This is a genomic window from Shewanella donghaensis, from assembly GCF_007567505.1.
Taxonomy (GTDB): Bacteria; Pseudomonadota; Gammaproteobacteria; order Enterobacterales; family Shewanellaceae; genus Shewanella; species Shewanella donghaensis.
Genome location: NZ_CP041783.1, coordinates 1,787,817 through 1,845,487, shown reverse-complemented (window position 1 = coordinate 1,845,487; position 57,671 = coordinate 1,787,817). Strand labels below are relative to the sequence as shown.

Here is a 57,671-nt window from a genome sequence, read left to right as displayed (position 1 = left end):
CACTTAAACACACGCCCATCATTGCTGTCATTCCTATGACGGTGTAAAGACCGACATAAGGTGCAATCGATGGGAAAAACATGGCGCTGACTAATGCCAATATAGCGCCGATTAAAGCGCCAATGCCATATAACGGGCCAATTAATCCTCCTGGGACACCGAAACTAATTGCGGCAACGGTTGCTATGACCTTGCCTATCAATAAAGCGATTAAAAACCATAGGCTGGGATTTTCACTTACCGCAGTTAAAATAGCTAAATCGCCAGAACCCAATGCTTGGGGTAAAACTAGCCCAACTAACGTGGTGACAGTTCCTGCAATCATTAATCTGTAAATTAATGGCCAATGTTGCCCAATTGCGGTCATTTTGAGTAACAAGTGGTTAAAGCCCGCTGCCGCGCAACCTAATACCACGCCGCCGATGGCCAAAATAGGGTAATGGTCAAGTGGGATCCGAGTGACGCTAATTAAGTCGTACTCATGAATATTACCAAACACCAGTTGGCTTGACACCGCGCCGCAAATGGCTGAAAGCATAATGGGGAAGAAGTAATGAATTTTGTATTCTCTGACAATGACCTCAAATACAAATAATACCGCCGCTAAAGGTGCATTAAAAATTGCAGCTATTCCAGCTGCAATACCACTGGCACACATAATGCGTACGCTGTTGTCGGGGAGTTTAAATTTTTCGGCTAAGAAACTGGCACTTACTGCGCCCAAATGAATCGCTGGGCCTTCTTTACCTACTGAGAAATTAGCGACTAAAGCGATGAGCGCTTGAAAAAATTGTCCTGCGGCTGACTGAAGCGGCACTTTACCGTAATGTAATTTGAAACGATGTAATACATAAGCGATGCCCATTCTGCGGTAACGCTTAGAGCCAATGCCTGCAACAAGCCAAATCAATAAAGCACCTATTATTGGCAGGTACGTTCGCCAGTCGCTTACTATATGACTAAATTCAGTCGCTTCAGGTATTGTGTAAAGTTGTGCCCAATTAAGCGCTAATCGGAATAAGATGATGACCCCTGATGCTATAAGGGCAAATAACAGCGCTAACGCACAAAGTTGCACGCTTATATTCGCTTGAGAAAGTTTATCTCTCAATTCATCACGAAGGTATTTGCGTGTTGCTGCTTTGGCGTGAATAATAGCGGCTCTGCTAAACTTTATTTGCACAGTATTGCCTAACTTCCGTTTGTGGGCATATTGTTGTCATTGTATTTTATTAAAGGCTTGTTACCTAATGTTAAATTACCATCGGTTACTGGATCGCTTAAAGGTTTTAGAGCGTAAAAAGCGCACTTCAGGGCTGTATTTATTTGGACTTATTATAATTAGTTTTACAATAGGGGTGTTAAGTCAAAACTTTTTAATTTCTGAAGTGATCGAACCAGTAAAAGAAGCTGAAGAAATACAGATTTTAAAAACAGATTTAAAGAAACAATCTCATGTCGTTTCAAGGTTAGAAATCGCATTGGATATTTCAAAAGAAGCCAATTCCAATATGCAGCAAATGTTCAAAAAACAATTGCTGGAACAAAAGAGTATTGAGCAAGAGTTAGCTTTTTATCGCAGCTTAGTTTCTCCAGAAAAGGAAGTCGCAGGGGTCGCAATTCACGGTGTTGAACTTACTCCTGGAATAACCGCGAATAGTTACCAACTACGATTGATTTTAACCCAACTGCAAAAACGTAAAAGTAGCGTCAAAGGCATTGCTGATATTGTGTTGGTGGGTTTACAAAATGAGCAACAAGTAGAAATTTCTTTGAATGATTTAGACATAGAAAAATTCAATTTTAGTTTTCGATATTTTCAAGTATTTGATACTGAGATTAGCTTACCTGAGGGGTTTGCTTTACAGCGAGTGAAGGCCGCTGTGCAAGTCACTGCATCACGTGGCGTAAAAGGTGGACTTATTGAACAAACGTTCGATATCGCTGAGTTACTAGAAAGCTAAAAAAGAACTAAGGGTAATACTTGAACAAATTAGTCAGGTAATAGATAATCCCGATCAGAAACTGAAGTTAGAGGTAGTAATGACTGAACAAACAGATGCAGCAATGCCTATTCAATTTACTGATGCTGCGGCAACCAAAGTTAAAGGGCTCTTGGAAGAAGAAGAGAACCCTGAGTTAAAACTTCGAGTTTACGTAACTGGAGGTGGTTGTTCAGGTTTCCAATATGGTTTTACTTTCGATGAAAAAGTTAACGAAGGTGATTTCACTATTGAAAAGCAAGGTGTACTCCTTGTTGTCGACCCTATGAGCCTTCAATATTTAGTTGGCGGTGAAGTTGACTATACATCAGGTTTAGAAGGGTCACGTTTCTTCGTGAAAAACCCAAACGCAACGACCACCTGTGGTTGTGGTGCAAGCTTCTCAGTGTAATGCTTAAACTGAACCAAATAAAAAGCCGTCTTGCGACGGCTTTTTTGTATCTAAAACTCTTAGCAATTTAACTAATAATATTAAAGTTCATTCGTGGTTTAAACCACTTGAATACTTTTTTGTTAAAGCTAATCCATACCTGGATCAGCGCTAGAATAATCAACACTGTAAATATAACCCAATCAGCTAACACCATTTGCACAAACCCCAAGTTGACCGTCGTTGGTCCTGCTACAAGGTTTTCTGGATCATACATAATGACAGGTAGCATGCTATATAAAGCTAATTGCAAAATAGCGTAGCCTCTTAGCATATATAAAGCCGCCTTTTGACGCCCCGTAATACCTAACACCATCATTAAGGTGAGTACACAAAGTAATACGCCTTGCTCAGCCATGAGTCCACTGACAGATGAAACAACATAAACGATCAATAATGCAATTAATCGTTTTGGTAGAGTGGGCTTTACCTGCTGCTCTTCTGTTGATTCCACTGCTGTTAACTCAGTTGTTATATTTTTATCTGTCATATTTTCTAATGCTTAGAAGTATTTTTTGGGGTCAAACGTGCATTGACTTCATATGGTGGAATCACGACACCTAAGTCATCTTGAACTGGGAAGACAGCAATAAATAAATCATCTTCTTCCATGCCGCTAACCCAACGCTCTTGGAATTCATTCAGTGGGATTGATAAAGGTTCGCAATCGCTCCACTCATCGATAGCCCATAATTTTGCAGCATCTTCTGATGGCCACATTGGAATACAATCTTCGTCTTCAGTCGTTAGCATAACGCAACCATCTTGATCCTGAAGGCTCCAGATTTGCTGTTCTTGTTTAACTTGTTCAACAAGGTAATCGTAACGGGCTTCTGGTGTCATATTTAATTGGTCAGCAATAGATTTTGGTTTGTTACTCATGATGGTTTCTCATTGAAAATTTAATGGGTTGCGATATAGGCTAAATAGAAAGCTGTTTGAAGTAATAACTTCAATTCTAATACCGTCGGTGGCTCATGATAACATCGACTTTTAGAATCAAAAAGAAAAGAGCACCCAAGGTGCTCTTTTATTATAAATCGTTTTATTTAAAGTCTGTGTTTCACCCATGTTAGCCAGTTGTTTATTCGATGACTAATTCTAAAGACTCGAAGATTTGTCGTTAGTTATTTAGTTTTCCGCAGGTTTTTCAAAAAAGCGATAAATCATACCAGCCAATATAGCGCCAACAATCGGGGCTACCCAGAATAACCACAATTGTGATACCGCCCAATCACCAACAAATAATGCCGGCCCAGTACTACGAGCAGGGTTCACGGATGTATTTGAAACAGGGATACTGATTAAATGGATTAAGGTCAAACCAAAACCAATCGCAATAGGTGCAAAACCTGCTGGTGCACGTGAGTCAGTGGCGCCTAGAATGATTAATAAGAAGAATAGGGTCATGACCACTTCACAGATCAGTACCGACATCATGCTGTAACCACCAGGAGAGTGCTCACCAAAACCATTTGATGCAAATCCACCTGCTAAACTAAAGCCATCTTGTCCACTGGCGATAAGGAATAAAATGCCCGCACCAGCTATACCACCAGCAACCTGAGCAACAATGTAAGGGGCTAACTGTGACGCTGGGAATCTTCCTCCAGCCCAAAGACCAAAAGATACCGCAGGGTTTAGATGACAACCTGAAATATGACCGATGGCAAAAGCCATAGTCAGGACAGTTAAACCGAATGCCAAAGCGACACCCAATAGGCCAATACCGACATCAGGAAATGCCGCCGCTATCACCGCACTACCACAACCACCTAACACTAACCACAATGTGCCTAAAAACTCTGCCAACATCTTTTGCTGAATACTCATTTAACTTTCCTTATTAAAATTGAATACTTCTTCATGAATAATAATTAATGACTCCAATGAGTTAAGCAGTAAATGCTATTTAATACAATGCTGTTTATATGAAAATTTCAGAGGCGTGGGTATTTAAAGGAAATATGCAGAGCAAGTAAGTGACTAGCGCAAGGGCGAATCACTTGTTCAGTAAGCTGACGGTTTACGGCATTGCTGACTGCGGATTTTATGCCGCGCTATAAAAACTTCCCAGTATGGCAGCACGACTTGCTCCAGTAACAACAGGTAAGTTAGCTGTTAGTCCTAAATGATGCCTCATTGCAAGCCAGGCGAAGGCGATACCTTCAACCCATTTAGGATCGATTCCTATGGCAGATGTGGTCGAGAGTGTTAAATTTGGCATTAATAGCGCTAATCTGCGCATTAATTCTGTATTTAATGCACCTCCGCCACAAACAAAAGCATCGCCAGATTGAGTCAATTTATTAATGTCATTGGCAATACTATGGCAAGTTAAATCCAGTAGCGTTGATTGAATATCTTCAAGAGATAGATGAGAATAATTAGCCAGTTGTTGTTCTAACCAAGCCTGATTAAATAACTCTCTGCCAGTGCTTTTAGGATAACCCATGGCAAAATAAGGGTGTGTTAACAGGTGAGCCAAAAACTCTGGATTTGTTTTACCAGATGCAGCCCATTGACCTGACTCATCAAAACTTAATTGTTGTTCTTGCAGAATAAACGCATCCATAAGGGTATTGCCTGGACCAGTATCAAAACCCACTACTTGATTGGATTCTCCTGGAAGGTAAGTAATATTAGCAATACCGCCAATGTTAAGAATGACTCTTGGTGTATTTTCTTTTGCGAAGCTAGCTTGATGAAAGGCTGGAACTAAAGGCGCACCTTGGCCACCAAGGGCAATATCTTTTCTTCTAAAATCAGCAATGACGTTAATACCCGTTTCAACCGCAATGGTTTCAGGATCACCAATTTGTAGTGTGAACCCATGTTCAAGGTTGGGCATATGGCGAATAGTTTGCCCATGACTGCCTATCGCTATAACGGCAGACTTATCGATATCAGCGATGGTCAAAAGCTCATTAACCGCTTTGGCAAAGAGTAAGCCCATGCTTCTATCCATACGTCCCATAATATTGATTTCGTCACTGTTAGGCGAACAAAGGCGATGCAATTGACTTAATACATGCTCTGGTATTTCAATCGTATGACTAGCGATTAATTTGGTTTGGTTATCTTGAAATTCGACGAGCACCGCATCAACACCATCCATACTGGTGCCTGACATTAAACCGATAAAATATTGGGGTTGAGGCATCAAGGACACTCTTTGGTATGTTTGATTGTGGACTAGTGGAATACTAGCCTAATATTTAAAAAAATGACTAGGCTAGATATATAATTTATTCAACTAATTATTGGCGACATGTAATTGTTTGTTTTGCTTGATTTTAGCCATAATTTGCTTACTCAATGCAGCAAACTTTGATTTCTCTTTTTTATCAATTGGCTGAGATTTAGGTAACTTAATGGTTCTTGGGTTTCTATGCACACCATTTACAATAAATTCATAATGTAAGTGTGCGCCAGTAACACGGCCTGTTTTACCTAATGTACCGATAATTTCTCCTTGCTTAACGGTATCACCACGCTTCACTTTACGTTTGTTTAAATGCAGGTATTTAGTGGTATAAGTATCATTGTGCTTAATAAAAACATAATTACCGTTATATTGGTTGTAGCTAGCTTCAACAACTTTACCGCGACCAGCAGCTTTAATTGGGGTGCCGATAGCAGCGACATAATCGACGCCTCTATGTGCTCTTACTTGTCCTGTCACCGGGTGTAATCTACGGGGGTTAAAGCTAGAACTGACATATTTAAAGTCAACTGGAGAGCGAAGGAATGCTTTACGCATGCTATTACCTGATTCGGAGTAATACTCGCCATCAGTATATCTAACTGCGGTATAGCGCTCACCTTGGTTGAAGAACTCTGCAGCTAAGATATTCCCAGTACCGATAAATTGTCCATCAACAAATTCTTCTTCAAACATCAATGAGAAATGATCGTCTGCGCGAATATCTAAGGCGAAATCTATATCCCAACCAAAAATGTTGGCCAATTGCATAATGTGATTAGCAGATAAACCCGCTGTTGCAGCCGCATTCCAAAAGTTGCTACTAATGTTTGCTGTTACAAATTTAGTTTCTAAAGTTATGGTTTTAACATTTACTTTTTCTTCAAACTTATCATTTAGTTTTGAAATCAGCAGGGTAGAGACTTTATCCATTTTATAACTGATTTGTGTCACTTCATCTAACGAATCTTTAGAGACAACAATCTCTTCGCCGGGCATGATTTTTAATAAGTTCTTTTTTGATACTGGTAAACGGGTGATTTGATAAACATCTTTAGGTGTTAAGCCCGCTCTATTAGCTAATCCGCCAAAAGTATCCCCTTTCGCGACTTTAAATGTTTTGTGTGACAGTAAGTCGGCTTCACGATAAGGCACTGTACTCTCAACGTTTATTACGGTTGCTTCATCAGCATTGAGCAAAGGATTTAAATCCGCAATTGGGTTACTGTCTTTTGAAGGCGTTAACCCTGAGTTGGCTTGATTAGATGTTACGCGGTTATTTTGCAAGCTTGAATGTGCCGCTGAATTTTGCCCTGATGGCGCAGTTGGCGTTCTAAAGGCAAGTGGGACTGAATATTCTGTTTGTTTGTTTTGGCTTTTCTCTTGGTTTTGTTTCTCAATTTCGTCATCAGATGAGGCCGCTAAACCAACACGTGCTGAGATATCCACTGTACCAGATGTTATCTGTGTTGAGGTTTGCGCACTATCAGAAGGGAATAACACGATTATTATCGTGAAAATAACTAATAAACTTAGTGCTATTTGGTGCGCTTTGGGCAGTAATTTGAATAAAGTGATTAGCTTTGACATCGACCTAGGTACCAATTTCTCTTTTTCGTTATTATCCCCTTAGTGTACACACTTTCATTTACCGTGGCTAACAAGTAACATAGGCGTCTTATTTTTTATCCAAGCTCCAGGAGTAGGTGCCGAAATGGCTGATTTAGACCAAGTATTAGCAGAAATTAAACGTGGTACCGACGAAATATTAGTCGAGTCAGATCTGCTAGCAAAACTTAAAGAAGGGCGTCCTTTAAGAATTAAACTAGGTGCAGATCCAACCGCTCCAGATATTCATTTAGGTCACACTGTTATTCTGAACAAGATGCGTGCATTTCAAGAGTTAGGTCACGAGGTTATTTTCCTTATTGGTGACTTTACTGGCATGGTCGGTGATCCAAGCGGTAAGAACAGCACTCGTCCTCCATTAACACGTGAGCAAGTGTTAGCGAATGCTGAAACGTATAAAGAGCAGGTTTTCAAAATCCTTGATCCTGTTAAGACGCGTATCGAATTCAACTCAAGCTGGTTAGAGCCATTAGGTGCTGCTGGTATGATCCGTTTAGCATCAAAGCAAACAGTAGCTCGCATGATGGAACGTGATGATTTTAAAAAGCGTTATGCTGGTGGCCAGTCAATTGCGATTCACGAGTTTATGTACCCTTTATTGCAAGGATACGATTCAGTAGCATTAAAAGCGGATGTTGAATTAGGTGGTACAGACCAAAAATTTAACTTGCTAATGGGCCGTGAACTTCAAAAAGCGGAAGGCCAAAAGCCACAAACCGTTATTATGATGCCATTACTTGAAGGTTTAGATGGCGTTAAGAAAATGTCTAAATCAGCGCATAACTATATTGGTGTGAGTGAGCCTGCAAATGAAATGTTTGGCAAAATCATGTCAATTTCTGATGACCTAATGTGGCGTTATTATGAATTGTTGTCATTCCGTCCATTGGCTGAGATTGAGCAATTCAAGCAAGATGTTGAAAATGGCTTAAACCCACGTGATATTAAAATTGCTTTAGCTAAAGAAATTATCGCGCGTTTTCATGATCAGCAACAAGCCGACGCAGCTCATCAAGCCTTTATTGACCGTTTTCAAAAGGGGGCTATCCCTGATGATATCGAAGAAGTTGAATTAGAAGCAGCAGAAGGGATAGCGATTGCTAACTTACTTAAAAATGCTGGCTTGGTAGGTTCTACATCTGACGGTATGCGTATGGTTAAGCAAGGCGCCGTTAAAATGGATGGTGAGAAGCTAAGCGATACTCGTCAACTATTTAATGCTGGAACGACTGCAGTATTCCAAGTGGGCAAACGTAAGTTTGCTAAAGTGACTCTTGTTTAATTAAAGCTTGTTTAAGTAACTTTGTTTAATTGAAGCTTGTTTAATCGAGCTACCCATTAAACACAAAAAACGACTCTTTTGAGTCGTTTTTTTATGGGATGTTTAAATCAACAGCGTTACTGTGATTCCAGTTGATCAGACATGGTTTGATAGTCCATCAAGTCAATTTGCTCAGTCATCCGCTCTGTTTTCATGTCAAACTTTAACGTCGTCACACCGGGAACGGCAATTTCAATTATCTTTCCTGGTTTACCAAATTGGTCTCCAGGACCACGAAGATGATAATTGCCAATCAATACGATAAGGGAGCCGGTATTGAACATATGCTCAATATTGAATTGATACTCTAGAATACCTTCGTGAGCGCGTTCAAAAAAATCTATGATATTTCTAGCACCGGTATACTTAACATTGGCAGTCTTATCAAAAAATACACTGTCACGGTTATAAAACCGTCTTAGGTTTTGATAATCATGATCGGTTAATGCTTTTATGTATCGCACTGCCAATTGTTGTTCCTTTGGCATGTCGCCTATATTGGCGCTAACCGAAAAGCTCCACAGACCCGTGAGTAACAAGCTTATTAAAAGAATTATTCGCACTTAAGGCCTCTTACTTTTTAAATCAAACGCCGGTAAAGATAGATGCCAGCGGATTGCGCTCAGACGGATAATCAAAGTACTCAACATGGCAAAGAATAATGCGCTGACGCTATCCATGCCAACGTTAATACTCAAGGTGTAACAAATTCCACCAACAATGGATGCGGTTGCATATATTTCTGTACGTAGCACCATGGGAACTTGCTGACATAACAGGTCACGAATAATCCCGCCGCCAACACCAGTGATTAAGCCCATGATAACAGCTGACATACCTGATAAACCTAACATTAAGGCTTTCTCAGCACCAATCACGGTGAAAAGAGCCAACCCCAATGCATCAGCTATTGGTAAGGTTATTTTGGGTAATTTGTGTGGTTTTCTGACTAAAACGAAACAAGCTAAAACCGTGGCTAAAATAACAATGATGTAATTCGGGTCGCTTATCCAAAATACTGGGGTCGAGCCAATAAGTGCATCACGGATACTGCCACCGCCAATCGCTGTCACTGACGCTAAAACAATAACCCCGAACGGATCCATCTTATGCTTACCTGCAGCAAGCGCCCCAGATAAAGCGAATACGGCAGTGCCGCATAAATCAAAAAAGTAAATCCATTCAATCATTACTGAGCTCTTTTAAATGAATATTGAGTGCATCTACTGAAATACGGATTTCGATCACTGACAAGATTAGTGAGTAGAGTAGAAACAGTAAACTGATACCAAATATGATTGAGCCAGTATGAAAAAAGCCGATATATATAAAAATCATGCTCACAACACAAATGGCGAAGCTGATCACGCCAGCTTCTTGCATTCGACGGATAATGCTAATGCGCTGTCTGAGGTTTTTGATTTGTTCATTATTGATAGGCTTACCTGATGAACTGAGACTTCTGATTAACGCTGCCAATGAGAAAAAACGGTTGGTATAGGCTAATAGCAATAATGAAATCGCAGGAAACAATAAACCTGGCGTGGTTAACGAAATTTGCAGGTTATCTAACAAAAGGAGCGCCTCTAGATGGAACAACAGAAATGATTAAGCTGGGTATAATAACCTTTTTAAAAACAAAATTACATCGATTGAAACCATCTAAGTGTCGTCCATATTATTGGAATCGCGATAGTAAATGATATCCAAAATGTAACAGCCCATGAGGTTAGACTAATGGCATTTTCAATATCTTTTATTACAGGCATTCTAGATTGATTGATTTTGTTTATGTCTATTCGTTGTTCAGTGCCTGAAAAGTTCATTTTCTGTGGGCCACCCAGTTCAACTTCTAAAATTTTACTGCCAATAAATAAACTTGAGTAACCATAAACACCTAAACTGTGCTTGGGTTGCTTAAACAAGGTTGATAAGTTTTTTACGCCACCTTGTAAAACTAAGGTGATGTTCCAAAGGGCGCAAGGCAAAGCAAAAATCATTCTATTTAAAGCATAAATCGCCGCACTAAAGTAACGATATTGGGGAGCATAGTTTGGCCAGCAATGTTCTAGTTGTTTTAAAAGATGTAAAAACAGCACTAATGGCGCTCCACCAATAGCAAAAAACAATATGGTCGCGACAGTGCCGTAACTCGGACTAATCAGTAGTCTTTCAATCGTGGCTTTGCATATGCCAATGTCTGATAGCTGATTAGTTTGTTGTGCAAGCCAAGGGGTTAACAGTTTACGAGCCTGAGGTTTATCTTTGTCTTCAAGGGCATTGATTACGTCACTGGCTACGGGTTTGAAACCAGCATCACTAATACAAAAATAAAGCAGAACAAAATCGAAAAACCAAGGGTAGGCGGCAAGGGATAAAATAAAATATACTACAAACCACAGAGGGAAAATCAGTAATATACTAGCTAAAAGGCCTGCAATAAATTGCTGTTTATGTGAGCGCTGTGGATGATTGACCTTAGCACTTAATTGTTTTGCTAAAAGGTGAAAAAAGACAATGGGTTGCATTTGTCTAGGAATCGGCGCCACTCTGGAAATGAGTAACGCCATAAAAAGCACCAAACTGTTTTGAAGGAAATTACCATCAACGTTAATAAGTTGTTCGTAAAAAGAGCTTTCAAACAAAGTAATGGCTGCCTTTAGTCAATAAGAGTTAACTGATTATAGCTGCTTTAAAAGCGCAATAACCATTAGTGCAGAATAATGACCGGCTTTAACAATGTAAGAGTCAAAATCCACTGGAGAATCATTATTGGCATTATCTGATAATGAACGTATAACAACAAATGGTACTTCAAATTGATGACAAACTTGAGCAATAGCGGCAGCTTCCATTTCACAAGCCGCCATGGTTGGGAAGTTAGCTAACATCACTTTTGTTCTTTCTGGATCGCATATGAAGCTATCACCTGTCGCGATTAAGCCTTCAATCACTTTTGCTTCACCTAACGATGAAATTGCCGCTTTTGCAGCGGTCACGAGTTTTGCATCAGGGATAAAGGCTGCTGGTTGAGACGCCATTTGACCAATCTCATAACCAAAGGCTGTGACATCAACATCATGATGACGTACTTCAGATGAAATAACGATATCGCCAATGTTTAAACTGTCAACGAAACCACCGGCTGAACCAGTGTTGATAACTGCATCGACTTTAAAATTATTAATCACTAGTGTGGTGGCAATGCTGGCTGCAACTTTACCTATTCCAGAGCGTGTCACTACAACATCTTGACCAGATAATTGACCTTCAACAAACTCAATACCTGCGGTTGTTGAGTGGACTGGATTAGTCATAGATTCAATAAGGTGAGCAACTTCAGGTTCCATTGCACCGATAATAGCGATTTTCATAGTTAGTATCTCAAACAGTTCATAACAATTAATGGCGGCTAATATAGCACAAAAGATAAATTGAGATTGATGACTAAAGCGAATTTTTTAATAAAAAAAGCACATCAAATGATGTGCTTTTTGTCATTGTGAGTGAGATTAGCTCACTTCAATATATGCTATAAACAGTAGGTTATGCGTCTTCAAAAGAGTTTAGAATCCCTTGAGCTGCGTCACGCCCCTCAGCAATAGCGGTTACGACTAAGTCTGAGCCACGAACCATATCACCACCGGCAAATACTTTTGGGTTTGTGGTTTGGAAAGGATTATCGTCAAATTTGTTCGCTTTAACTAAACCCCATTCGTTGGTTTCAATACCAAAGTCACTAAACCATGGGGCAGGGCTTGCTTGGAAACCAAAGGCAATAATGATCGCATCAGCTTCAAGGACTTGCTCACTGCCAGCAACGACTTCTGCTCTTTGGCGACCAGACTCATCGGCTTCACCCATCTGGGTTTGTACACACTCAATGCCGGTGACGACGCCATTTTGTTCTTTAATTGCAACTGGTTGGCGGTTAAATAAGAAGTTTACACCTTCTTCGCGGGCATTTTGCACTTCGCGACGTGAACCTGGCATGTTGGCTTCATCACGGCGATAGGCACAAGTGACGCTTTTAGCACCTTGACGAATAGCAGTACGAACACAATCCATTGCGGTATCACCGCCACCGAGAACCACTACATTTTTACCTTCAAGGCTTAAATATGGGTTTTCTGTGCATTCAGTGCCCATTAAGTGATGGGTATTACCAATCAAATAAGGCAGTGCTTGAATCACACCTTGGCTGTCTTCACCTGGAAGGCGGGCTTTCATGGCGGTGTAGGTACCCATTCCAAGGAATACGGCATCATAGTCATCTAACAGGCCTTGAAAAGGAATATCCTTGCCAACAGTGACGCCCATTTTAAATTCGATGCCCATACCTTCAAGTACACTACGACGCGTTGCCATGACATCTTTATCGAGTTTGAAAGATGGAATGCCATAAGTTAGTAGCCCACCAATCTGTGGGTACTTATCAAAGACGACAGCCTTAACGCCATTACGACTCAGAATGTCTGCACAACCTAGGCCTGCAGGGCCTGCACCGATAATAGCAACACGCTCTTTACGCGGCGTAACTTTGCTAAGATCTGGTCGCCATCCTTGGCTAATAGCGGTATCAGTAATGTATTTTTCTACATTACCAATGGTGACGGCGCCAAAATCATCATTGAGAGTACAAGCCCCTTCACATAACCGGTCTTGTGGGCAAACTCGGCCACAAATTTCTGGCAATGTATTAGTTTCGTGAACTAAATCTGCAGCTTCCATGATAAGTCCCTGCTCGGCGAGTTTTAGCCAGTTAGGGATGTAATTGTGCAGTGGACATTTCCACTCACAATATGGGTTACCACAATCAAGACAACGGTCTGCTTGCTCAGCAACTTGCGGCTGAGAAAACGGCTGATAAATCTCGATAAATTGAGTCGAACGTTCAGCAGCGGCGTGCTTAGTTGGATCTTTACGATCCACTTCTATAAATTGAAAATCATTGCTCATCTAAATTTACCCCGCCTTCACTGCTAATTCCGGGCTTTTTTGCTCAATCTTGAGCAAGTCAGCAACGGCGATATTCTTAGGCTTAACTAATACAAAACAATCTAACCAATTTTCAAAGTCACTTAGAATCATTTTGGCATGTTCACTGCCAGTGGCTTCAACGTGAGCTTCAATTAACTCTTTTAAATGTTGTTGCTGAATTTTTGATTCAAGCTTTTGTGTATCGACTAGCTCGTTGTTAACGCGGCGGCTAAAGTGATTAAAGCGATCAAAAATATACGCAAAACCACCCGTCATGCCCGCACCGAAGTTCACTCCAGTTTTACCAAGTACCACAACGATACCACCGGTCATGTATTCACAACCGTTATCACCTACGCCTTCAACAACGGCAATAGCGCCAGAGTTACGAACACCAAAGCGTTCACCGGCTTGACCTGCTGCATAAACGCGGCCGCCAGTTGCGCCATATAAACAAGTATTGCCCATGATGGCACTACGTTCGCTTTGGAACGGGCTGCCGACAGGAGGGTGGATAATAATCTTACCGCCTGACATACCTTTACCAACGTAATCATTGGCATCACCTATGAGCTCTAAATCTAATCCTGGGCTATTCCAAACGCCAAAGCTTTGTCCTGCACTACCATTGAATTGCAATGTAATAGGAGCTTTAGCGCCCGCTTTACCAATGTTTGTGGCAATAAATCCTGAGATTGTTGCCCCGATTGAACGGTTGGTATTATTGATCGCATAGCGTTTAGTCGATGGCTCACCAGCAAGTATGGCCGCTGCATTGTCGGTGACTATTTGTAGGTTTAAATCACCTTTATCTTCTGGAGGATTTAACTCTTTCCAAGTGATGGCACTACCTTTTTGAACTTTTGGTTGATACAAAATAGGCGCTAAATCTAAGCCTAGTTGTTTGTCAGTTTTACCTTCAAGGGCATATAACCAATCTGTACGACCCACTAAATCTTCAAATTTAGCCACACCCAATTTTGCCATCCATTCACGGACTTCTTGGGCGACAAATTCAAAATAGGTGATCACCCGCTCAGGTAAACCGTGATAATGCTTCTCGCGTAAGTTTTTATCTTGAGTAGCAATACCGGTGGCACAGTTATTTAAGTGACAAATTCGTAGGTATTTACAGCCTAATGCAATCATAGGTACAGTACCGAAACCGAAGCTTTCAGCGCCTAATAATGCGGCTTTAATGATGTCTTGACCGGTTTTTAAACCGCCATCAACCTGCAGGCGAATCTTATGACGTAAACCGTTCTCAACCAGTGATTGATGCACTTCTGCAAGACCTAGCTCCCAAGGAGAACCTGCATACTTAACAGAAGTTATTGGACTTGCACCAGTCCCACCATCGTAACCAGAGATAGTAATCATATCGGCATAGGCTTTTGCTACGCCAGTAGCAATGGTGCCAACACCTGGTTCTGATACCAGCTTCACAGACACTAATGCCTTTGGATTGATTTGTTTTAAATCAAAAATTAGCTGGGCTAAATCTTCAATAGAATAAATATCATGATGTGGCGGTGGTGAAATTAAGGTAACACCAGGACGAGCATGACGCAGACCGGCTATTTCCACACTGACTTTATCGCCAGGTAGTTGACCACCTTCACCAGGTTTAGCACCTTGAGCCACTTTGATTTGCAGTACATCAGCATTAACAAGGTAATGCGCTGTAACGCCAAAACGGCCAGAGGCAATTTGTTTAATGGCTGAGTTACGTTCGCTGTTAAATCGGCTTGAGTCTTCTCCACCTTCACCTGAATTAGAGCGACCACCAATACGGTTCATAGCCACGGCAAGTGCTTCATGAGATTCAGGGCTTAATGCGCCAATACTCATTGCTGCACTGTCAAAGCGTGGGAATAAGCTTTCTGCAGCTTCAACGCTGGATTCTGCTATCGGGTTATTTGAACCCTTGATACCAATCAAATCACGTAATGTAGCAATAGGTCTGTCATCGACCAGTGCCGCAAACTTCTTATATTTAGGGTAATCCTGATCGATAAGGCTTTGTTGTAATGTATTAACCACGTCAGGGTTGAAACTGTGGTATTCGCCGCCTTCAACATACTTTAGTAAACCGCCTTGAGGCAGTGGTATGTGAGCGCGGAAAGCCGCAGTATGTAAAATCTTTTGATCAGCAGCAAGATGTTCAAAACTCGCGCCTTCAATTCGACTGATTACGCCTTTAAAGCACAATTCAATCACATCTGAAGATAGGCCAATTGCTTCAAACTGTTGACTACAACGGTATGAACCAACAGTACTAATGCCCATTTTTGACATGATCTTACGCAGGCCTTTCTCAATACCTTGACGGAAGTTCAGCATCAATAGGCTGTCGTCTTCAACGTTGTTTTTCTTCGCTAACGCTGAAATTGATTCATATGCCAAGTAAGGGTAAATAGCGGTAGCACCAAATCCAATTAGCACAGCAAAATGATGAGGATCTCTTGCTGATGCAGTTTCAACAATGATATTGGTATCACAGCGTAAGCTTTGATCTACTAGCCGTTGCTGCACTGCACCTACTGCCATAGCTGCTGGAATCACTTGTACATTTTTAGCTGCGGCTCTATCTGAAAGGATCAACAAGGTTGTACCACTGCGAGCTAATCTTTCTGCTTCATCAGTAATTCGTTCGATAGCTTGTTGTAAGTTTTCATGTGCGTCGTAATTCAAATCAACGGTGTTTGCACGGTAGTAAGTACTATCTAACCCAAGTAATTGATTAAAATCACTGAATAATAGTACTGGTGATTCAAACATCACACGGTAAGCAACACCGGTGGTTTCGCAAAATAAGTTTTGCTCGCGGCCCACACAGGTTGTTAACGACATGACGTGTTTTTCGCGTAATGGATCGATTGGTGGGTTAGTTACTTGGGCAAATTTTTGACGAAAATAGTCATAAAGTGAACGAGACTTTTTAGACAGCACTGCCATTGGGGTGTCATCACCCATAGAGCCTGTGGCTTCTTCACCTTTGCTTGCCAACACCCAAATAACTTGTTCTAACTCTTCGCGACTATAGCCAAATTGTTTTTGGTATTGCAGTAACACGTCAGGGCTAAAGTTACTTGCACCTTGTTGTGCTGCATCAATTTTGCTTGCAGGCTTTAACACTTGGCTGTTTTTTGACATCCACTCTTTGTATGGGTGGCGACGTTTTAAGTCATTATCAATCTCGAACGATGAATATAAACGACCATTCATGGTATCAAGTACTAATAGCTCACCGGGTCCAACACGGCCTTTTTCTACCACTTCATCAGCAGAATAATCCCAAATACCGACTTCTGAAGCCAGTGTTAGGATGCGGTCTTTGGTTATAACGTAACGAGAAGGGCGTAGACCGTTACGATCGACTGCACAGGCAGCGTGACGTCCATTACTCATTACGATGCCTGCAGGGCCGTCCCACGGTTCCATATGCATGGAGTTGAAATCATAAAATGCTTTTAGCTCGTCATCCATTTCTGGATTACTTTGCCATGCTGGTGGAATAAGCAGTCGCATCGCGCGATACAAATCCATACCGCCAGAAAGTAACATTTCAAGCATGTTATCTAGTGATGATGAATCTGAGCCGGTTTCATTAACAAAAGGGGCTGCTTGCTGCAAATCAGGCAGCAATGGTGAGTTAAATTTATAAGCACGGGCTCTGGCCCATTGACGATTACCAGTAATGGTATTGATTTCGCCGTTATGTGCCAAAAATCTAAATGGCTGCGCTAACGGCCATTTAGGTGATGTATTTGTTGAAAATCGTTGATGAAATAAGCAAATGGTACTTTTCAGACGGATGTCTGCAAGGTCGGTATAAAATGACGGCAAATCAGCCGGCATCATCAAACCTTTATAAACGATTACTTGACCAGATAAGCTTGCAACATAGAAGTCGGTGTCATCAACAATCTGTTGCTCAAGACGGCGCCTTGCCATATACAAGCGACGCTCTAAATCTTTTTCACGCCAACCTACCGGAGCATTAATTAATACCTGATAAATTTGCGGTAAACTTTTACGTCCAATTTCGCCGAGTACATCAGCATTGATTGGCACTTTTCTCCAACCAGCAACACTTAGCGTTTCACGTTGAAGTTCTTTTTCTAAAATGGCCTTTGCTGATTCTGCTTTAACTGGGTCTTGGCTAAGAAATACCATACCAACTGCAAATTTTCGACTAAGGTGCCAATCATTTTCAGTTGCAATAGCAGCAAAAAAGTCTTTAGGCATCGACATTAATAGTCCACAGCCATCACCTGTGCGACCGTCTGATGCAATACCACCACGGTGCTTCATTCTATCCAAACCATGAATAGCAGTACGGACTATACGATGGCTAGCATCGCCATCCATTTGGGCTATTAAACCAAAACCACAATTGTCCCGTTCAAAACTGGGATGATATAAGCTCATACAAAAACTCCCTAAACCTTACTTAATACGACTCGGATAATGCGGAGAAGTTCTCATAGATATGCACCCGAACCACCCAAATTAGCTCTATATTGAATAAAGGTCAAACTTAAATTACTCACCTAAATGAATTGTTAACACTATTACAAATGTTAATAAAAACCACGTTGACGTTAACGTTAACTGTGTTTTTGCCTGTATAACCTTATGAATAAAAAGAATTTTAAAAAATAAATTTGTCCGCGTTTACTTTTTGTTAACACTTTAGTCTAATTACTTTAGATTTCAGGATAGTGAATTTATTTTCAAGCACAGTATAAATTGCTATTTTGCTTGTTATGATTATTTATTCAATAAAAACGCTTAGTTAAAGTTTTCTAAATTAACTAGCTATGGGGCAGAGCAATTACTGAATATAATATAAACAATATATTTGACAGTTTTTTGATTTAGCACCAAGTTTTATTCTTTAACAGGCCGTATTATCTGCCACTTTTTGCCATCAGGAGCAATTGTGGGTTTAGATGATTACGTAAATACCTTCGGTGCGGTGTGTAAACAACAGTATGGCGGCAGAATTAAAAAACTGACCATAGACGCCAAGTTCACTTGTCCAAATAGAGACGGCACTTTAGGTAAGGGAGGTTGTACTTTCTGTAATGTCTCTTCATTTAGTTATGAACAGGGGACTGAAGCCAGTATTTCTGAGCAATTACAGCAAGGAAAGCAGCGCTCTCTCCATGATACTTCGAAGTATATTGCTTACTTTCAGGCTTATACCAGCACTTATGATGAGTACCAAGTCCTCAAGAGTAAGTATGATGAAGCAGTGAAGGATTCAGATATTGTCGGTTTACACATAGGAACTCGACCAGACTGTGTCCCTAATGATATTTTAGATTTATTGGTAAGTTATCAAGATAAAGGTATCGAAGTTTGGCTTGAGCTAGGTTTGCAAACATCAAATAACGACACCTTAAAACGTATTAATCGTGGCCATGATTACTCTTGCTATCAAGATACGGTCTCCAGAGCTAGAAAAAGGGGGATTAAAGTTTGTGCCCACTTGATTTTAGGTTTACCAGGCGAAGATTTTTCAGATTACTTGGCAAGTTTACAGAATGTCATCGCAACCGGCGTTGATGGTATTAAGCTGCACCCTTTACATATTGTTGAAGGGAGTGTGATGGCAAAAACATGGCGTCATAAAGGTATGGACTTGCTTTCAAAAGAAGATTATTCCAATTATGCCAGCGAGTTGATCCGCCACACACCTAAAGAGATTATTTTTCATAGGGTCACTGCTTATGCTAAAAAACCGATCTTACTGGCACCTGATTGGTGCGGTTTTAGGTGGGATGGTCTTGTTGCAATTGTACAAAACCTCGCAAAAAATGGCGGGCAGGGACATTATTTAGACAAAACTAAAGTTGGTTAATTACCCTGTTTGGGCGTTAATTGAACGATCTTATGCTTTAACTTTAACATTTTGTTAAAATATTGTGCTTATTTTCTTGAAATTAGGCTTGAAAAGCTTTGTTTAGTTGCATAGGGGATTTTAGCGAGTATTATAAAATCCAATTTTGTAGTTATGAATAGAATAAAGAGGTGCCTTGATGGCCACAGTTGAGTTAGAGTCTGTATTAGATCTCAATACTTTAGAGCAATATTGTAGTGCTATAGGTGCTGGGACTTTACTGAAAAGTGTTGTTTTATTTGAACAGCTTATGCCTGAATATGTTGGTAGTCTTGTAAAAGCTAATGACGCAAATGATAAAGATACTCTTTGCGCAGAAGCACACAAATTCAAAGGCGCAGCAGGTTCTGTTGGTTTAAAGCGTATCCAGCAATTTGCACAATCACTGCAACACGGTGAAGAAGCTTCTTGGGAAACTGAGCACGAAGTATGGTTAGGTCAGATTGTTGAGCATGCAAGTGCAGATTTACAACAATTGAAAGAATTCCTTGAATCAAAAGCGTAATCGCTTCTGATTGAATAAAAGCCCCGTTAGGGGTTTTTTTTTGCTTTTAAATTGGTAATTGAATTAAAAATACCGTTTTTGTGTGTTTGATCTGTAATGGCTGATTGTTATTTGATAATAGTTAATTCATTATTTCAATGAAATTACATCAGGGTAATCGATTAAATGAAAAATCTACCTAGTCTTAAAAATTTATTTTACTTGGTCAATTTGCATCAAGAACAAAATTTTAACCGAGCAGCTAAAACATGCTTTGTGAGTCAATCAACCTTATCGAGTGGCATACAAAACCTAGAAGAGCAGCTTGGTTATCAGTTGATTGAGCGCGATCATAAATCATTTATGTTCACTGCTATTGGTGAAGAAGTCGTAGAGCGAGCAAGGAAATTACTCACTGATGTTGACGATCTCGTTGAGCTAGTTAAAAACCAAGGTGAGCCGATGACCGGTGAGATCCGCCTAGGCTGCATTCCGACTATTGCGCCTTTCTTATTAAGTCGAGTGGTAAAGCAATGTCAGGCTGATTATCCAAAACTTGGATTATTGCTAAAAGAAGATACCACTGAGAACTTGTTATCAGCGCTTGGAAAAGGGGAGTTAGATTTATTAATTCTTGCCTTGCCAGTCGACACCACTGGATTTCATAGCATGAAAGTAGGTATCGACCCATTTAAAATGGTAGTCCATCGAGAACTATCAGGTGATATTCACGTGCCGATTGATTATCAACAAATGCCTGATGAGAGTATTTTTTTACTGCAAAGCGAACATTGTATTACTGGACATGCCATAACGGCTTGTCAGCTTGGTAACAGCGCTAAAATAAATCCTTTTGCCGCGACTAGCTTACATACTTTAGTGCAGATGGTTGATAGTAAATTAGGGACGACTTTTTTACCTCAAATGGCGATAGATGCTGGGATTTTAAATGATACAGAGTTAAATATCATGAATCCTCCTGGAGAAGATCCATACAGAGATATTGGTTTAGTGTGGCGACAAACAACAAGCCGTATTGCTACGTTTAGAACATTAGGCTTGATGCTTGAAAGGTTACTAGAAAAGCAGCAAAGCTAAATCAGTTCGCTTAGTCGGGCTGAGGTATTTTTTTAGGGGCAACACCATAAACTTCAATTTCGTGTTGCTTACCTTTAAGTTTAATTGCGCCTAAATCAGTTAAATCATAATGACTACCATGGCGTTCTAAACGATGCGCTACTTCTCCAGAAATCAGCATACGCTGACCAAGTGGATTACACTGATCTTGAAGCCTCGCCAGTGTGTTAAGTACATCGCTGAAATAGCTAATTTCTTGTTTGTGAACACCAACTACTGCTGCAACAACTTGACCACAGTGAGCCGCAGCTTTGAATTTAGGCACGAAGCCATAATGCTCTTCAAAATAAGGTCGATGCCAATTTAGCTGTTGGCTAAATTCATAGTATATATTCATACAGCGATCTTCTTTAATCCCCTTATCTAAAGGCCAGTGAATTAACACTGCATCACCCATATAGCGATAGATTTCAGCATCGTTGTTGGTCACAGTGTCGGCGAGCATACTAAAACTGTCTTGAATTAAGCGACTAAATCTATAGTCCCCTAATGTTTCTGCATGAGAGGTAGAAGAAACCATATCAACGAATAAAAATAACCGGTGTTCGTAACGTGGTTGATGGTATTTACCTAAACCGATATTAAGTAATACCCTAGGGCCTACTAGTAATGCCATTTGCTCAATAAAGGCAAGGCCGATACGGACAGTCGCAAGGTAAATAACTAAAGCCTGGAAGGCCGGGCTATATAAAATATGCGCTGTAAGCATTTGTCTGAGGGTGACTAAGTGGTTTTCGATTGCCCACATATTTAAAAATTGGGTGACATAAGCTAGCGTCATGGCGCCTAGCATCAAAAAAAGACCTTTGAAAATAACCGAGAAAATATAGGGGAGTCGACTGATCGCACTAAAATCAGCTATGAGATTAGACATCCAATGTAAACAGCCAAATACAAATCCCATGAAAATAGCTAGCGTGGCTAGATCTACCTTTCCAATGGCCCATTGCGGTAATTCAGGTGTTTGTGAATATCGGAAAAAGACAAATGCGCTCATAGCTATACACCATGCTAAAATCGCAAATAATAGTTTTCTCGTCTGTCGACGTGCTTTCACTGGTTTATATCGTGTCCGTTGATATTTTAAGATGGGCTAGTCTATAGAAAATTCCCATACTTGTCATAGTGGTATTTTAGATAGTCTACGAAACTAACATTAATGTTGGCTTAATGTGATCTTAGTTGAATGCATTTGTTAGTATTTGGTGTGTGAAATTTATTTTTAAATAAAAACCTCTTGGGTTGGACATTTTTATACTGCCATCTTCAGCAATGGATTCTGTTAACGCATGACTGTTTGCAGCTTTAGGCCTTAGTTGAAGTACCTCACCATGCTTAGCTGTGACTTTTTCGACTTTACCCATGGCTATCAATTCCATAATTTCTTCCCAATCCTGTTTTAATTGAGAATACTGCTGTGGGTTCGGTTGCCATAATACTGGTGTGCCTATTTTTCTTTGTGCGATAGGAATGCTTCTTTCACCTTCAACAGGGATCCACAATACGTGCTGTAATTTATGCTGCACTACACTATTCTCCCAAGTGAGCCCCAGGATATTAGTTAGTGGCGCAACAGTAACGTATGTGGTTTCTATCGGTTTACCATTTCTATCTATAGGAATGGTTTTCAATTCTATGCCTAGGTGTAAGAAATCTTGTTGAGGCTTAGAACCTGATGTTGCCCCAAGTTCCATTTCTATTAATTGTCCAATCCAGCCTTTATCTCTTTTTAAGTTTTCAGGCACTTTAACACTATGCTCTGAAGCGATATCTCCTAAGCTGATCCCTGCCATTTCATGTGCTCGGTGCATTAATTCGGTAATGGTATCTGGTGAGCTGTTAGTCATGTTCTGTATTATGCCTGTGAATTTTCAGCTAGAGCAAAAGTGTACTGTTTTATGGATTTATTTACAGTAGTCAAGTGAGGTTGTTTTTTGAGCATTAATTATTTTTGAAGTTATCCTTTAGTGATATTTTTTGTAAGTTGCTGAACAATATCAATTTAAATCGATATTGGTTAGTTTGTTTTACCAGAAATAAAAGTTACTCTCTATTTGCTCCACTATTTTGCACATAGTTATCCACAGTTTGGATGAATAACTTTCAAAAGATAACGGCTAGCGGATAATATTTTTCCAGTCAATGGCTAAAATTAGCTTTATTTTATTATTTTTTAAATAAATATCTTGTTTTATGTGTATAACTTATTTTGCTTAGTTTCACTTTTCAATAAAAACAGTGGGTGGTTAAATCTTGACCTATTAAGGTTTACTTTGCATTTTAAATCAATATTAATTTTGGTAAAGTATTGTTTTAAAACATGTAATTTGTTTTGTGTGTAGGTTTTAATATCACGTTAAATATCAACTTTTAAGCCGTTAAAGTAGTTGTAATAGAGTTTCAAACAGAGATATCCACAGATTTTGTGGATAATACTGGCTAGTGAATGACTCACCTGTTGATAAAAAGGCTTTTATTATAAGTTTATCCAAGATTTTGTTTGAAATAGGCGTTTGCCCGTAGGCGAGCTTTATGAAACAATCTAGTCATTAATTTGTAGTGAAATTGGAGTCCATGTGATTGATAGCGACGGCTTTCGCGCAAATGTGGGCATTATTATCTGTAACAATTTGGGTCAAGTAATGTGGGCCCGACGGTTTGGACAGCATTCATGGCAATTTCCTCAAGGTGGTGTGGACGATGGTGAAACACCAGAAGAAGCTATGTATCGAGAATTGTATGAAGAAGTTGGTCTAAAGCCTGAAAATGTGCAAATTTTAACGTCAACACGTTCATGGTTAAGATATCGTTTACCAAAAAGATTGATCAGACAAGAAAGTAAGCCAGTTTGTATTGGCCAAAAGCAAAAGTGGTATTTGTTGCAACTAAAAAGTAGTGATAACAGCATTAATTTGAATGCATGTGGTCACCCAGAGTTCGATGATTGGCGTTGGGTGAGTTATTGGTACCCTGTGAGGCAAGTTGTTTCTTTTAAAAGAGATGTCTACCGTAAGGTGATGAAGGAATTTGCTGCAACAACTTTAGCCTTTCAAGGCCGAGAGCCTAACCGTAAAAGAGGCCGTTATAAAAGTTAGCTGATTATAGAGGACAGGAAGCAGTGATTAATACGCTTAGGGATATTACTCAATCAGTCGCCAGTGCTAATTGTTTAGAAACAGCATTATCCTTGTTGGTTTCGCAAACTAAGTCTGCGATGCAAACTCACTGCTGTTCTATTTATATCCTTGAGCAACAGGAATTGGTGTTATCTGCAACCGAAGGGTTATCACCAAATTCTATTCATCGCGTCAGAATGCCATTGTCTGAAGGTTTAGTTGGTTTGGCGGCTGAAAAAGAAGAAGCCGTCAATTTAGCAGATGCTAAATCCCATCCCCGATTTAAATTATTCCCTGAAGTAGAAGAAGAAGAATACCGCGCGTTTTTAGCCGTACCTATTATCTTTCAAAAACAAGTTGTCGGCGTCATCGTTGTTCAGCAACCCCAACCGCGCCAGTTTAGTGAGAACGAAGAAGCATTTTTAATGACTTTGGCAGCTCAACTTGCAGTGGTCGTTAGAAGTTTAAAAAATAAAGCGGCTATTAATAATGTGCAACAACAAGTCGTATTTAAAGGAACACCTGCTTCAAAGGGCATCGCAATAGCTGATGGTTTTGTTTTAGGTGGCGCGATATCTTTAAAGCAGGCTGATGTTAAATGCGTTGATATTGAAGTTGAAACCCAACGCCTTAAAGATGCAATGCAGCGTTGTAGCGATATTATTAGCACTTTGTCACAGCGCTTTGACCGAGAAAATGTCGATGAAGTGGCGTCTATTTTTTCTGCCTTACAGTTATTACTCGATGATGCCAGTCTTGGTGGGGAATACTTACGAGAAGTTACCGCGGGTTGGCAGGCTGAGTCAGCGGTGAGTCGGGTATCAATACGTTATATTCAACAATTCATGGACATGGAAGATCCGTATCTTAAGGAACGGGCAAGTGACATACGTGAATTAGGTCAAAAAGTACTTCGGCAATTAATTGAACCTGACAAGTTAGAACTTGCTCCTGGTAAACCGGTTATTCTTGTTGCCAAAGAGGTTGATGCGACCTTATTAGCTGAGTTTCCAAGAGGTAAGCTTGCCGGAATCGTTACTGAGCTAGGTGGAGTTAACGCTCATGCAGCCATTCTAGCTAGAGCATTAGGTGTGCCTGCTATTGTGGGGGTTGACCAAGTATTGTCTGCTGATATTGATGACAAAACCCTAGTGCTGAATGCTAATAGCGGTCAATTACTTGTCTCACCTTCTGAAGCCATTATCCATGAATACCACAGTTTAATCTCTGAAAGTAAAGCGCAACAACGTCAGTTTTCAGCTGAAATATCTTTGCCTGCTGAAACCCTTGACGGTAAAAGAATCCAACTCTATTTGAATGCTGGCTTACTGAGTGGGTTAAGTACTGATATGGCCGAAGGTGCTGATGGTATAGGGCTTTATCGCACTGAAATTCCTTTTATGCTGCATCAGCGTTTCCCTAGTGAATTAGAGCAAATCCAAGTTTATAAACAAGTGTTGTCTGCCGCCCATGATAGGCCTGTGGTCATGCGAACCTTAGATGTCGGTGGTGATAAACCATTACCTTATTTTCCTATTAATGAAGATAATCCTTTTCTAGGCTGGCGAGGCATTCGCTTATCACTTGATCACCCTGAATTATTTCTGATGCAATTACGAGCAATGCTCGTGGCCAATGCTAATTCCGCACAATTACAAATTTTACTGCCGATGGTCAGTAATTTAGATGAGATCGATCGCACATTATTATATTTAGAGCAGGCCTACTCCGAGATAACAGAAGAGTTAGCAAGAGCGATTCCTAAACCTAAAATAGGTGTGATGCTCGAAGTACCTTCATTGTTATTTCAATTAGAGGATGTAGCAAAACGAGTCGATTTCGTGTCTGTTGGTAGTAATGATTTAACACAATATCTACTGGCTGTTGATCGAAATAATCCTAGTGTTAGCTCTTTATTTGACAGTTTTCATCCGGGGGTGTTAAGGGCATTAAAGTGGACAATTACGGATTGTAATCGCTACCAAATGGATGCCAGTATTTGTGGGGAACTCGCAGGGGAGCCGATGGGCGCATTGTTATTAGTGGCAATGGGCTATGACAAGCTTAGTATGAACCAAGGAAGTATTGCTCGAATTAATTATTTATTGCGAAGAATTGATAAAAGTGAACTTGAACAAATTCTTGATAAAGCGTTAACGCTGACTAACGGTGAGCAAGTAAGAGATTTACTCTGTCAGTATTTACGCACAAAAAATTTACTCTCAATTTTAGATTAATTATTACCCCCCCCAGACTTTTATAAGGCCTTACCTTGGATAACATATTACTGGTTTTTTCTATTTGCTTAGGGCTTGGGACAATCGTTGGATTCATGGCGGGACTGTTAGGGATTGGCGGCGGACTAATCATTGTGCCTGCATTGTTGTATTTATTGCCTTGGGTGGGCATTGAATCAACTCAGCTAACTCATGTTGCTATTGCGACTTCTTTAGCATCAATTATTTTGACCTCATTTTCGTCGGCATTGGCTCATCATAAGCGTGGTAACGTCCCTTGGACGCTATTTAAACCTATGTTTCCAGGTATAGTCGTCGGTGCGTTGGCTTCTGGTTTCATCTCAGAGCAAATAGCTTCAGAGCATTTACAACAAGCTTTCTCGGTATTTGTGGTGCTGATGGCAATACAAATGGCATTTCCGTTTAAGCCTAAAGCCAACCCTAAAGTACCTGCATTTGCCGCAATGTTTATCGTATCGATGATTATCGCGGTTATTGCTGGGTTAATGGGTATTGGTGGTGGGGTGCTTTTGGTGCCGTTTTTAAGTTATTGCGGCTTACAAATGCGACAAGCTGTTGGTTTTTCATCTGCGACAGGTTTTTTAATTGCGATGGCTGGGACTGTTGGTTACGTGGTCGCTGGACTTAATACCCCCGATTTACCTCAGGGAACTGTAGGGTTTATATATTTACCAGCACTGGTCGGTATTGTGATCAGTTCCATGCTAGTCGCCCCGCTTGGCGTTAAAGCTGCCAGTGTTTGGCCAACTCCTTTGTTGAAGAAGATTTTTGCGATTTTCTTAATGGTTGTGGGTTTAAAGCTCGCGCTTTCAAGTTAAAAAAATTACACTACTTTCAATTATGTCATCATCAATAATTTCTGAAATATTCTTTGAAATAACCTCTGATGATTAGCAACGTTTTACAGATAGGAATTTACAATGCGTCAGTATTTAGATCTTTGCCAGAACATCGTAGACAACGGTCATTGGATTGAGAATGAACGGACAGGAAAAAGATGTTTGACAGTTATTAATGCTGACCTGCAGTACGACGTAAAGAACAATCAATTCCCAATCATTACCACTCGTAAAAGTTATTGGAAATCGGCAATTGCAGAATTAATCGGTTACATTCGTGGTTATGATAATGCCGCTGATTTTCGTGCTATCGGTACAAAAACATGGGATATGAACGCTAATGATAACCAAAGTTGGTTAAATAATCCTCACCGTAAAGGTGAAGACGACATGGGTCGTGTTTATGGCGTACAAGGAAGAAGTTGGCAAAAGACGTCTGGTGGTAACTTAGATCAGTTAGCAAAAATCGTAGATAACTTATCAAAGGGTATTGATGATCGCGGCGAGATAATCACTTTCTATAACCCTGGTGAGTTTGATATGGGTTGCTTACGTCCATGTATGCATACCCACACATTCTCTTTGTTAGGTGATACTTTATATCTCACCAGTTATCAGCGTTCTTGTGATGTGCCACTAGGATTGAACTTTAATCAAATTCAGGTTTATACCTTTTTAGCCTTGATGGCACAAATTACCGGGAATAAACCGGGTATGGCTTATCACAAAATTGTGAACGCTCACATTTACGAAGACCAACTTGAGTTAATGCAAACTGAACAGCTCAAGCGAGAGCCGTTCCCATCGCCTCAGTTAAAAATTAATCCAGATATAAAAAGCTTAAAGGATTTGGAAACATGGGTGACTATGGATGATTTTGAAGTTGTCGGTTACGAGCATCATGACGCGATTAAATATCCTTTTTCGGTATAGCTTACTTTGTAACATTCCTATACTAATTTGCAGCTTCTTCAATATAGAAGCTGTTAAATTATGTAGCTCTTATTTCTTATCACTTTTGCCCGACACATATTAGCTTTACTCGTAATTCCCTTACACATAGTATCCTTTGCTCACAGTTCATACTTTAGCCTCATCACTTCTAAGTCCCCTGACACTTTAATTATGCAAGCTTAAAGTGTACCTAAACAATATTCAGAGATGGACTTCTAAGCGTATAGTTTTTTTGCGATTTTAAGATTTTTACTATATTTAATGCTTTAAATTGTTTTTTGTTAAAACAAAGTAATATTTCTTGAGTTAAGTATCGAGCAGAGTATTGTGAATGAATGACTTGTTTAAGCCGTCATATGTAGTTCATTTAACCAGTTAGCTAATTTTCATAAATATATAACATTACTTAAATACCTTTTAAAAACCGTATTTTTGACATTTTTTATTGTTGGACGTCACGAAGTTGTTGTTAAATGTGATTAGCTTATCGTTATCTTGCTGAATACCTCGGAAAAACCGAGCTAAACGAGCGAAACTAACGATTATGATTGTTTGAATAGATCCTATAGACTCAAAGTAATTGTTTTATGTGGAGAGAATTATGGAACGTGCAATTAAGAACTTTTTAAGTCAAGAGTCAGCAGGGGGGATCATTTTGATGATCTCTGTAGCGCTGGCGATGTTAATGGCGAACTCGCCGTTAGCAGGTTTATACACTGGCTTTCTTGATACTGAAGTTCAAGTACGTGTAGGTTCACTTGATATTGATAAATCATTATTACATTGGATTAATGATGGCCTAATGGCGTTATTCTTCCTACTAATTGGTTTAGAAGTTAAGCGTGAACTACTGGAAGGTGCACTTTCAAGTGTGTCTAAAGCTTCACTACCTACTTTTGCTGCTATCGGCGGTATGCTATTCCCAGCGCTATTTTATTTAGCGTTTAACTACTCAGACCCAGTGACTCAAGTCGGTTGGACTATCCCTGCGGCGACAGACATTGCCTTTGCATTAGGGATCATGGCGTTACTGGGCAGTCGTGTACCGGTAGCACTTAAAGTATTCCTGCTCGCACTTGCTATCATTGATGACTTAGGTGTAATCGTTATTATTGCATTGTTCTACAGTGCAGATTTATCAATGTTGAGCTTGATCATCGCTGCAATATCTATTGTGTTGATGGTGGCGTTGAATCGTAAAGGGGTTGGTTCACTCATTCCTTATGGTTTGTTAGGTGTGATTCTATGGATTGCAGTGCTTAAGTCTGGTGTACATGCAACGTTAGCAGGTGTCATTATTGCATTCTGTATTCCGTTACGCGCTAAAGATGGCTCATCACCTTCAGAGCATTTGGAGCATAGTTTACATCCTTGGAGTACATTCTTTATCTTACCGATATTTGCCTTCGCAAACGCAGGATTATCATTATCAGGTATGAGTATTACTTCTGTTGTAGAGCCAGTAACCATTGGTATTATTCTAGGTTTATTACTTGGTAAGCCAATTGGTGTTTTATTATTTAGTTATGTAGCGGTTAAATTGAAGCTTGCTGAATTACCACCAGGAATTGGTTGGACTCAAATCATTCCTGTGGCCATCATGACGGGTATTGGTTTCACTATGTCAGTATTTATTTCAGCACTTGCATTTGAAGGTGCACCAGCAGAGTTAGGTGATTATGCAAGATTGGGTATTCTGATGGGATCCATACTCGCTGCTGTTATTGGTTATTTCTGGTTAGATAAAGTTCTTCCTAAAACTGAAGCTAAAGCTTAGTAAATCGGAGCAATAATTATGAAATTAAAACTGTTGTTAGCCTTTGCTATTGGGGTAGTTGTTTTACCTGCTCAAGCTACATCATTCAATGTGTGTCAAAACAATGTTGAGTCTAGTGAATGTAAAAGCTATTTAGATGGCGTAGTTGATGGGGCATTGATGTACCACACTGATACCTCAGGAAGTCGTTTAGATGCAGATAGTGGTTACGAGTCTCGAGCACTTAAATATCGTGCAGGGAAACGCTACCAAGAAGCTAACCGCAGTTTTTGTTCTGACAGAAGTCCTCATAAGGATGATATTGTGCTAGCGATTCAAGAACAAACCGCCAACAGAAACGTCAATAATCTAAGTGAATTATCGATATTTATCGATAGCTTGTTGCACTGTCAGCGACTAAAATAAGCCAACTTTCTTAGCTGGCTTATATGAATGCAACATTTAAATTATAACCATCTATATTATTTCTGGATGGTCAAAAAGAAAGGATCGGTAGCGAAAGCTGCCGATGCTTTATGTTTAGCCCCGCAAACTATCACAGGTCAAATCCGTGCACTTGAAGAACGTCTTAATGGCAGTCTTTTTAAACGTGTCGGCCGCTCTTTAGAATCTACCGAACTCGGTGAAATCGTATTTCGTTATGCTGATAAGATGTTTAGTCTCAGCTATGAAATGATTGATTTACTGTCCTATCAAAAAGATGAAAACATTTTATTTGAAGTGGGTATCGCTGATGCTTTATCGAAAGCGCTTGCAAGCCGAGTTTTATTGACGGTTATTCCAAGCGATGGTTCGATGCATTTGAGTTGCTATGAATCAACCCATGAAAGCCTGATTGCTAGATTACGCGAGCATAAGCTAGATATGATTTTGTCTGATTGTGCTGGTGTTTCTTTACAATATCCCGAGATTCTTTCAAAAAAGCTGGGGGAGTGTGGTATCAGCTTCTTTGCGGCTTCAAAACCTTCTCTGGATTTCCCTGCATGTCTTGAGCAAGAAAAACTACTTATCCCTGGCAAGCGGACTTCTTTGGGTCAGCAACTACATCGCTGGTTTGCTGAGAAAAACCTTAACGTGAGTATTTTAGGTGAGTTTGATGACTCAGCCATGATGAAGGCATTTGGATTTTTCAAGCGAGGGATATTTGTTGCGCCCTCAATTTATCGTCATGATATACTCTCGCAAGGAATGGTTTTAGTTGGCGAAACGACTGATATTAAAGAAGAGTATCATGTTATGTTTGCTGAACGAATGATCCAACACCCGGCAGTTCAACGCTTACTAGAAACAGATTTTAATGATTTGTTTGATGGTGTCGATCCGCAAGTTCAAGATGTTGAGCATCGAAGTTTACAACATCAATAAAGTATCCTTAGAAGATGTTAGGAGAAGTAAATTGGAATTAATGAATATTGCTAGAGTTCGTTGGGCTTGTCGTAGAGGGATGCTTGAGTTAGATGTCCTTTTTCAGCCATTTGTTAATGAAAAATATGCCGCTTTATCGGATAAGGATAAACAAACTTTTATTGATTTATTAGCCTGTGAAGATCCTGAGTTATTTGCATGGTTCATGGGACATGAAGTGTGTCCTAATGAGGAGATGCGTGAAATGGTTGTTATGGTTCGTGGTCGTCCGCAAGCGTAAATCGTTCATTTATACCTGTTTGCAAACGCAAATAATGGTTGCGCTTAACTGATGCTCTTCAGTTTGAGCGCTTCATTTAATCAATACCTTTCACATATCGTGTTAGTGAGTATTTGCATGACTGGCTATATTCTGTGGCCAGAAATTCACACATTATTTTATCAAATTATTTTCTATTCAATATTTGTCGCTAATCTCGCTTTCTTTAGTATTCACCTTTACGCGCTTAAGAGCTGGCACTGCCAATTTTACCTTGATGAAAATGGCCAAGGGTCGATATCTATTGGCATTCTTGAGAATCATGCTTTTGAATTTTGGCGCAGCCCAATTGTTACGGTATTTGCAGCAGCCATGTTTATTGAAGTTCAGAAGGGCGAAAGCCGTAGTAGGCAGTTGTTAATCGTTTGGAGTGATATGTTTGACGACAGCAGTTATCGAAACCTGTGCCGCCAACTCTTATCTTGGCAAAAGAAACCTTAAGTTATCTCTCTGGCTGCAAAACAGTAGGTTGAGGATTATCTATTTGTTCAGGGTAATCCGCGTTGTAATGCAATCCACGACTCTCTTTTCTTTCCATAGCGCAGCGGATAATTAATTCAGCAACTTGAACCAGATTTCTTAATTCCAGCAAGTTATTACTGACGCGGAAGTTACTATAATATTCTTGAATTTCTTGTTGTAACATTGCACAACGTCTAAGTGCACGTTCTAAACGTTTGTCAGTTCGCACAATACCAACGTAATCCCACATGAATAATCTGAGTTCATGCCAGTTGTGGGCAATAACCACTTCTTCATCTGAATTGGTTACCATACTTTCATCCCAATGCGGTACTGGACCTGGTGTTGGAATTTTCTTAAGTAAACTTTCAATATCTTGCGCTGCAGCTCGAGCAAAGACTAAGCACTCTAATAGGGAGTTACTGGCTAATCTATTGGCGCCATGCAACCCGGTATAGGCAACCTCACCAATAGCATAAAGGCCATTGATATCGGTTTGACCATGCAAGTCTGTCATTACGCCACCACAGGTGTAATGGGCCGCTGGAACCACAGGAATAGGATCTGTAGTGATATCAATGCCAAATTCTAAGCAGCGGCTATAGATTGTTGGAAAATGCTTAATGACAAAATCTGCAGGTTTATGGCTGATATCAAGATATAAACAATCAGCGCCTAAACGCTTCATTTCATAATCGATAGCTCTGGCAACAATATCCCTAGGGGCCAGTTCAGCACGTTCATCAAACTCTGGCATAAAACGAGTTCCATCAGGGCGCTTTAAATAAGCCCCTTCACCGCGTAATGCTTCGGTTAGTAGATAGTTTCTAGCATCAGCGTGATACAAACAGGTTGGATGAAATTGATTAAATTCCATATTGGCTACGCGACAACCGGCACGCCAGGCCATCGCTATGCCATCACCGCTAGCAATATCGGGATTTGAAGTATATTGATAAACCTTTGAGCTACCACCGGTTGCAATGGCAACAAACTTAGCTGTTATTGTTTCAACATGTTCAGCATCACGATTCCAGACATAAGCACCAACAACACGATTACCGACACGATTTAACTTACGTGTAGTGATTAGGTCGATAGCATTATAGCGTTCAAGGACTTTAATATTTGGGTGAGCCATTGCTTGGTCTTGCAAAGTCGTTTGAACTGCTTTTCCTGTTGCGTCAGCTGAATGCAATATGCGCCTGTGGCTATGACCACCTTCACGGGTTAAATGATATGGGGCAGAACTTTGATCACCGTCAGTTTCTTCTTTATCAAATGCAACGCCACATTGAATAAGCCATTGCATCGACTTTTTAGCATTTTCGGCGGTATAAGTGACGACTTCTTTATCGCAAAGGCCAGCGCCTGCAATCAAAGTATCACTCACATGTGATTCAATAGTATCCGACTCGTCGAAAACGGATGCTATTCCACCTTGGGCATAATAAGTCGAGCCTTCAGCAAGAGGGCCCTTAGAAAGGAGAATAACTTGTGCCTTTTCAGCTAGATGCAATGCAAGTGTTAACCCTGCTGCACCGCTACCTATAACCAAAATGTCAGACTGGTGTTCAACTGCTTGTTTCATAAGGTATCATGGGGTACTTAATATGTTCCTTCATGGTAAAACAAATACGCTTTTTTGGGTACTCAGACATTACTATTTAACGAAGATATCGCTAATTTTTTAAATAAATTAATTTTTTTTCATTCAATATCGAACTTTTTCAAAGCACACGAGTCTACTTTATTGTGAATATGATTCGAGCGACTGAGAAATCAGTATTATAGATTTAGGAGTAGTCGGCTCGGATGAGTGGACAAATAAGTGATCAACAGTTAGTTGAACGTGTACAGCGCGGTGATAAAAACGCATTTAATTTGTTAGTCCAAAAATACCAAAACAAGGTAATGAGTTTGATTTCACGTTACATACGAAATCAAGCGGATATAGCAGATGTTGCACAAGAAGCGTTTATTAAAGCTTATCGTGCATTACCAAACTTTCGTGGTGAAAGTGCTTTTTATACTTGGCTTTACCGAATTGCAGTAAACACTGCAAAAAATCATTTAGTTTCTCAAAGCAGAAAAACACCGGCAAACAGTGTTGATGCAGAAGAAGCTGAATACTATGAAGGCAGCGATGCATTAAAAGAATTTGCTTCACCAGAACGCTTGGTGTTATCAGAAGAAATTAATCGCGTGATTTTTGAAACGTTAGAATCGTTGCCAGAAGAATTGAAAGTGGCAATATCGCTACGTGAACTCGATGGTATGAGTTACGAAGATATTGCTAACATCATGGATTGTCCTGTTGGTACGGTGAGATCTCGCATCTTCCGCGCACGGGAATCAATCGATAAAAAACTTCAGCCTTTGCTGGAACAGTAATAGTCTTAATTGACACAGGTGATAAATGCTTAAATCAGGTCAAGAATGGGTTTCATCAGCAGTTGACGGTGAAGTTGATGCGAAAACATTAGCGGAACTATCGGCAGACGAAGAGTCGCATAGTACATGGCAGAACTATCATATGATAGGTGACGCTATGCGCGGCGAATTACCACAGACAATTGATTTGGATCTTTCTGCTAATATTGCAGCGGCAATTGAATTAGAACCTGCAATTATGGCTCCTCAGACTCAAACACATTCAGTGCACGATACTGAAACGGTTACAGAGACTAAGAAAGACAATGTCGTGCCATTCTTTAAGCAATTCGGTCAGTATGCAATAGCTGCCACCGTCGCTATGGTCGCTATTGTTGGTGTGCAAAACTATGGTCAAGATCAAAATACTGAGTCGCCATTACCCGTATTGAACACTCGCCCATTAATTGGTTCTGCTTCACCTGTTAGCTTACAAACGGGCGCTGTTCAGAGTCAATCAAGCAAGAGTTCTGACAATGTGGTTGAACAACGTCGCCGCATTAATTCATATATCCAAGATCATATGCTACAACAAAGGTTGAATTCAGGTGTCGTTGTGGATAACAATAGCGAAACTGAACAAAACGTTATTAATCATTAATTCGGAGTTAGCTTGCGTCTAATCCTGTTAGCACTTGCTGTATTGGCTTTTCCTAGTATTGCCGAAGAAGAAATCTCAGCTAAAGCTTGGCTTGAAAGTATGAGCCAAGCGTTACAAACCAAACAATTCAAATCTTCTATCATTCAACTTCAAGCCGATCACATTCGGCCGCTGGTCTATTTACATGGAACAGTAAACGATAAAGAAGTCGCATTCTTAGAATATCTCAATGGTCCCCCTAAAAATGCCGTTAGAGTTGCCAATACAGTCACCTTTATCGAGCATGACCAACCTGCATACAGTATTAATGCTCCTCGCATCCAAGGTATGTGGCCAAGTATTTTTGCTGGTGATATCAGTGAATTAGAACAAGGTTATCAATTTGTTTTAGGTGGCCGTAGCCGTATTGCAGGGCGTCCAGGGCAAATGATCCGTATTATTCCTGTTGATGAACACCGTTTTATGTCGCAAGTTTGGGTTGATATGGAAACGCGTTTACCTTTGCGTTACGACATGATTAATCAAGATAAACAGCTACTTGAACAAATGATGGTTATTGAGCTATTAGAGCTAAATGAACCAGCAAGCATTCTTGTAGAGGCTGAAAAGCAAGAATTACCACCGGTGATGAACCCTGCAGAACGAATAGAAGGTCAGAATTGGCAGTTTAATTGGTTACCCGCAGGTTTTCATTTGGTTGTTAAAGATCATCATCGCCTTCTGGGGAGTGATGAATCGGTTGAATATATTGCGCTAACAGATGGGCTTGTGAATATTTCAGTCTATGTGGCTCGAATGGGTGATAGCCCAATGCCTGATGAGTTAATCACTAGAAATGGCCTTTCCATGGTCGTTGAACAAGTGGGTAATGTTGAAGTTGTTGCTGTGGGTAAGGTACCTTCCGACACGCTGAACCGTATTGCCAAGAGCCTCGTTCTAAAATAATAACGTGCTAAACTATGATTGTACTTAAGTAAGTCATAATAAGTTATTTCGGTGAATAAAGAGCCTCGATGAAAAAAGAATCGTTCCAAACTAACCCACCCGAACCGACTCCAGCATTAACACAATCTATGTTGGAGGAGGTTGCAACAGTAACTGCTTATGATTCGGGTTGGGTTACTGTGGAGATGGAACTTAAAAGTGCCTGTAATCATTGTGCCAGCAGTGATAATTGCGGTACATCATCAGTGGCAAAAGCATTCTCTATCAAGAAGCAACAATTCTCAATATTAAGTGAACAAGCTTGTGAAGTGGGTGATTTACTCAAACTGGCTTTACCTGAAAGCGTGATTGTAAAGGCAGCGATGCTGATTTATATCACTCCTTTAATCGGCTTGTTTACTGGCGCTTTAATCGGACAAACTCTCGGTGGCAGCGTTAATATCAATCCTGATTATTCCGCTATTGTGTTTGCTGCGATTGGCAGTTATTTAGCTTGGAAAGTCGCTAAGAAAAAAGCTGTAGCACTTGAAAAAGCCTCGACGCCCGTGATAACGGCATATTTAGGCCAAGGGATCAGTCTCAAGCGCGCCTAAATGTATCGATTTTGATGGAATAATCACAGAAGTTGTTACTGTTTTCTGTTCGGTTATTGATTCTGATTGGTATTAACCCCTTTATCAGGTACAATTCTTCTCATTATATCCACCATATTAGTAGTAGTCATTTCGCCCTCATGAAACACATTAGAAACTTCTCAATTATTGCCCATATCGACCATGGCAAATCAACATTGTCTGATCGCCTTATCCAATTTTGTGGTGGTTTATCAGACCGTGAAATGGACGTTCAAGTTCTCGACTCAATGGATATTGAGCGCGAACGTGGTATTACCATTAAAGCGCAGAGTGTCACACTCGATTACAAAGCTAAAGATGGTGAAACTTATCAACTTAACTTTATTGACACACCTGGTCACGTTGACTTCTCTTACGAAGTATCACGTTCTTTAGCTGCGTGTGAAGGCGCATTGTTAGTTGTTGATGCCGGTCAAGGCGTTGAAGCACAAACACTCGCTAACTGTTACACAGCATTAGAAATGGAACTTGATGTGGTACCGATTTTAAATAAAATCGATTTACCACAAGCCGATCCTGATCGCGTTGCTGCTGAAATAGAAGATATTGTTGGTATCGACGCTATGGAAGCTGTGCGTTGCTCAGCGAAAACAGGTATTGGTATTGAAGATGTATTAGAGGTTATCGTTTCAGATATCCCTCCACCAGAAGGTGATCTTGATGCACCGCTTCAAGCACTTATTATCGATTCTTGGTTCGATAGCTACCTTGGCGTTGTTTCACTTGTCCGTATTAAACATGGCATCTTGAAAAAAGGTGACAAGTTTAAAGTAATGTCGACAGGTCAAAACTATAATGCTGACCGTGTTGGTATTTTCACGCCTAAACAAACAGATACTGCAGAGTTAAAAGCGGGTGAAGTTGGTTTTGTGATTTCTGGCATTAAAGAAATTCACGGCGCACCAGTAGGTGATACGTTAACCCATGCTAAACATGGTGCAGAAGCTCCTTTACCTGGTTTTAAAAAGGTGACACCTCAGGTATATGCTGGTGTATTCCCAATTTCAACTGATGAGTTTGAAAGTTTCCGTGATGCATTGAACAAACTGAGCTTAAATGATGCGTCATTATTCTTTGAGCCTGAGTCGTCTTCTGCATTAGGTTTTGGTTTCCGTATTGGTTACCTTGGTCTACTGCACATGGAAATCATTCAAGAGCGTCTTGAGCGTGAATACAATCTTGATTTGATTACCACTGCGCCAACGGTTGTTTATGAAGTTAAAATGAACAACGGTGAAGTGGTGTATGTTGACAACCCCTCTGATTTGCCTGCAATCAATAATATTGAGCTTATTCGTGAGCCGATTGTAGAAGCTAACATGTTAGTGCCGAAAGAATACTTAGGTAATGTTATTACTTTATGTGTTGAAAAACGCGGAGTACAAACTAACTTGGTTTATCACGGCAACCAGGTATCAGTGACTTATGATTTACCAATGGCTGAAGTTGTGATGGACTTCTTTGATAGATTAAAATCAACCAGTCGTGGTTATGCATCATTAGAGTATAACTTCAGTCGTTTTGAAGAAGCGGACATGGTTCGTTTAGATATCATGATTAATGGCGATAGAGTTGATGCATTAGCAATGGTTATTCATCGCTCAAACATTCGTCATCGTGGTTTAGCGTTAGTCGACAAGATGAAAGAACTAATTCCTAGACAAATGTTTGATATCGCAATCCAAGCTGCGGTAGGTAGTCAGATTATTGCCCGTTCTAACATTAAAGCAATGCGTAAAGACGTAACAGCTAAGTGTTATGGTGGCGATGTATCGCGTAAGAAAAAGCTACTGAATAAACAGAAAGAAGGTAAGAAACGCATGAAGCAAGTAGGTAACGTTGAAGTACCTCAAGAAGCGTTCTTAGCTGTTTTAAGACTCAATGATTAAATCTATTAGATTGTTATAGAGTTTCGATAACGCCGCAGTTTGCGGCGTTGTCATTAGCAAAAGTTAATTTTATTAAAACAGTTTATTAGTATAATTTGTAACATTACAGTTAGTGAAAAGAGCTGTGTTACATAGGATACTCATTGTTGAGCGGTTTATTCGTTAAACTATTTTTTGAAAGTGTTAAAGGCAGGAGCTTAAATTTTAATGGCAGCCCATTTCTCTCTTATTCTCACCATTATAACCCTTGTAAGTGGGTTAATTTGGTTAATCGATGCGACGTTATTCGCGCCTAAACGACGTGAAAACCTTGCCTTAGCAGAAGCAAAGCAATCAGATTTAAGTGATGAAGCGAAAGAAAGTATTACGCGTGAATCAACTATTGTTGAATTTGCTCATTCTATATTTCCAGTTATCGCATTCGTGTTAATACTGCGTTCATTTATCTATGAGCCTTTTCAAATCCCGTCAGGTTCGATGAAACCGACTTTGCTTGTTGGTGATTTCATTTTGGTTGAGAAATTCAGCTATGGTCTTCGGGATCCTGTATGGCGCAGCAAGTTAATTGAAACGGGCGAGCCAGAACGTGGTGATGTTTTTGTATTCAAATATCCAGAAGACCCAAGTATAGACTATATTAAAAGAGTTATAGGCTTACCTGGTGACCGCATTGTTTACCAAAATAAACAGTTTTTAATTCAGCCTAAGTGTGATGATTCAACTAGTTGTCCACCAGCAAAAGCAATTACGTTAAGCAGTGTTAATCGCGGTGAGTTTACTCAGCAAGGCGTGCCTTTAGCTCGTTATACAGAGCAGCTAGGTGATGTTGAACATGACATTTTGATTAACCCTTCGCGTCCGGATTTTAGTACACACTTTTTTGACCAGGCTGGCACTGCCGTCGGTGAATTTATTGTTCCTGAAGGTGAATATTTTGCTATCGGTGATAACCGTGATAATAGTACCGACAGCCGCTTTTGGGGATTTGTTCCTGAAGCTAACCTAGTCGGTAAAGCGGTTGCCATTTGGATTAGTTTTGAATTTGAACGTCCCGCCAGTAGCTGGTTACCAACATGGGTACCAACTGATGTACGTTTTGACAGAGTAGGTGCGATTAAGTAATGGAACCAATAAAAAACTTACCGCGTTTATGCCAGACATTAGGCTATGAATTTACAAACGTTGATTTACTAACACAGGCGCTAACGCACCGAAGTGCAGCTTCGAAACATAACGAACGTTTAGAGTTCCTTGGTGACTCTATTTTGTCGATTATTATTTCAGATGCACTTTATCATCAGTTCCCTAAAGTCACTGAAGGTGATTTAAGCCGTATGCGCTCAACCTTAGTAAAAGGCGAAACGTTAACTGTTATAGCTCAAGAATTTAAGTTAGGTGACTACCTATACTTAGGGCCTGGAGAGCTTAAAAGCGGTGGTTTTAGACGTGAGTCAATTTTAGCTGATGCAGTAGAGGCCATTATTGGCGCAATCTACATTGATGCCGATATTGAAACTTGTCGTAAGCTCTTACTGACATGGTATGAAAAACGTTTAGCGGAAATAAAACCTGGTATTAACCAGAAAGATCCTAAGACGATTTTACAAGAATATCTTCAAGGTTATAAAAAACCGTTGCCTGAATACCATGTTGCAGATGTTAAAGGCGAGGCACATAACCAGACATTCACCGTTGAATGTCGCGTTGCAGAAATAAATAAAGTAGTGACAGGCGTCAGTACTTCAAGAAGAAAAGCTGAACAGCTAGCTGCTGCTCAGGTATTGGAGCTTATTAATAAATGACCAACAAAACAGACTTGCCAGAGAACTCACCAGTTGAGCCGAGTTTAGATGAACTATTGGCAAGGATGAATGGCGCTGCGCCAGCCGCTACAGCAAAATATGAGATCACCTATTGTGGTATGGTCGCCATTGTCGGCCGCCCTAACGTAGGTAAGTCTACTTTACTAAACAAGTTACTTGGACAGAAAGTCAGTATTACCTCTAAAAAGCCACAAACGACTCGTCATCGTATTATGGGTATCCATACCGATGAAGCTAAGCAAATCATCTTTATCGATACGCCAGGCTTACACATTGAAGAAAAACGCGCTATCAACCGTTTAATGAACCGTGCTGCAGCAAGTTCGCTTGCTGATGTTGCTATGGTTGTTTTTGTTGTTGATGGTATGACGTGGACCGAAGATGATGAAATGGTACTCAAGAAGTTAGAGCAAGGTAGCGGTAAACGTAAAACCGTTCTAGCCATTAACAAAGTTGATAATATTAAAGATAAAGAGTCATTATTTCCTTATCTAGAAAAGTTATCTGCTAAGTTTAATTTTGATGAGATTTTGCCTATATCAGCGACCAAAGGCACTAACATTCAACGAATTTTAGATTTAGCCAGTGAGTCATTACCTGAAGCACCTTTTTACTTTCCAGAAGATTATGTGACGGATCGTTCACAACGTTTTATGGCATCTGAAATTGTTCGTGAAAAACTGATGCGCTTCTTAGGTGACGAATTACCTTATGATGCGACAGTAGAAATTGAACAGTTCAAAATGATGGAAAACGGCATTTATCATATCAATGCGTTAATCTTGGTTGAGCGAACGGGCCAAAAACGTATGGTGATTGGCAATAAAGGCGAACGTATCCGTACTATCGCCACTCAAGCTCGACTCGATATGGAAACCTTGTTTGATAATAAAGTTTTCTTAGAAGTTTGGGTTAAGGTTAAATCTGGCTGGGCTGATGATGAGCGAGCGTTAAGAAGCTTAGGTTACGGCGAAGATTAATCCTATGTGTTGTGCGACTTTAACTCTACTTAGATTGTAACCTTGCTATGTTAAGAGGTTACATACTGCACCATCGGCCATACAGAGAATCAAGTGTTATTGTGAATCTGTTAGTTGATGGCGTAGGCAGGGTCGATGCACTTGTTAGGGTTGGCAGTGGCAAAAAATCCCTTAAAAGCATTATCCAACCGTTTCAGCCATTAATATTTCAATTTAATGCCAAATCAGATTCATTCGAATCGTCTCTTAAGTTTATTACTCAGATAGAACCTGCTGCGCCTTCTATACCGTTAAAAGCCGAAAGCTTGTACTCTGCTATGTATCTCAATGAGTTATTAGTACGAGTCATGAATGCAGGCCAACATGCTGAAGGGCTATTCTTACATTATCATCGTAGTTTAATGGCATTAGCACATGAATTCACCTCAAGTCACTTACGCTACTTTGAGATGGAATTATTACTTGAACTTGGCGCATTACCGTCTCTTGATTATGACACCCTAGGCGAAGCAATAGATAAGGGCGCTAGTTACCGTTTTATCGCTGACGAAGGCTTCGCTGTGGTTAATCAAGCTGCTTCAGCCCAATTTACGACTAGTCGTCATTTATTGGCAGGTCAAATGCTAATTGAATTGAAACAAAAAGCATTAAGCCCTGATAGTCTAAACCAGGCTAAAGGATTGATGCGCTATCTCATAACCCCGTTATTAGGTGGTAAACCTCTGCTTAGCCGTAAGTTATTTGCAAAATATTAATCTATATCTGTGTCTGATTCATTCTGTTTACTTTAGAATACCCTCATTATAATGTTATTTAATATTAGCTAACTACCGAGTCATTTTTGACAATTAAGGAGCCACAATGAGTGGAATTTTATTAGGAATTAACATCGATCATATTGCCACTCTTCGTCAAGCTCGTGGAACCAGTTACCCTGATCCAATACATGCAGCAGCAGTAGCAGAACATGCTGGCGCTGATGGTATTACTATTCACTTACGTGAAGACCGTCGCCACATCCAAGATCGTGATGTCTATCTGCTTGCTAAAACCCTTAAGACTCGAATGAATTTTGAGTTTGCTGTTACCGATGAAATGATTGCGATAGCGTGTGAAGTTAAACCTGCATACGCTTGTTTAGTCCCAGAAAAACGAGAAGAGCTCACTACTGAAGGCGGTTTAGATGTAGCGGGTCAGCTTGAAAAAATCACGCAAGCTGTAACAAAGTTAGCTGCTGAAAATATTAAAGTGTCATTATTTATTGATGCTGACCAAGCACAAATTGATGCAGCTGTTACTTCTGGTGCACCGTATATTGAAATACATACAGGTTGTTATGCCGACGCTGAAACTGATGCCGCACAACTTAAAGAGCTAGCGCGTATTACTGAAATGGCAAAATATGCCCACAGTAAAGGATTAATCGTTAATGCGGGTCATGGCTTGCATTATCATAACGTTAAGCCCATTGCTGCCATCCCTGAATTGTATGAATTAAACATTGGTCATGCTGTTATCGCACGTGCAGCTATCGATGGTCTAGCGACGGCAGTGAAAAATATGAAAACATTGATGCTAGAAGGTCGTAGAGGCGAATAATGGCCATTGTGGGTATTGGTACAGACATTGTAGAGATAAACCGAATTGAGCAGCAATATGCTCGTTTAGGCGATAAGTTAGCTAAGCGAGTATTAACGCCGTCAGAGTTTGAAATATACGCTTCATCTAAAGTGCCTCATCGATACCTTGCTAAGCGATTTGCTGCTAAAGAGGCTGCAGCTAAAGCTTTAGGTACGGGTATTGGCCGTGGAGTCTCATTTCAGCATCTACATATCAATAATGATGAAAATGGTGCACCCAAAATCCGATTTACTGATGGTGCATTAACCCAGCTTAAAAAGTTGGGGGCTAAATATGGTCACCTAACGATTGCTGATGAACAACATTATGCAGTTGCCACCGTGATAGTCGAGTCTTAACACCTGCCCAATCTTGTACATTAGTTCATTTATTAAAAGGCGCTTTGGCGCCTTTTTTGATCAAACTTATTTTTCCAAGTGAGAAGATAAAGCAATTATGACTTCGTAGGGCACTTGAGTTTGATAAAACTTATAGGTTAAGTTAACGTTAATTAACAAAATGACCACATAATAAGAATAAAGGTAAGAATATGAAGTCAGCAGTAGAGCAGTTAGCCACCTACAAGAGTGTCCATTTAAATCCAAAGAATATTAGAACTCACTTTGTTGGCGTGCCTTTAATCATTTGGGCGGCATTTTTGATGCTAAATTTTATACCGGTTAATTTATTATCTTTACCGGATTTCTATATTAACGTGAACGTAGCCACGGCTTTTGCTTTTGGTATTTTGGTGTATTACTTTATCTTGCATAAAGGCTTAGCGCTGGGGCTGACTATATTTATTATTCCGGTATTAATTACAACATCGATAGCCGCTCAACAGGGGGCGGGCTGGCTTGTTGCTATTGCAGTATTTGTTATCGGATGGATAATTCAATTTATTGGTCATGAGTACGAAAAAGCGAAACCGGCATTTGTTGATGATTTAAATCAATTGTTGATAGGCCCCTTTTTCTTAATGGCTGAACTGTATTTTATGCTTGGCTTTGGAAAACAGCTTGAAGAAGAAATTACGCCAATCGCGCGGGATAAACGACGAGCATTAGAAGCTAAAAAACGTGGTTCAAGTGAATAGGTTCTAAATTTTTAAATAAAATAAAAGGCGCATGTAGCGCCTTTTTTATTGGTAAATTATTAGCTGTTTGTTTCAGATAATAATATCTGATGTGACTTCTCTAGGTATGACTCTTACCGTTTTAGTCATATTGTCGGTAACGGATATGACTTCAATGTCGTAATGACCGATCTTTATATGGGTGTTGGCAGACGGAATGTCTTCAAGGTGCTCAATGATTAAACCGTTTAAGGTTTTTGGACCATCAATCGACAAATCCCATTTCAATTCTTTGTTCAAATCACGAATGGTAATACCGCTATCTATGATGTAACTGCCATCATGTTGAACACTGATGTCTTCGCTAGCAGTAGCAATCATTGAGGTGGTAAAGTCGCCAACAATTTCTTCTAGAATATCTTCAAGAGTAACTAGCCCTTGAATGTCGCCATACTCATCAACAACTAAGCCAAAGCGCTCTTTGTTCTGCTGAAAGTTTGCAAGCTGTACTGTTAAAGGGGTGCCTTCAGGGATGAAATAAAGTTCTTTAACTGCTCTAAGTAAAGTTGATTTACTGAACTCTTCTTTAGACTGTAATCTCAATGCATCGCGTAAATGGATAAAGCCTACAGCATCATCAATGTTGTCTCGGTATACCAATACTCTAGTATGCGGACTCTGAGTGACCTGCTTATTAATTAACTTAAATTCGTCGTTTACATTGATGGCGTAAATGTCCGAACGCGGGATCATAATGTCTTCAACGGTGACTTTTTCTAAATCCAATATCGATAACAACATTTCTTGATGTCGCTGAGGAATTAGCGCGCCAGCTTCATGTACCACGGTACGTAATTCTTCTTGGCTTAATGCATCATTAACACTGACATTAGTAATACCTAATAGTCTTAAAAAACCAGAAGTGATTAAGTTGATCACTTTTACTAATGGCCACATCACTGAGAGTAAGGCTTTTAATAATAAGCTCGATGGGAATGCAATCTTTTCTGGATGTAAGGCAGCTATGGTTTTTGGGGTGACTTCAGCAAAAATAAGTACCACTAGCGTTAACACACCAGTTGCTATCGCTACACCCATATCACCAAACAAACGCATACCGATAATAGTCGCTATGGCTGATGCTAAAATATTAACGAGATTGTTGCCGATTAAAATAAGGCCAATTAGTCTATCAGGGCGTTCTAGCATCTTTAAGGCTCGAATTGCACCTTTATGGCCATTAGCAGCTAAATGGCGAAGGCGATATCGATTTAAGGTCATCATGGCTGTCTCAGTACCCGAAAAGTAGGCTGAGATACAAATTAACACCAATAGAGAGATAAGGAGTGCGCTGGTAGAAATAGCGTCCAAGAAGGGCTCCAAGCATAAAAATTAAAAAAGACGAATGATGATTATTTATCATTCGTCACAAGAGTCAAGTCTGGCAGTAAACCTACTACCAGAATCGGAGTTTATCGTAAAATGATTTCTTTAACTATTCGTGCGCCAAAATAGGCTAAAGATAGAAGGGTCGCACCTGATAGGGTGTAGATAACCGCAGTACGTATTTTACAGCCAACAGAATGATGTTGCCAAAGCATTACGCAGTAAACAACCCAAGCCATAATCGATAAAATCGCTTTATGGCCTTTTCCATCTTCAAACATATCGTCTAAAAATACGAAACCGGTCGCTAAAGATAAGCTCAACAAAATAAGTCCGATGGTTACCAGATGATAAAGTTGTTTTTCAACTGTCATCAGTGGTGGCATACCAGGACTCATAATCATTTTCTTGTTTTTTAATTTATTCTGAATCAACAATAATTGCAGCGCGTATAACGCGGCAATCATTAATGCACTATATGCCATTAACGATAAAACAATATGAGCAAGAATTTCAGGATGAACATCAAAGTGAATAATGAATTGTGGTGGTATTAACCATAATAATGCAACTGAAATGACCGAACAGGCATAAACAACAGGCACGACTACGATGACCTTTAAGCGATGCATGATAATCGTAAAGCTGAATGCGATTATCCAATTAACCAATGAAATCACATTAGTTAAACTGAAATTCTGACCATCTGCAGTATAAATAGTTTGTGATAGCGCTATACCGTGAAGAACAACTGCAATCGATGCAAATATAGCAACTAATTTTCTATTCGGACCTTCGGCATGGAATAACCGACTTGTTACCAATATAAGTGCAACGCAATAAAACAACATAGCCGAAGCTGGGAAAATGACCATCTGGATTAAACCTATCAAGTTATGAGTGCAGCTGTTTGGTAAAATATATAATCAGCACATATTAAGTTATGTAAGATTAACATGAACGCCACCCAATAGTGGAGTGACCTAAGGCTCAAAATTTAACAGATTCCATCATTTAACTGTAAATTATTTACTAAAGATGACGTATATCAATTCTGTTCGCACAGGTCGATGTCGCTTCTTGAAGTAGTTTGGGTATAATAGGCGCCAATTATCGAATCGTTTAAGGTATAAAGCTGCGCATGTTTGAGAATCTATCCGACAGACTGTCACGAACCCTCAAAAATATCAGTGGTCGTGGTCGCTTAACCGAAGACAACATTAAAGATACCTTACGTGAAGTGCGCATGGCACTGCTTGAGGCTGATGTTGCTTTGCCAGTCGTACGCCAATTTGTTAACAGCGTTAAAGAGCGTGCTGTTGGCCAAGAAGTGTCTAAGAGTTTAAGTCCTGGACAAGCATTCATTAAAATTGTCCAAAATGAACTTGAAATCGCAATGGGCGAGGCGAATGAAGCTTTAGACCTAGCGAGTCAACCGCCTGCTGTATTAATGATGGCAGGTTTACAAGGTGCTGGTAAAACGACCAGTGTTGCTAAGCTCGCTAAGTTTTTACGTGAACGTGAAAAGAAATCGGTATTGGTTGTCAGTGCCGATGTTTATCGTCCTGCGGCGATTAAGCAGTTGGAAACCTTAGCGGCAGAAGTCGAAGTTGAATTCTTTCCATCAGACGTAAGCCAAAAGCCTGTTGATATTGCGACAGCAGCGATTGAACACGCAAAACTAAAATTCATTGATGTTGTTATTGTCGATACTGCAGGTCGCTTGCATGTTGACGAAGCAATGATGGATGAGATTAAAGATCTTCATGCAGCAGTAAAACCTGTAGAAACATTATTTGTTGTTGATGCCATGACGGGTCAAGATGCGGCAAATACGGCTAAGTCATTTAACGAAGCGTTACCATTAACTGGTATTATTCTTACCAAAATTGATGGTGATGCTCGTGGCGGTGCAGCTTTATCTATTCGTAACATCACTGGCAAGCCTATTAAGTTTCTAGGTGTCGGTGAAAAAATTGATGCACTAGAGCCATTCCACCCTGAACGTATTGCTTCTCGCATTCTTGGTATGGGTGACGTTCTTTCATTAATTGAAGAAGTAGAACGTGGCGTAGATAAAGATAAAGCCATGAAGCTTGCTTCAAAAGTTAAATCTGGTGGCGGTTTCGATTTAGAGGATTTCCGTGAACAGCTTCAACAAATGAAGAACATGGGTGGTATGATGAACATGATTGAAAAGCTGCCGGGTGTAGGTCAACTGCCACCTGAAGCGCTTGCTCAAGTTCAAGATGGAAAAATGACTGGCCAAATGGAAGCGATTATTAGCTCTATGACACCAGGTGAACGTAAACGCCCTGATATCATCAAAGGTTCTCGTAAACGTCGTATTGCAGCAGGTTCAGGTACGCAAATTCAAGATGTTAATCGTCTTTTAAAGCAGTTTACACAAATGCAGAAAATGATGAAAAAGATGTCTGGTAAAGGCGGAATGAAGAAAATGATGCGCAGTATGGGCGGTATGATGCCTCCTGGAATGAAGTTTCCGGGCCGTTAATTACACTCTTTATTCATATGTATCTATTCAAATACAGTCGCTTAGGTTTATTTTGACTTGATATGGTGATTAAACCTTCGATGTAATAATCGACGGATTTAGTTGCATTAGTTGAAAAGTCAGGTAAAATCTTGCGGCTTTCTACTGGGCTCTTCGCGAACACGGAGTCCCGGTTTTTTATTTTTGCTTCTAGCAAATCATTAGAGGAATAAAACGCATGGTTACCATTCGTTTAGCTCGTGGCGGCGCAAAAAAGCGTCCATTTTACAGTATCGTTGTAGCTGATAGCCGCAATGCACGTGACGGTCGTTTCATCGAACGTGTTGGTTTTTTCAACCCTTTAGCTAAAGGCCAAGAAGAAACTTTACGTTTAGATCTTGACCGTGTTGACCATTGGGTTGCAACTGGAGCAATGACTTCAGAACGTGTAGCAAAATTGATCAAAGACGCTCGCAAAGCAGTTGCTGCTTAATAGCGTTAAGGTATAAATAGATGAGTAGTAATCAACAACCCATCGTACTAGGCAAAATAGGTTCTAGTCATGGTATTAAAGGTTGGATGAAAATCACTTCTTATACCGATTCTGTTGAAGGTATTTTTGATTATTCTCCTTGGTACATAAAAGAACAAGGTGAATGGCGTGAGGTGAAGGTCACTCAGTGGCGTCTTCAAGGTAAAGCAGTAGTTGCTTGTCTTGAAGGGGTAAATACACGTGAGGATGCGCAAGCTCTTACAAATTGTGAGATTGCAATTCAGCCGGACCAAATGCAAAACTTGTCAGAAGATGAATTCTACTGGCGAGATTTGATTGGTTGTACTGTGACTAATACCAAAGGTTACAACATGGGTGAAGTCGATCAGATCGTGGAAACAGGATCTAACGATGTACTCCTTGTTAAAGCTAACGTAAAAGATGCTTTTGGCAAAGCGGAGCGAATGATTCCCTTTGTCCCTGAGCAGTTCGTCCTTGAGGTGAACTTGCAAAGTAAACAGATCATAGTGGATTGGGATCCAGACTTTTAAGTCGAGGTACGTCATATGCGGTTAGGGGTAGTAACCCTGTTTCCTGAGATGTTTCGTGCTGTTACAGACTTTGGAGTTACGGGTCGTGCCGTGAAAAACGGCTTGTTAGAGTTGCAAACGTGGAATCCTCGTGATTTCACACATGATCGACACAATACTGTTGATGACCGTCCTTACGGTGGTGGTCCAGGAATGTTGATGATGGTGCAACCGTTACGCGATGCTATTCATGCAGCGAAAGCTGCGGCAGGTGACGGTGCGAAGGTGATTTATTTATCACCTCAGGGACGTAAGCTGGATCAGCAAGGCGTTTCTGAGTTAAGTAAGTCATCAAGTTTGGTGTTGGTATGTGGTCGATACGAAGGTGTTGACGAACGTATTATCCAATCTGAAATAGATGAAGAGTGGTCAATTGGTGATTATGTGCTTTCGGGCGGAGAGTTACCAGCGATGACTTTAATCGATTCAGTTGCAAGGTTAGTACCTGGTGTACTAGGTAAGCAAGCGTCAGCAGAGCAAGATTCTTTCTCTGATGGTTTATTGGATTGCCCACACTATACTCGCCCTGAAAACTTAGATGGTGTCGGTGTACCAGCAGTGCTTTTAAGCGGTGACCACAAAAAAATTAGACTCTGGCGGTCACAACAAAGTCTTGGTAGGACTTTTTTGAGACGACCAGAATTATTTGAAAATCTAGCTCTGACTGGCGAACAAAAGACTCTTTTAGCGGAGTTTGTCAAAGATTTAGACAAACCTGTGTAGTCATAAGCCCAGTTATTACTAGAACGGAGTAAGATATGAACAACATCATTAAAATGCTCAACGAAGAGCAAATGAAAACAGATGTACCTGAATTTGGTGCTGGTGATACAGTAGTAGTTAAGGTACGTGTAGTTGAAGGCAGTAAAGAACGTCTTCAAGCGTTTGAAGGTGTGGTTATCGCTAAGCGTAACCGTGGTCTTCATTCTGCATTTACAGTACGTAAAATCTCTAATGGCGAAGGTGTTGAGCGTGGTTTCCAAACGCACAGTAAACTAGTAGCTAGCATCGAAGTTAAGCGTCGCGGTCGTGTTCGTCGTGCTAAGCTTTACTACTTACGTGATCGTTCAGGTAAATCTGCACGTATCCGTGAAAAGTTGGCAACTAAGTAAGACTAGTTACCCGCTTAAAAAAATTAGATGCAGTGTTCGCACAATAGCCCGCCTTTATGGCGGGTTTTTGTGTTTAGAAGGAAAATAAAATTTAATTGTTGAAACTTATAGGTTGATCATAGGCTAAATCCAAGGCATAGTTAGCTCAAGTTTGTAATGGTGTAGCGTTACGCTGATACTTTCGGGGCGTCCCCCAATACACAGTGTGTTACACAAGCATAAAAAATTTGAGAAGTGAGTATAGCCATGCAACAAGATACGATTAATAACATCCACATTAGTTCTGAAAAAGTCCTCGTTACACCAGCCGAGCTTAAAAAGGAATTACCGCTTTCTAAACATGCTTGCCAGTACATATTGGATGCCCGTAAAACGGTTGCTGATATCGTTCACAAACGTGACAATCGTGTATTAATCGTCACTGGCCCTTGTTCTATTCATGATATTGATGCCGCTAAAGAATATGCACTAAAGCTTAAAAAACTACATGATGAGCTAAGTGGCGAGTTTTATATCCTAATGCGTGTTTACTTTGAAAAGCCGCGTACGACAGTTGGCTGGAAAGGGCTTATTAATGATCCTGATATGAATGAATCATTCGATGTTGAGAAAGGACTTCGAATGGCTCGCGAGTTGATGATCTGGCTTGCAGAACTTGAGCTGCCTGTCGCAACAGAAGCATTAGACCCAATTAGTCCTCAATACATGTCTGAATTAGTCACCTGGTCAGCCATTGGTGCAAGAACCACTGAGTCGCAAACCCACCGCGAAATGGCTTCAGGTTTATCTATGCCAGTTGGTTTTAAAAATGGAACCGACGGTAAACTGGGTGTCGCCATTAATGCATTACAATCAGCGGCAAGTAGCCATAGATTTATGGGAATAAATCAACAAGGACAAGTCTCTTTACTGCAAACTGCGGGTAATCCGGATGGGCATGTCATTCTACGCGGCGGTAAAGCACCAAATTATGATGCAAAAAGTGTGGCTGAATGTGAAGAGCAGTTACATCAATCAAAATTAAATGCCAGATTAATCATTGATTGCAGCCATGGGAATTCATCAAAAGACTACTCAAGACAAACCTTAGTTTGTGAGGATGTGTTTAATCAAATACATGCAGGTAATCGTTCGATTATTGGTGTGATGTTAGAAAGCCATCTAAATGAAGGTAACCAATCAAGTAATAAGCCATTATCAGAGCTTGCTTATGGTGTGTCGGTTACAGATTCATGTATTAATTGGCAAACTACTGAGACTTTATTGCGTAGCAATGCTAATTTACTCAAAACCGTATTACCTAATCGATTCGCTGCTTAGTTGCGACGATGGATGGATAAAGCTATGAATGAAAAAACCACTTTAGATTTAGAAAACTTGCGCGACCTCATTGATGGCGTTGACCAACAACTTTTGAATTTATTACGTAAACGATTAGATTTTGTCGCACAAGTGGGGACAGTAAAGCATGCCGCTGGTGTTCCTATCTATGCTCCGCAACGTGAAGCTTCTATGTTGGCTAAACGTCGTAAAGAAGCGAGCGATATGAATGTGTCACCGCAATTAATTGAAGATATTCTTCGTCGGTTAATGCGTGAGTCATATCTTAATGAAAAAGACGTAGGCTTTAAGCAAGTGAAAACAGATCTTGGACATATCGTTATTGTCGGTGGTGAAGGTCAGCTTGGTGGTTTGTTTAGTCAAATGCTGACGTTATCAGGTTACCAAGTAAAGAGTCTTGATAAAAATGATTGGCATAGAGCTGAAGAGTTATTTGATGGCGCGGGCATGGTCATTGTTACCGTACCTATTAATGTCACTTGCGATGTGATTAGCAATCAGCTAAATAATTTACCTGATAACTGTATTCTTGCGGATTTAACCTCAGTTAAAACTGAACCGTTAAACGCGATGTTAGCCGCCCATAAAGGCCCTGTAGTGGGTTTACACCCAATGTTTGGCCCAGATGTTGGCAGCCTAGCTAAACAGGTCGTTGTGGTCTGTGATGGCCGCCATCCAGAAGCTTATCAGTGGTTGCTCGATCAGATCATCATCTGGGGAGCGCGCATCGTTAATGAAGATGCACAAAAACACGATAAAGCCATGCAGCTAGTTCAAGCTATGCGCCATTTTTCAACCTTTGTATATGGTTTGAATTTATGTAAAGAACAAGCTGATATCGATACTTTATTGCAATTTAGTTCACCGATTTATCGTTTAGAGTTAGCTATGGTAGGGCGCTTGTTTGCTCAAGATCCTGAGCTGTATGCCGATATTATATTTGCCCAAGAAGGCAGTCAAATCGCGATTAGCGATTATCTCGATAATTATCGTCAAGCGTTAGAGTTATTGAAAGCAGGTAATAGAGAAGAGTTTGTGTCTCAATTTAAACAAGTTGCTCAGTGGTTTGGTGATTTTGCCCCACAGTTTCAGCATGAAAGTCGTGCAATGTTGCAGTCGGTAAATGACATGAAAAGTAATTAACGCGTAATGAAGATGATTAATATTGCGAAATCATTGATCTAGGATTATGGTTAAGGGGGAGTTATGGCGAAGTAGCTCCCTTAATTTTATACGATAGGAGTGATAATCTGATGACTAATACTGAGGTTTACACCGCAGAAGATTTATCACTTGGGCATTTTTTATATGCATTAATGAGTGCATTCCCGCTATTTTTTTTACCAGTCTTTTTTAGTCTACTGATCAACTTGACACAAACCCATAATTCTTCGGCTTCACTACTTGCTTCTCATTTGCGCTGGCAAAGAAACAGTATTACTGGTCTTATGCCATTACTGATAATTGGTTATTGTGTTCCTCAACTATGGCTAAGTGTGCCTATTCTTGCATTCGCACTAATTTGGTTTAGCTATCGTGTTTTTAAAGGCTGGTTGGGTTTAAATGATAATGTGTTTATGTATTAGCCGTCAGTATTAGGCAAAAAGCGTAAAAAAAACCGAACATAAGTTCGGTTTTTTTCTGTTCAAAATTTATTGCTAAGCTTTAGAGTTAGCCTAGAGTGTTATTGATGAAGTTGATGTAATAAATGCTCTTGTTTATCTTCTTCAATTAATTGGACTTCATTAATGATGAGTCCATTTGCCAGCAATTTCTTTACTGCAAGTGCTTGGCAGTGAAGTTGACTCGCATCAACGGCATAACTGGTGTTGACGATGATAGGTAAGTGGCTGGTGTTTTTAATTTCAACTAATCCAGCTAAATCCAATGCTAATTTCTCAGGGTTTGTAAAACTGCGAGTGCCAGCTTCAACTAAAATAAGCTGCTGGTTACCTTTGGTTAAAACTTTATCTGCTGCACAGAGCCAGTCAATTGTACTGGCCATGGTGTTACGTTCGAGTAAAACGGGTTTACTGATAGAACCTGCTAAATCAAGTAATTCATTATTAAACATCTCTTTACCTGACAGGTAGAGCATATCTGCAGATTTAAGTGCTGAGTCAAATGAGCTGACTGAGTTAACTTCAATGGCACTCAACAAGCCTGCCTGTTCGATAAGATGACAATAATCTTTTAACGCTAATGTCGTTACACTATCTAGTCCTTGTAAAAGAATACCCTGAAACCCTGCTTCTTTAATGCTTTTTACATTTGCAGCAAACATGTCATCAGCCACAGGAAGGGATATTTGTTCAAGGGTAATAATGTCGCGTGCACCAATATCACATTGTTTAGTGGCAATGACGGTTGGTTCTTGTTTGTATAGTTTAGAGTGTTTTGGTGCATCAATATCATCAGAGATTAATACATTGGTTGCTTTAGAACTGATAGGTTCTATTACCAGTTGGCTATTATTTAATTGAGTTGGTTTAACGGTTTCACAAGGGTAACAACCTAGCACTTTTACAAAACGGGTTAAGCGTTCTAATTCTTTTAGCGCTTGCTGCATATTAGAACTTGCAAGGTTAGCGTCCACATCAAGATAGAACATTTCTTCCCAAGGCGTGCCTGGAATAGGGCGGGACTCGAGTTTGCTCATATTAATATTGTGCACTTTTAATACTAATAATGCTTCTACTAAGGCGCCAGGTTTCTGGCCTGTAGCCATAATTAAGGTGGTTTTAGCGGGAAGCTGAGTAGGCACTGCGACAGCTTTACGAGCAACAACGATAAAACGACTTTGATTTATTTTCTGATTTGCCAGACCTGATTCCGTGGCCGACAGTTGATACAAGGCGCCACCTTCAGCACTACCAATAGCAGCGACACTATCATCCTCTGCATCAATGACTTTTTGCATCGCCTCAGCACTACTTGAGCAATAAGCTAAAGTTAACTGTGGGTGCTGAGTTAACCAATGACTGCATTGGCTAATAGGTTGAGGATGTGCAAAAACAGTTTTTATTTTCGCTAAATCGGTATTGTTCTTAGTTAATAAACAATGACCCACTTCAATGGTTGTTTCACCCACGATAGATAAAGAAGTGTGCTGTAACACATCATAGACTTCGTTGATAGAACCTGAAGATGTATTTTCAATCGGTAAAAAACCTAAATCAGCATGACCTAATTCGACAGAATTAATAATTTCACTGAAACTTTGGCAACCTAAATCAATCATTTCTACTTGGCGTCTTTGACAAAATCGACTTGCTGCAAGATAAGAATATGATCCTCTTGCACCAAGATAAGCAATGGTTGATTGTAATTGCTGTATTTCAGGATTGGCGCGACCATGTAAGTAAGCTTGCTGATTTAACACCGAGTCTTCGATGATGCTTTGATATAAGGAAATAACGAAATGAGCATCTAACCCTTGCTCTCGACCTTGGAGTACTAAGCGCTCTAAAAGCTCCTTTTCCCTTTGGGTATCTCTGATAGGCCTGACATCGACTTCTTTACTTCTGGCTACGTCGAGACTTAAGTTACGTCTTTTCGCGAGCAAGGCTAATAAGTCCTTATCTAGCGCAGTAATTTGTTCTCTTGTATGACTTAACTCTGGCGCTTTTTTCATAATAGCCTCAATGACGATTGCTTAGCTGCTTGTCTTTGAACAGTTAGCATTAAAATACTCAATAATAAAAAGCCCCCCATGTGGGAGGCTTTTATTTCATTTTCGTTTTTACACAAAAAATCCGCCTCAATATGGGGGCTGTATAAAAAAGAAAATAAAATTTAACTGAGATAAAATATTCATAGACTTAAAATTAAAGTGCTAGGGCATCAGTGTCAATCAAATAATGATGAAGATTGCTCATTCTGTTTAGTTTGCATAAAAAAAGCACACCCGAGGGTGTGCTTTGCTTTCGATAAATTATAAAACATCAAGCTGCAGTTTCCTCCTTATAGTCATACTCGAAATCATTACCTGTTTCAGCTGTTGGCGAAACATGACGTTGAGCTTGGGGTTTATGAGTCAGGCGATTTAGCTGTTTTTCCAGCTTTTTACCCATTGCTGTAATTGCAGCATACAGGTTTTCATTTTTCGCCTGGGCGAATAGTTCACCACTAGGTAAGCCGACAGAAGCTTCGATCTTAAAGAGCTGCTTTTCCTGAGTTATAATTACATGCGGATTGATAAGTTGAATATCATGTCTTTCGAGTTTCTCTATTTGTCCTTCGATACGTTCAAGAATCGGTGCAGTTACTTCAAGTTGCTTGCTAGTGATTTTCAGCATATTTCGAACCTTCTGTTGTTTGCTTGAGTTCAGATTACCAAGCTTATAAACAAAAATCGTGATCTAAATCACATATTGTAGGCATTTATAGTCTGTTTGATTCAATTTTGATCGCTTAGACATTTTAGCTAAAAAACGCCTATAAATGTCTTGAAACTGTGCTTAATTAGGCGCATATTTGAATGGATAACAAGCCCTTTCAATCCTTACTTTCCCCCCATTCGTACTTCAATTAATAAATTCTTTGGCTATCCCATGCGGCACATTGTTACTTAGGTAATAATCATTTTGGTAAAACGGGGCTTTCTTACTCTCTTATTCTCTGGGACATGGCATCAAAGAATCGACTTGATGTTAGCTTATATGCCTTTTTACGAGTATGAATCGTTACATCTAGCTGGGATGTCGAAATACTTAATTACGCTTCTTTACCTAAATACACTATGAGTGCTTAACTTTGCTCTTTATAATTACAGGTAATCTTGTAGGAAATATTAAGTGCTAATAATGAGTATAGAACAAATAAAAATTAAGGTATGGGATATACCGACTCGCTTGTTTCACTGGCTTACCGTGATTTTACTGTTTTCATTATGGTGGACTGCAGATGCTGGAGAAATGGAATGGCATCAAGTTTGCGCCTATAGCTTTCTAGGCTTAATCATATTCAGGTTACTGTGGGGATTTATTGGTAGTGATACAGCAAAATTTTCTGGGTTTGTTGCTGGGCCTAATAAAGTAGCAAAGTATCTGACCGGAAAGGTAAAAGAGCCCGTTGTCGGTCACAACCCAATGGGCGGCTATATGGTGATGCTAATGTTGATGGTATTAGTTTTGCAGCTCATCACCGGTTTGTTTGCTAGTGACGATATTTTTACTGAAGGCCCTTTATATTCGATGGTGTCATCGGATACAGCTAGCTTTCTGACTTGGCTACATAAAACAAATTTTAATATTATTTTGGGATGTATTGTGCTTCATTTAAGTGCAATTACCTTATATGCCATAAAAGGTAATAACCTAGTCGGAGCTATGATTTCAGGTAGAAAAACCTTAACTAAAGATGAGTATCAACGATTAAGTTCAGAGCCTAAGATAAGGTCTCCATTGATAGCGTTAGTGGTAATAGGATTAATTGGTTCTGGTATTTGGGTTTGGCTTATTGCTCCTATTGTCGAATTCATGTGAATTTTCAAGGCAAGCTATCGAGATATGCTATAAAGCTAAAGACCAGCAATTAAGATTGATGACTAAATCTTGCTATAAGCTTTAGTCATTAAAAATTAATTCAAAAAAGCCCACTGATGTGGGCTTTAATTTTCAACTCTGAATGCACTAGAGCGGTAGTATAGAGCAGATTATTAATCTTTCTTATACATATCGTGGCAACCTTTACAGCTTTTTCCTGTATTACCAAACGCTTGTTTTATCTGCTTTTTGTCACCAGTTTGAGCGGCTATGTTTAATTTTGCTGCATTTTCCTGGAAAGTCATCATTTTTGAGTCAAAGTCAGTCTTGTTTGACCAAATTTTGGCAAGAGCTTCAGTATCACCTTTATCAGAACCATCAATAAACCCTTCATGTGGGATCTTTGCTAGAGTTTCTAAATTCGCCGCACGAGATTGAAATACAGCTAAATCAAAATCTTTTTTACCTTTAAGCATCGCACCCATGTCAGCAAACTGATATCTAACTAAGCTAAATCCTGCTTGACGGTACTCTATCGCATCATTTGCATCTTCAAAATTATGCGCGTTAACGGTTGG

The 57,671-nt window shown here is 40.0% G+C and carries 57 protein-coding genes and 1 other annotated feature (2 of these 58 cut by a window edge); of the genes, 36 read left to right on the top strand and 21 right to left on the bottom strand.

Annotated features, from left to right (window positions below):
* On the bottom strand, positions 1 to 1,183 hold the 5' portion of the coding sequence (locus FPK91_RS07905; RefSeq protein ID WP_144210236.1) for a chloride channel protein. The gene continues 542 nt to the left of window position 1, outside the view; 1,183 of the gene's 1,725 nt are visible here — the first part of the coding sequence; it begins with the start codon at positions 1,181 to 1,183; its stop codon lies off the left edge, out of view.
* A 67-nt stretch (positions 1,184 to 1,250) separates the two neighbouring features.
* On the opposite strand from FPK91_RS07905, the gene FPK91_RS07900 reads away from it, so the two are divergent.
* Both FPK91_RS07900 and erpA read left to right on the top strand, forming a co-directional pair.
* Positions 1,251 to 1,964: a DUF6776 family protein gene (locus FPK91_RS07900; RefSeq protein ID WP_193559185.1), complete on the top strand. Its 714-nt coding sequence runs from the start codon at positions 1,251 to 1,253 to the stop codon at positions 1,962 to 1,964.
* A gap of 79 nt (positions 1,965 to 2,043) precedes the next feature.
* Complete coding sequence (gene erpA / locus FPK91_RS07895) at positions 2,044 to 2,394, top strand: iron-sulfur cluster insertion protein ErpA (RefSeq protein ID WP_144214254.1); 351 nt, start codon at positions 2,044 to 2,046, stop codon at positions 2,392 to 2,394.
* 67 nt (positions 2,395 to 2,461) lie between these two features.
* Here erpA and FPK91_RS07890 read toward each other — a convergent pair whose 3' ends face one another.
* The 5 genes from FPK91_RS07890 to FPK91_RS07870 all read right to left on the bottom strand — a co-directional run bounded on the left by FPK91_RS07890 (position 2,462) and on the right by FPK91_RS07870 (position 7,228).
* On the bottom strand, positions 2,462 to 2,923 hold the full coding sequence (locus FPK91_RS07890; protein WP_227006715.1) for a hypothetical protein: 462 nt from the start codon (positions 2,921 to 2,923) through the stop codon (positions 2,462 to 2,464).
* A 5-nt stretch (positions 2,924 to 2,928) separates the two neighbouring features.
* Positions 2,929 to 3,315 carry a DUF2750 domain-containing protein gene (locus FPK91_RS07885; RefSeq protein WP_144210234.1) on the bottom strand — a complete coding sequence of 129 codons (387 nt, stop codon included), beginning with the start codon at positions 3,313 to 3,315 and terminating at the stop codon, positions 2,929 to 2,931.
* 249 nt (positions 3,316 to 3,564) lie between these two features.
* Entirely contained in the window at positions 3,565 to 4,266 is a 702-nt protein-coding gene (aqpZ, locus tag FPK91_RS07880) for an aquaporin Z (RefSeq protein WP_144210232.1), read from the bottom strand.
* A 217-nt stretch (positions 4,267 to 4,483) separates the two neighbouring features.
* Positions 4,484 to 5,596 (bottom strand): anhydro-N-acetylmuramic acid kinase, encoded by a 1,113-nt coding sequence (locus FPK91_RS07875; protein ID WP_144210230.1) that lies wholly within the window; start codon positions 5,594 to 5,596, stop codon positions 4,484 to 4,486.
* A gap of 93 nt (positions 5,597 to 5,689) precedes the next feature.
* The gene (locus tag FPK91_RS07870) at positions 5,690 to 7,228 is read right to left on the bottom strand and encodes a peptidoglycan DD-metalloendopeptidase family protein (RefSeq protein WP_144210228.1); all 1,539 of its coding nucleotides are present in this window, start codon (positions 7,226 to 7,228) and stop codon (positions 5,690 to 5,692) included.
* 124 nt (positions 7,229 to 7,352) lie between these two features.
* Between FPK91_RS07870 and tyrS the strand changes: the two genes are divergently transcribed.
* Positions 7,353 to 8,549 carry a tyrosine--tRNA ligase gene (tyrS, locus tag FPK91_RS07865; protein WP_144210226.1) on the top strand — a complete coding sequence of 399 codons (1,197 nt, stop codon included), beginning with the start codon at positions 7,353 to 7,355 and terminating at the stop codon, positions 8,547 to 8,549.
* A gap of 116 nt (positions 8,550 to 8,665) precedes the next feature.
* Here tyrS and FPK91_RS07860 read toward each other — a convergent pair whose 3' ends face one another.
* The 7 genes from FPK91_RS07860 to gltB form a co-directional block, all read right to left on the bottom strand.
* Positions 8,666 to 9,151, bottom strand: a complete 486-nt coding sequence (locus FPK91_RS07860) for a nuclear transport factor 2 family protein (RefSeq protein WP_405127344.1) — start codon at positions 9,149 to 9,151, stop codon at positions 8,666 to 8,668.
* A complete protein-coding gene (locus FPK91_RS07855; protein WP_144210222.1) occupies positions 9,152 to 9,778 on the bottom strand; it encodes a trimeric intracellular cation channel family protein in 627 nt (208 codons plus the stop codon). It abuts the gene before it with no gap.
* Complete coding sequence (locus FPK91_RS07850) at positions 9,771 to 10,163, bottom strand: DUF2721 domain-containing protein (RefSeq protein WP_144210220.1); 393 nt, start codon at positions 10,161 to 10,163, stop codon at positions 9,771 to 9,773. The genes FPK91_RS07855 and FPK91_RS07850 overlap by 8 nt, the downstream gene beginning before the upstream one ends.
* A 68-nt stretch (positions 10,164 to 10,231) precedes the next feature.
* Positions 10,232 to 11,158 carry a cobalamin biosynthesis protein CobD/CbiB gene (locus tag FPK91_RS07845; RefSeq protein WP_144210218.1) on the bottom strand — a complete coding sequence of 309 codons (927 nt, stop codon included), beginning with the start codon at positions 11,156 to 11,158 and terminating at the stop codon, positions 10,232 to 10,234.
* A 111-nt stretch (positions 11,159 to 11,269) separates the two neighbouring features.
* Entirely contained in the window at positions 11,270 to 11,962 is a 693-nt protein-coding gene (locus FPK91_RS07840; RefSeq protein ID WP_144210216.1) for a 5'-methylthioadenosine/adenosylhomocysteine nucleosidase, read from the bottom strand.
* Positions 11,963 to 12,134: 172 nt separating this feature from the next.
* Positions 12,135 to 13,547, bottom strand: a complete 1,413-nt coding sequence (locus FPK91_RS07835; RefSeq protein WP_144210214.1) for an FAD-dependent oxidoreductase — start codon at positions 13,545 to 13,547, stop codon at positions 12,135 to 12,137.
* A gap of 6 nt (positions 13,548 to 13,553) precedes the next feature.
* Complete coding sequence (gene gltB, locus FPK91_RS07830; RefSeq protein ID WP_144210212.1) at positions 13,554 to 18,002, bottom strand: glutamate synthase large subunit; 4,449 nt, start codon at positions 18,000 to 18,002, stop codon at positions 13,554 to 13,556.
* A 514-nt stretch (positions 18,003 to 18,516) separates the two neighbouring features.
* On the opposite strand from gltB, the gene FPK91_RS07825 reads away from it, so the two are divergent.
* The 3 genes from FPK91_RS07825 (at position 18,517) to oxyR (ending at position 21,061) form a co-directional block, all read left to right on the top strand.
* Positions 18,517 to 19,440: a TIGR01212 family radical SAM protein gene (locus tag FPK91_RS07825; RefSeq protein ID WP_144210210.1), complete on the top strand. Its 924-nt coding sequence runs from the start codon at positions 18,517 to 18,519 to the stop codon at positions 19,438 to 19,440.
* 178 nt (positions 19,441 to 19,618) lie between these two features.
* Positions 19,619 to 19,984 carry an Hpt domain-containing protein gene (locus FPK91_RS07820; RefSeq protein ID WP_144210208.1) on the top strand — a complete coding sequence of 122 codons (366 nt, stop codon included), beginning with the start codon at positions 19,619 to 19,621 and terminating at the stop codon, positions 19,982 to 19,984.
* Positions 19,985 to 20,149: 165 nt separating this feature from the next.
* Positions 20,150 to 21,061, top strand: coding sequence for a hydrogen peroxide-inducible genes transcriptional activator OxyR (gene oxyR, locus FPK91_RS07815; protein WP_144210206.1), 912 nt, complete (start codon positions 20,150 to 20,152; stop codon positions 21,059 to 21,061).
* A 10-nt stretch (positions 21,062 to 21,071) separates the two neighbouring features.
* Here the strand turns inward: oxyR and FPK91_RS07810 are convergent, their stop codons facing one another.
* Together FPK91_RS07810 and mutH are read right to left on the bottom strand one after the other, a co-directional pair.
* On the bottom strand, positions 21,072 to 22,157 hold the full coding sequence (locus tag FPK91_RS07810; protein ID WP_144210204.1) for an adenylate/guanylate cyclase domain-containing protein: 1,086 nt from the start codon (positions 22,155 to 22,157) through the stop codon (positions 21,072 to 21,074).
* A 121-nt stretch (positions 22,158 to 22,278) separates the two neighbouring features.
* Positions 22,279 to 22,947, bottom strand: a complete 669-nt coding sequence (gene mutH / locus FPK91_RS07805) for a DNA mismatch repair endonuclease MutH (RefSeq protein WP_144210202.1) — start codon at positions 22,945 to 22,947, stop codon at positions 22,279 to 22,281.
* A 729-nt stretch (positions 22,948 to 23,676) separates the two neighbouring features.
* Between mutH and rppH the strand changes: the two genes are divergently transcribed.
* The 9 genes from rppH to FPK91_RS07760 all read left to right on the top strand — a co-directional run bounded on the left by rppH (position 23,677) and on the right by FPK91_RS07760 (position 32,169).
* Positions 23,677 to 24,195 (top strand): RNA pyrophosphohydrolase, encoded by a 519-nt coding sequence (gene rppH, locus FPK91_RS07800; protein WP_144210199.1) that lies wholly within the window; start codon positions 23,677 to 23,679, stop codon positions 24,193 to 24,195.
* Positions 24,196 to 24,218: 23 nt separating this feature from the next.
* Positions 24,219 to 26,453, top strand: a complete 2,235-nt coding sequence (gene ptsP, locus FPK91_RS07795; protein ID WP_144210197.1) for a phosphoenolpyruvate--protein phosphotransferase — start codon at positions 24,219 to 24,221, stop codon at positions 26,451 to 26,453.
* A gap of 35 nt (positions 26,454 to 26,488) precedes the next feature.
* Entirely contained in the window at positions 26,489 to 27,292 is an 804-nt protein-coding gene (locus tag FPK91_RS07790) for a sulfite exporter TauE/SafE family protein (protein ID WP_144210195.1), read from the top strand.
* A 102-nt stretch (positions 27,293 to 27,394) separates the two neighbouring features.
* Positions 27,395 to 28,246, top strand: a complete 852-nt coding sequence (locus tag FPK91_RS07785) for a thymidylate synthase (protein ID WP_144210193.1) — start codon at positions 27,395 to 27,397, stop codon at positions 28,244 to 28,246.
* Between the two features lie 622 nt (positions 28,247 to 28,868).
* A complete protein-coding gene (gene nhaA, locus FPK91_RS07780) occupies positions 28,869 to 30,044 on the top strand; it encodes a Na+/H+ antiporter NhaA (RefSeq protein ID WP_144210192.1) in 1,176 nt (391 codons plus the stop codon).
* A gap of 18 nt (positions 30,045 to 30,062) precedes the next feature.
* Complete coding sequence (locus tag FPK91_RS07775) at positions 30,063 to 30,449, top strand: hypothetical protein (protein ID WP_144210190.1); 387 nt, start codon at positions 30,063 to 30,065, stop codon at positions 30,447 to 30,449.
* A gap of 27 nt (positions 30,450 to 30,476) precedes the next feature.
* Positions 30,477 to 31,409 carry a transcriptional activator NhaR gene (nhaR, locus tag FPK91_RS07770; RefSeq protein WP_144210188.1) on the top strand — a complete coding sequence of 311 codons (933 nt, stop codon included), beginning with the start codon at positions 30,477 to 30,479 and terminating at the stop codon, positions 31,407 to 31,409.
* Between the two features lie 31 nt (positions 31,410 to 31,440).
* Complete coding sequence (locus FPK91_RS07765) at positions 31,441 to 31,689, top strand: FAD assembly factor SdhE (RefSeq protein ID WP_144210186.1); 249 nt, start codon at positions 31,441 to 31,443, stop codon at positions 31,687 to 31,689.
* A 117-nt stretch (positions 31,690 to 31,806) separates the two neighbouring features.
* Positions 31,807 to 32,169, top strand: coding sequence for a protein YgfX (locus FPK91_RS07760; protein ID WP_144210184.1), 363 nt, complete (start codon positions 31,807 to 31,809; stop codon positions 32,167 to 32,169).
* Between the two features lies 1 nt (position 32,170).
* Here FPK91_RS07760 and nadB read toward each other — a convergent pair whose 3' ends face one another.
* Positions 32,171 to 33,781 carry an L-aspartate oxidase gene (gene nadB, locus FPK91_RS07755; protein WP_144210182.1) on the bottom strand — a complete coding sequence of 537 codons (1,611 nt, stop codon included), beginning with the start codon at positions 33,779 to 33,781 and terminating at the stop codon, positions 32,171 to 32,173.
* Between the two features lie 224 nt (positions 33,782 to 34,005).
* On the opposite strand from nadB, the gene rpoE reads away from it, so the two are divergent.
* The 12 genes from rpoE (at position 34,006) to FPK91_RS07695 (ending at position 44,212) form a co-directional block, all read left to right on the top strand.
* Positions 34,006 to 34,584, top strand: a complete 579-nt coding sequence (gene rpoE / locus FPK91_RS07750) for an RNA polymerase sigma factor RpoE (protein ID WP_144210180.1) — start codon at positions 34,006 to 34,008, stop codon at positions 34,582 to 34,584.
* Positions 34,585 to 34,609: 25 nt separating this feature from the next.
* Entirely contained in the window at positions 34,610 to 35,224 is a 615-nt protein-coding gene (locus FPK91_RS07745) for a sigma-E factor negative regulatory protein (RefSeq protein ID WP_144210178.1), read from the top strand.
* A 12-nt stretch (positions 35,225 to 35,236) separates the two neighbouring features.
* Positions 35,237 to 36,169, top strand: coding sequence for a MucB/RseB C-terminal domain-containing protein (locus FPK91_RS07740; RefSeq protein ID WP_144210176.1), 933 nt, complete (start codon positions 35,237 to 35,239; stop codon positions 36,167 to 36,169).
* A 128-nt stretch (positions 36,170 to 36,297) separates the two neighbouring features.
* A complete protein-coding gene (locus tag FPK91_RS07735) occupies positions 36,298 to 36,762 on the top strand; it encodes a SoxR reducing system RseC family protein (protein WP_144214250.1) in 465 nt (154 codons plus the stop codon).
* A 140-nt stretch (positions 36,763 to 36,902) separates the two neighbouring features.
* Positions 36,903 to 38,693: a translation elongation factor 4 gene (gene lepA, locus FPK91_RS07730; RefSeq protein WP_144210174.1), complete on the top strand. Its 1,791-nt coding sequence runs from the start codon at positions 36,903 to 36,905 to the stop codon at positions 38,691 to 38,693.
* A gap of 207 nt (positions 38,694 to 38,900) precedes the next feature.
* The gene (lepB, locus tag FPK91_RS07725; protein WP_144210172.1) at positions 38,901 to 39,815 is read left to right on the top strand and encodes a signal peptidase I; all 915 of its coding nucleotides are present in this window, start codon (positions 38,901 to 38,903) and stop codon (positions 39,813 to 39,815) included.
* Positions 39,815 to 40,495, top strand: coding sequence for a ribonuclease III (gene rnc / locus FPK91_RS07720; RefSeq protein WP_144210170.1), 681 nt, complete (start codon positions 39,815 to 39,817; stop codon positions 40,493 to 40,495). The genes lepB and rnc overlap by 1 nt, the downstream gene beginning before the upstream one ends.
* Positions 40,492 to 41,496 (top strand): GTPase Era, encoded by a 1,005-nt coding sequence (era, locus tag FPK91_RS07715; RefSeq protein WP_144210168.1) that lies wholly within the window; start codon positions 40,492 to 40,494, stop codon positions 41,494 to 41,496. Before rnc ends, era begins: the two co-directional genes overlap by 4 nt.
* Before the next feature lie 47 nt (positions 41,497 to 41,543).
* Positions 41,544 to 42,251 carry a DNA repair protein RecO gene (recO, locus tag FPK91_RS07710; RefSeq protein ID WP_144210166.1) on the top strand — a complete coding sequence of 236 codons (708 nt, stop codon included), beginning with the start codon at positions 41,544 to 41,546 and terminating at the stop codon, positions 42,249 to 42,251.
* Positions 42,252 to 42,357: 106 nt separating this feature from the next.
* Positions 42,358 to 43,095: a pyridoxine 5'-phosphate synthase gene (gene pdxJ, locus FPK91_RS07705; RefSeq protein ID WP_144210164.1), complete on the top strand. Its 738-nt coding sequence runs from the start codon at positions 42,358 to 42,360 to the stop codon at positions 43,093 to 43,095.
* Complete coding sequence (acpS, locus tag FPK91_RS07700; protein WP_144210162.1) at positions 43,095 to 43,475, top strand: holo-ACP synthase; 381 nt, start codon at positions 43,095 to 43,097, stop codon at positions 43,473 to 43,475. Before pdxJ ends, acpS begins: the two co-directional genes overlap by 1 nt.
* Before the next feature lie 191 nt (positions 43,476 to 43,666).
* Positions 43,667 to 44,212: an Mpo1 family 2-hydroxy fatty acid dioxygenase gene (locus tag FPK91_RS07695; RefSeq protein ID WP_144210160.1), complete on the top strand. Its 546-nt coding sequence runs from the start codon at positions 43,667 to 43,669 to the stop codon at positions 44,210 to 44,212.
* Between the two features lie 72 nt (positions 44,213 to 44,284).
* On the opposite strand, the gene FPK91_RS07690 is transcribed toward FPK91_RS07695, so the two are convergent.
* Positions 44,285 to 45,562, bottom strand: coding sequence for an HlyC/CorC family transporter (locus tag FPK91_RS07690; protein ID WP_144210158.1), 1,278 nt, complete (start codon positions 45,560 to 45,562; stop codon positions 44,285 to 44,287).
* A gap of 101 nt (positions 45,563 to 45,663) precedes the next feature.
* Positions 45,664 to 46,452 (bottom strand): cytochrome C assembly family protein, encoded by a 789-nt coding sequence (locus tag FPK91_RS07685; protein WP_144210156.1) that lies wholly within the window; start codon positions 46,450 to 46,452, stop codon positions 45,664 to 45,666.
* A gap of 266 nt (positions 46,453 to 46,718) precedes the next feature.
* Between FPK91_RS07685 and ffh the strand changes: the two genes are divergently transcribed.
* The 8 genes from ffh to FPK91_RS07645 all read left to right on the top strand — a co-directional run bounded on the left by ffh (position 46,719) and on the right by FPK91_RS07645 (position 53,193).
* Entirely contained in the window at positions 46,719 to 48,092 is a 1,374-nt protein-coding gene (ffh, locus tag FPK91_RS07680; RefSeq protein WP_144210154.1) for a signal recognition particle protein, read from the top strand.
* 217 nt (positions 48,093 to 48,309) lie between these two features.
* Positions 48,310 to 48,564 carry a 30S ribosomal protein S16 gene (rpsP, locus tag FPK91_RS07675; RefSeq protein ID WP_144210152.1) on the top strand — a complete coding sequence of 85 codons (255 nt, stop codon included), beginning with the start codon at positions 48,310 to 48,312 and terminating at the stop codon, positions 48,562 to 48,564.
* A 20-nt stretch (positions 48,565 to 48,584) separates the two neighbouring features.
* Positions 48,585 to 49,115, top strand: a complete 531-nt coding sequence (rimM, locus tag FPK91_RS07670) for a ribosome maturation factor RimM (RefSeq protein WP_144210150.1) — start codon at positions 48,585 to 48,587, stop codon at positions 49,113 to 49,115.
* A gap of 15 nt (positions 49,116 to 49,130) precedes the next feature.
* Positions 49,131 to 49,877: a tRNA (guanosine(37)-N1)-methyltransferase TrmD gene (trmD, locus tag FPK91_RS07665; protein WP_144210148.1), complete on the top strand. Its 747-nt coding sequence runs from the start codon at positions 49,131 to 49,133 to the stop codon at positions 49,875 to 49,877.
* A 35-nt stretch (positions 49,878 to 49,912) separates the two neighbouring features.
* Positions 49,913 to 50,266, top strand: coding sequence for a 50S ribosomal protein L19 (gene rplS / locus FPK91_RS07660; protein WP_144210146.1), 354 nt, complete (start codon positions 49,913 to 49,915; stop codon positions 50,264 to 50,266).
* 246 nt (positions 50,267 to 50,512) lie between these two features.
* Positions 50,513 to 51,586 carry a 3-deoxy-7-phosphoheptulonate synthase gene (locus FPK91_RS07655; protein WP_144210144.1) on the top strand — a complete coding sequence of 358 codons (1,074 nt, stop codon included), beginning with the start codon at positions 50,513 to 50,515 and terminating at the stop codon, positions 51,584 to 51,586.
* A gap of 24 nt (positions 51,587 to 51,610) precedes the next feature.
* Positions 51,611 to 52,750 carry a bifunctional chorismate mutase/prephenate dehydrogenase gene (gene tyrA, locus FPK91_RS07650; protein WP_144210142.1) on the top strand — a complete coding sequence of 380 codons (1,140 nt, stop codon included), beginning with the start codon at positions 51,611 to 51,613 and terminating at the stop codon, positions 52,748 to 52,750.
* Positions 52,751 to 52,860: 110 nt separating this feature from the next.
* Entirely contained in the window at positions 52,861 to 53,193 is a 333-nt protein-coding gene (locus tag FPK91_RS07645; protein WP_144210140.1) for a hypothetical protein, read from the top strand.
* Between the two features lie 98 nt (positions 53,194 to 53,291).
* Here FPK91_RS07645 and pheA read toward each other — a convergent pair whose 3' ends face one another.
* Together pheA and hpf are read right to left on the bottom strand one after the other, a co-directional pair.
* Positions 53,292 to 55,241 (bottom strand): prephenate dehydratase, encoded by a 1,950-nt coding sequence (gene pheA, locus FPK91_RS07640; RefSeq protein WP_144210138.1) that lies wholly within the window; start codon positions 55,239 to 55,241, stop codon positions 53,292 to 53,294.
* A 62-nt stretch (positions 55,242 to 55,303) separates the two neighbouring features.
* Positions 55,304 to 55,419, bottom strand: a sequence feature (Phe leader region).
* A 132-nt stretch (positions 55,420 to 55,551) separates the two neighbouring features.
* Entirely contained in the window at positions 55,552 to 55,905 is a 354-nt protein-coding gene (gene hpf / locus FPK91_RS07635) for a ribosome hibernation-promoting factor, HPF/YfiA family (RefSeq protein ID WP_144210136.1), read from the bottom strand.
* A gap of 507 nt (positions 55,906 to 56,412) precedes the next feature.
* Between hpf and FPK91_RS07630 the strand changes: the two genes are divergently transcribed.
* Positions 56,413 to 57,093: a cytochrome b/b6 domain-containing protein gene (locus FPK91_RS07630; protein WP_144210134.1), complete on the top strand. Its 681-nt coding sequence runs from the start codon at positions 56,413 to 56,415 to the stop codon at positions 57,091 to 57,093.
* Positions 57,094 to 57,266: 173 nt separating this feature from the next.
* On the opposite strand, the gene FPK91_RS07625 is transcribed toward FPK91_RS07630, so the two are convergent.
* Positions 57,267 to 57,671 carry the 3' portion of a c-type cytochrome gene (locus FPK91_RS07625; protein ID WP_144210132.1) on the bottom strand. 45 nt of this gene lie beyond the right edge of the window, so only the last 405 of its 450 coding nucleotides appear in the window; its start codon lies beyond the right edge, outside the window; the stop codon is at positions 57,267 to 57,269.

Excerpts from the sequence above, each read along its gene's own strand:
- FPK91_RS07655 (WP_144210144.1), top strand. The coding sequence starts at position 50,513 with ATGCAACAAGATACGATTAATAACATCCACATTAGTTCTGAAAAAGTC.
- FPK91_RS07900 (WP_193559185.1), top strand. The coding sequence starts at position 1,251 with ATGTTAAATTACCATCGGTTACTGGATCGCTTAAAGGTTTTAGAGCGT.
- pdxJ (WP_144210164.1), top strand. The coding sequence starts at position 42,358 with ATGAGTGGAATTTTATTAGGAATTAACATCGATCATATTGCCACTCTT.
- FPK91_RS07775 (WP_144210190.1), top strand. The coding sequence starts at position 30,063 with ATGAAATTAAAACTGTTGTTAGCCTTTGCTATTGGGGTAGTTGTTTTA.
- rplS (WP_144210146.1), top strand. The coding sequence starts at position 49,913 with ATGAACAACATCATTAAAATGCTCAACGAAGAGCAAATGAAAACAGAT.
- rimM (WP_144210150.1), top strand. The coding sequence starts at position 48,585 with ATGAGTAGTAATCAACAACCCATCGTACTAGGCAAAATAGGTTCTAGT.
- era (WP_144210168.1), top strand. The coding sequence starts at position 40,492 with ATGACCAACAAAACAGACTTGCCAGAGAACTCACCAGTTGAGCCGAGT.
- FPK91_RS07855 (WP_144210222.1), bottom strand. The coding sequence starts at position 9,778 with ATGATTGAATGGATTTACTTTTTTGATTTATGCGGCACTGCCGTATTC.
- oxyR (WP_144210206.1), top strand. The coding sequence starts at position 20,150 with ATGAAAAATCTACCTAGTCTTAAAAATTTATTTTACTTGGTCAATTTG.
- nhaR (WP_144210188.1), top strand. The coding sequence starts at position 30,477 with ATGCAACATTTAAATTATAACCATCTATATTATTTCTGGATGGTCAAA.
- FPK91_RS07685 (WP_144210156.1), bottom strand. The coding sequence starts at position 46,452 with ATGGTCATTTTCCCAGCTTCGGCTATGTTGTTTTATTGCGTTGCACTT.
- FPK91_RS07840 (WP_144210216.1), bottom strand. The coding sequence starts at position 11,962 with ATGAAAATCGCTATTATCGGTGCAATGGAACCTGAAGTTGCTCACCTT.
- FPK91_RS07820 (WP_144210208.1), top strand. The coding sequence starts at position 19,619 with ATGGCCACAGTTGAGTTAGAGTCTGTATTAGATCTCAATACTTTAGAG.
- gltB (WP_144210212.1), bottom strand. The coding sequence starts at position 18,002 with ATGAGCTTATATCATCCCAGTTTTGAACGGGACAATTGTGGTTTTGGT.
- FPK91_RS07630 (WP_144210134.1), top strand. The coding sequence starts at position 56,413 with ATGAGTATAGAACAAATAAAAATTAAGGTATGGGATATACCGACTCGC.
- FPK91_RS07745 (WP_144210178.1), top strand. The coding sequence starts at position 34,610 with ATGCTTAAATCAGGTCAAGAATGGGTTTCATCAGCAGTTGACGGTGAA.
- recO (WP_144210166.1), top strand. The coding sequence starts at position 41,544 with ATGTTAAGAGGTTACATACTGCACCATCGGCCATACAGAGAATCAAGT.
- FPK91_RS07890 (WP_227006715.1), bottom strand. The coding sequence starts at position 2,923 with ATGACAGATAAAAATATAACAACTGAGTTAACAGCAGTGGAATCAACA.
- trmD (WP_144210148.1), top strand. The coding sequence starts at position 49,131 with ATGCGGTTAGGGGTAGTAACCCTGTTTCCTGAGATGTTTCGTGCTGTT.
- acpS (WP_144210162.1), top strand. The coding sequence starts at position 43,095 with ATGGCCATTGTGGGTATTGGTACAGACATTGTAGAGATAAACCGAATT.
- lepA (WP_144210174.1), top strand. The coding sequence starts at position 36,903 with ATGAAACACATTAGAAACTTCTCAATTATTGCCCATATCGACCATGGC.
- FPK91_RS07885 (WP_144210234.1), bottom strand. The coding sequence starts at position 3,315 with ATGAGTAACAAACCAAAATCTATTGCTGACCAATTAAATATGACACCA.
- FPK91_RS07735 (WP_144214250.1), top strand. The coding sequence starts at position 36,298 with ATGTTGGAGGAGGTTGCAACAGTAACTGCTTATGATTCGGGTTGGGTT.
- aqpZ (WP_144210232.1), bottom strand. The coding sequence starts at position 4,266 with ATGAGTATTCAGCAAAAGATGTTGGCAGAGTTTTTAGGCACATTGTGG.
- nhaA (WP_144210192.1), top strand. The coding sequence starts at position 28,869 with ATGGAACGTGCAATTAAGAACTTTTTAAGTCAAGAGTCAGCAGGGGGG.
- ffh (WP_144210154.1), top strand. The coding sequence starts at position 46,719 with ATGTTTGAGAATCTATCCGACAGACTGTCACGAACCCTCAAAAATATC.
- tyrS (WP_144210226.1), top strand. The coding sequence starts at position 7,353 with ATGGCTGATTTAGACCAAGTATTAGCAGAAATTAAACGTGGTACCGAC.
- rnc (WP_144210170.1), top strand. The coding sequence starts at position 39,815 with ATGGAACCAATAAAAAACTTACCGCGTTTATGCCAGACATTAGGCTAT.
- mutH (WP_144210202.1), bottom strand. The coding sequence starts at position 22,947 with ATGACTAACAGCTCACCAGATACCATTACCGAATTAATGCACCGAGCA.
- rpoE (WP_144210180.1), top strand. The coding sequence starts at position 34,006 with ATGAGTGGACAAATAAGTGATCAACAGTTAGTTGAACGTGTACAGCGC.
- erpA (WP_144214254.1), top strand. The coding sequence starts at position 2,044 with ATGACTGAACAAACAGATGCAGCAATGCCTATTCAATTTACTGATGCT.
- pheA (WP_144210138.1), bottom strand. The coding sequence starts at position 55,241 with ATGAAAAAAGCGCCAGAGTTAAGTCATACAAGAGAACAAATTACTGCG.
- FPK91_RS07785 (WP_144210193.1), top strand. The coding sequence starts at position 27,395 with ATGCGTCAGTATTTAGATCTTTGCCAGAACATCGTAGACAACGGTCAT.
- FPK91_RS07835 (WP_144210214.1), bottom strand. The coding sequence starts at position 13,547 with ATGAGCAATGATTTTCAATTTATAGAAGTGGATCGTAAAGATCCAACT.
- rpsP (WP_144210152.1), top strand. The coding sequence starts at position 48,310 with ATGGTTACCATTCGTTTAGCTCGTGGCGGCGCAAAAAAGCGTCCATTT.
- lepB (WP_144210172.1), top strand. The coding sequence starts at position 38,901 with ATGGCAGCCCATTTCTCTCTTATTCTCACCATTATAACCCTTGTAAGT.
- nadB (WP_144210182.1), bottom strand. The coding sequence starts at position 33,781 with ATGAAACAAGCAGTTGAACACCAGTCTGACATTTTGGTTATAGGTAGC.
- FPK91_RS07645 (WP_144210140.1), top strand. The coding sequence starts at position 52,861 with ATGACTAATACTGAGGTTTACACCGCAGAAGATTTATCACTTGGGCAT.
- tyrA (WP_144210142.1), top strand. The coding sequence starts at position 51,611 with ATGAATGAAAAAACCACTTTAGATTTAGAAAACTTGCGCGACCTCATT.
- FPK91_RS07695 (WP_144210160.1), top strand. The coding sequence starts at position 43,667 with ATGAAGTCAGCAGTAGAGCAGTTAGCCACCTACAAGAGTGTCCATTTA.
- FPK91_RS07760 (WP_144210184.1), top strand. The coding sequence starts at position 31,807 with ATGACTGGCTATATTCTGTGGCCAGAAATTCACACATTATTTTATCAA.
- hpf (WP_144210136.1), bottom strand. The coding sequence starts at position 55,905 with ATGCTGAAAATCACTAGCAAGCAACTTGAAGTAACTGCACCGATTCTT.
- FPK91_RS07875 (WP_144210230.1), bottom strand. The coding sequence starts at position 5,596 with ATGCCTCAACCCCAATATTTTATCGGTTTAATGTCAGGCACCAGTATG.
- FPK91_RS07870 (WP_144210228.1), bottom strand. The coding sequence starts at position 7,228 with ATGTCAAAGCTAATCACTTTATTCAAATTACTGCCCAAAGCGCACCAA.
- FPK91_RS07845 (WP_144210218.1), bottom strand. The coding sequence starts at position 11,158 with ATGGCGTTACTCATTTCCAGAGTGGCGCCGATTCCTAGACAAATGCAA.